Origin of the sequence: Pantoea sp. Ap-967 (assembly GCF_011752565.1) — a bacterium.
Classification (GTDB): Bacteria; Pseudomonadota; Gammaproteobacteria; order Pseudomonadales; family Pseudomonadaceae; genus Aquipseudomonas.
This window is the reverse complement of record NZ_VWXK01000036.1, coordinates 1-56,372: the sequence shown is the minus strand read 5'-3', so window position 1 is coordinate 56,372 and position 56,372 is coordinate 1. Positions and strand designations below refer to the sequence as shown.

Here is a 56,372-nt window from a genome sequence, read left to right as displayed (position 1 = left end):
TTCACGGTGTTTGGGGATGTACTTGGGCCTGCCGCCGTATATGCAGGTCAGGTGGTAGGCATGTTCAATGCCGACGCATTCGATCAGGGCCTGGAGCGAGTGCGGCAGCTGAGTGATGTCGATCGAGTTGAGGTCAGGGAGTTGCATAGTGGCTTCCTCGCGAAAAAGGGCGTGATGCTGTGAAAGCCCATGAACCGGATCGGCACATACCACTGGCTCATGTGGCTGGCATGGCTGAATTTTCGGTGAGCGAGGAAGGCTGTCGCTAGGCGTCAATGAGCCTGTTATTTGTAGCCTCTGTGAGCATGTCTTGAAGATTGCGGTAGCGCCGCGTGTAGGACTTTGGCAGTGGGGTAGGCGTGGAGGGCGCGAATTTCCTAAGTCTCGGTTTCCATGTTCGGTCAGGGTGTGCATACCCTCGAAGAGGAAAAGCAACCCCGTGGGTGGTGTGCGTTGTATGATGGCGCCAGCTCGTTGCGAGCCTTATGCCCCACAGTTGCAAGGAATTTTCGATGACACACATGCAGCGTCTCAAATACTCACTTCTGATCATCCTGGTGATGCTGGGCCTCATGTTCGGCCTGTCGCACTTGGCCAAGCAGGGTACGATCAGTGAGCAGACCTTCCAGATCCTCGCCATCATCATCGCGGTGGTCGTGGTGGTGATCAACGGCGTGCTGCGGCGCAAGGTCAAGCAGTGAACCGTGCCGGCCGGCCTGGGCTGGCCGGCCATGCGCTCAGCGCGGTGCGGGTTGTTCAAGCACCGCGCGGGCCTGGGGCTCCAGGCTGTAGCACTTGTCGCTGCCCAGGCTGATCACACCTTCGGCGCACAGCCGCTTGAGCACTTCGCGCACGCTGAGGAACGACAGCGGTATGTCCAGCTGTTCGAGCTGGGCGTGTACGCCACGTACACCGATGCTGCGCCCGTTGCGGTCGGCGGCATGCAGGGCATCGATCACTTTCAGGCGAATCAGGCTGGTACGCAGCCCATAGGCACGCAGCAGCTCGCGTATCTGCTCGTTGCCGACACGCTCGTCCACCCCGTTGACCGGGGCACGCTCAGCCTGCAGCGAGGAATGCGGGTGGTACATGTGAATGCTCCTTTTCGTGGACTGTCCCGAAAACTGGGTGCCTCACTGAGTAGGACGAATGAGCGCGGCAAATCTGCAGCTTTTGTGCAAAAAAATATTTACCGCAGGTTCTGACAAGACGGCCCACTGCCACGCGCTGCGTAAAATTTTCATCTGGCCATTCGTTTGTTGGGGATGAACCCCCACGCTGAGGAATGCCTGTGTTGCCCATTTCGCGTCCCATGACCCGCGTCGCCCTGGCGGCGGCGCTGGCCGCCACCAGCTTCGCCACGCATGCGCAGGACAGCGCTGGCGATGCCAGCGCGCAGATCCGCCGTACCAGCTTCGGCGTGCCTCATATCGTCGCCAAGGACGAGCGAGGCCTCGGTTACGGCATCGGCTACGCCTATGGCCAGGACAACCTGTGCCTGCTGGCCAACGAAGTGCTGACGGTCAGTGGCCAGCGTTCGCGCTATTTCGGCGCCCAGGGCAAAACCCTCGAGCAACGTGACAACCTGACCAGCGACCTGTTCTTCACCTGGCTCAATACCGATGCCGCGGTGGAGGCGTTCCTGCAGGCCCAGCCGGCCCAGGTGCGTGACCTGTTGGACGGCTATGCCAGTGGCTTCAACCGCGCCCTGGCCGAACGCCGTAGCCAGGGCTTGCCGGGCGAGTGTGGCGATGGCCAGTGGTTGCGACCGATCACCAGCCAGGACTTGGTCAAGCTGACCCGCCGTTTGCTGGCCGAAGGTGGCCTGGGCCAGTTCGCCGAGGCGCTGGTGGCCGCACAACCCCCGCAGGCGACCGCCCAGCAGGGGCTGCCGGCATTTGACGTAGCGCTTTCGCAGCAGCAGCGTTTCGCCTCCGAGCGCGGCAGCAATGCCGTGGCGGTGGGGGCAGAGCGTTCGGCCAACGGGCGCGGCCTGCTGCTGGCCAACCCGCATTTCCCGTGGCTGGGCGGCATGCGTTTCTACCAGATGCAGCTAACCATTCCAGGGCAACTGGATGTCATGGGCGCGGCCTTGCCTGGCTTGCCGATGATCAATATCGGCTTCAACCAGCACCTGGCCTGGACCCACACGGTCGATACCTCCAAGCACTTCACCCTGTACCGCTTGCAACTGGACCCCAAGGACCCGACCCGTTACCTGCAGGACGGCCAATCGCTGCCGCTTGAGCGCCAGGCGGTGAGTGTCACGGTCAAGGCCGAGGACGGCACCCTCAGCCAGGTGCAGCGCCAGGTGTACAGCTCAAGCTACGGGCCGGTAGTGGTATGGCCCGGCCGCCTGGACTGGAATGCCCAGGCCGCCTTCAGCCTGCGTGACGCCAACCTGGGCAACACCCGTGTGCTGCAGCAGTGGTACCGCATCAACCGCGCCGACAGCCTGGCGGCGCTGAAAGGCTCGGTCGAGCAATTGCAAGGGATTCCGTGGGTCAACACCCTGGCGGTGGATGCAGCGGGCCAGGCGCTGTACCTGAACCAGTCGGTGGTGCCATACGTCGACCAGCAACTGCTCAGCCAGTGCAGCAACCCGGCGGCACAAGGGCCGCTGGTGGTGCTCGATGGTTCGCGCAGCGCCTGCCAGTGGAAGGTCGACCCGCAGGCCGCGCAACCGGGCATCTTCCCCGCACACCTGCTGCCGAGCCTGGCGCGCCAGGACTTCGTGCAGAACTCCAACGACCCGGCCTGGATGTCCAACCCGGCCCAGCCGCTGACCGGTTATTCGCCCCTGGTCAGCCGCAACGACCAGCCGCTGGGCATGCGCGGGCGCTATGCGCTGGAGCGCCTGCAGGGTAACGCCAAGCTCGGTGTCGACGACCTGCAGAACATGGTGCTGGACGACGATGTGTACCTTGCAAGCCTGGTGCTGCCGGACCTGCTGCAATGGTGCAAGGGCGCCGAAGCGGACCTGCAGGCCGTGTGTTCCAGCCTGGCAGCCTGGAATGGCAAGGCTGACCTGAACAGTGGCATTGGCCTGGTGCACTTCGAGAACATTGTCCGGGCGCTGGCTGAACACCCTGAAGGCTGGCGCGTGGCCTTCAACCCGCAGGACCCGCAGCACACCCCGCGTGGCCTGGCCGTGGAGCAGGCCGCCGTGCGCAAGTTGGTGCGCGAGGCAGCGCTGGCGTCCTTGCAGCAGGTGGCCAAGGCCGGGGTAGAGCAGGGCAGCCAGTGGGGGCAGATTCAGCAAGCCGCCGATGGCACGCCGGTGCCGGGTGGGCCGCAGGGGTTGGGTATCTACAATGCGATCTACAGCGTGCCCCATGGGCCGGGCAAGCGCCTGGTGGTCAGCGGCACCAGCTACCTGCAATTGGTGAGCTTCACCGACCAAGGGCCGCAAGCGCGCGGGTTGCTGGCATTTTCCCAGTCCAGTGAGGCCGGTTCGGCGCATTTCAGTGATCAGACCAAGGCGTTTTCGGCCAAGCGCCTGGCGCCGATACCGTTCACCGAAGCGCAGATCAAGGCAGACCCTGAGTACCGGCAGTATGTGATCAGCGAACGCGACAAGGGGGCAGTGGCCAGCCAGCCTTGAGGCGCTGGCCTGGTTGGGCCTTTTCGCGGGGCAAGCCCGCTCCTACAGGCGATTGCATTCCCCTGTAGGAGCGGGCTTGCCCCGCGAATTAAGGCTGACGAGGTCTTTTCAGGAAAACTCGAACGGCTCCAGGGCAAAGCCCTGGCCATCGACTTGCAGGGTCCAGCCGCGCCGGTCCCAGTCCCCCAGCACGATGCGCCGCGCCGGCTCACCGTCAACCACCAGCTTGTGAATCGCCGGCCGGTGGGTATGGCCATGCACCAGGGTGCGCACGCCATGCGCCGCCATCACCTTCGGCACTTCCTCCGGGGTAACGTCGACGATTTCGGTAGCCTTCATGCGTGTTTGCACACGGCTTTCACTGCGCAGCTTGCGCGCCAGCTTCTGCCGGCTGGCCAGCGGCAGGTGGCGCAGCACCCACAGCGTCAGCGGGTTGCGCAGGTAGCGGCGTAACTTCATGTAGCCCACATCGCGGGTACACAGGGTGTCGCCGTGCATCAGCAACACCTGCTCACCGCCCAGCTCGATCACGCTCGGGTCGGCCAGCAGGGTGCAGCCAGCCGCCTTGCAGAAGGCCTGGCCAATCAGGAAATCACGGTTGCCGTGCATCAGGTAGATGGCCGTACCGCTGTCGCTCAGCTGGCGCAAGGCCTGGCAGATCGACTGCTGGAACGCGGTCATGGCATCGTCGCCGATCCACGCCTCGAAGAAATCACCGAGGATATACAGCGCCTTGGCGTGACGGGCGCGGCCGTCGAGCAGATCAAGAAACGCCCGGGTAATATCCGGGCGTTCTTCTTGCAAATGCAGATCGGAGATCAGCAGGATCACTCAATGATCTCGGCTTTCTCGATCACCACGTCCTCTTTCGGTACGTCCTGGTGGCCAGCCTTGGAGCCGGTGGCGACTTTTTCGATGGCGTCGACGATTTCACGGCCTTCGGTCACTTCGCCGAACACGGCGTAGCCCCAGCCCTGCACGTTCTTGCCGCTGTGGTTGAGGAAGTCGTTGTCGGAGGCGTTGATGAAGAACTGCGCCGAAGCGGAGTGCGGCTCCATGGTGCGGGCCATGGCAATGCTGTACTTGGTGTTCTTCAGGCCGTTGTCAGCTTCGTTCTGGATGCTGGCGCGGGTTTTCTTCTGGTTCATGCCGGCTTCGAAACCGCCGCCCTGGATCATGAAACCCTTGATCACGCGGTGGAACACGGTGCCGTCGTAGTGGCCGTCCTTGACGTACTGAACGAAGTTCTCGGTGGTCAGCGGCGCTTTTTCCGCGTCCAGTTGCAGGACGATGTCGCCGTGGTTGGTGCTCAGTTTGACTTTGGACATGCTGAAATTCGCTCTTTCAAGGCATACAGGAATAGGCTGCGCAGTGCGCGTTTAGTCACCTGACGCAGGATCGGGCAACCGCGACACATGTTCGTGGTTCATCGCGCAGGGCGATCATTTTGCACGGATCGCGATAAATCGCGCCAGTTTGTCGGTGCCCGGCTGTCAGCAGCTTGACTGCTTCGGCTATGATAGGCCCTTTGATTCAATCGGCCTACCCAGGCCGGATACGTGCATTCAAGGATCCTATGAGCAAGCCCACTGCCGACAACGCGCCCAACGCCGCCGCCAAAGGCGCTCCCGCCGTCCCTGCGAATTTCCTGCGGCCGATCATCCAGGCCGACCTGGACGCCGGCAAACACAGCGCCATCGTCACTCGCTTCCCGCCGGAGCCCAATGGCTACCTGCACATCGGCCACGCCAAGTCGATCTGTGTGAACTTCGGCCTGGCCAAGGAGTTCGGCGGCGTCTGCCACCTGCGTTTCGACGACACCAACCCGGCCAAGGAAGACCAGGAGTACATCGACGCCATCCAAAGCGACGTCAAGTGGCTGGGCTTCGAATGGGCCGGCGAAGTGCGCTATGCCTCCAACTACTTCGACCAGCTGCACGACTGGGCCGTTGAGCTGATCAAGCGTGGCAAGGCCTATGTCTGCGACCTCACCCCCGAGCAGGCCAAGGAATACCGCGGCAGCCTGACCGAAGCGGGCAAGAACAGCCCGTTCCGCGAGCGCAGCGTCGAGGAAAACCTCGACCTGTTCGCGCGCATGAAGGCCGGCGAGTTCAAGGACGGCGAGCGCGTGCTGCGTGCCAAGATCGACATGGCTTCGCCGAACATGAACCTGCGCGACCCGATCCTGTACCGCATTCGCCACGCCCACCACCACCAGACCGGTGACAAGTGGTGCATCTACCCCAACTACGACTTCACCCACGGCCAGTCGGACGCCATCGAGGGCATCACCCATTCGATCTGCACCCTCGAATTCGAAGGCCACCGCCCGCTGTACGACTGGTTCCTCGACAACCTGCCGGTGCCGGCACGCCCGCGCCAGTACGAGTTCAGCCGCCTGAACCTGAACTACACCATCACCTCCAAGCGCAAGCTCAAGCAGCTGGTGGACGAAAAGCACGTCAGCGCCTGGGATGACCCGCGCATGTCCACCCTGTCGGGCTTCCGCCGTCGTGGCTACACCCCGGCCTCGATCCGCAATTTCTGCGAAATGGTCGGCACCAACCGCTCCGATGGCGTGGTCGACATGTCGATGCTCGAATTCAGCATCCGTGACGACCTCGACCGCACCGCGCCACGCGCCATGTGCGTGCTGCGCCCGCTCAAGGTAGTCATCACCAACTACCCTGAAGGCCAGGTCGAGCAGCTTGAACTGCCGCGCCACCCGAAGGAAGACATGGGCGTGCGCGTGCTGCCGTTCGCCCGCGAGCTGTACATCGACCGTGACGACTTCATGGAAGCGCCGCCCAAGGGCTACAAGCGCCTGGAACCGGCCGGTGAAGTGCGCCTGCGCGGCAGCTACGTGATCCGCGCCGACGAGGCGATCAAGGACGCCGACGGCAACATCGTCGAGCTGCGCTGCTCCTACGACCCGGACACCCTGGGCAAGAACCCCGAAGGCCGCAAGGTCAAGGGCGTGATCCACTGGGTGCCGGCCGAAGGCAGCATCGAGTGCGAAGTGCGCCTGTACGACCGCCTGTTCCGCTCCGCCAACCCGGAGAAAACCGAGGACGGCGGCAGCTTCCTGGACAACATCAACCCCGACTCCCTGCAGGTGCTGAGCGGCTGCCGTGCCGAGCCATCGCTGGGCCAGGCGCAGCCAGAGGACCGCTTCCAGTTCGAGCGCGAAGGCTACTTCTGCGCCGACCTCAAGGACAGCCAGCCGGGCCGCCCGGTGTTCAACCGCACCGTCACCCTGCGTGACTCCTGGGGCAGCTAAGGAACCACCGTGCTTACCATCTACAACACGCTGAGCAAGACCAAGGAAACCTTCAAGCCGCTCGATGGCAACAAGGTGCGCATGTACGTGTGCGGCATGACCGTGTACGACTACTGCCACCTTGGCCATGGCCGCAGCATGGTGGCGTTCGACCTGGTGACGCGCTGGCTGCGTAAAAGCGGCTACGACCTGACCTACGTGCGCAACATCACCGACATCGACGACAAGATCATCAACCGTGCCAACGAGAACGGCGAGGCATTCGACGCCCTGACCGCACGCATGATCGAGGCGATGCACGAAGACGAGCGCCGCCTGAACATCCTCAAGCCGGACCTGGAACCGCGTGCCACCGACCATATCGCCGGCATGCACGCGATGATCCAGACCCTGATCGACAAAGGCTACGCCTACGCGCCGGGTAACGGCGATGTGTACTACCGGGTGGGCAAGTTCGTCGGCTACGGCAAGCTGTCGCGCAAGAAGATCGAAGACCTGCGCATCGGTGCCCGCATCGAGGTGGACGAAGCCAAGCAAGACCCGCTCGACTTCGTGCTGTGGAAGGGCGTGAAGCCGGGCGAGCCGTACTGGGATTCGCCGTGGGGCCCGGGCCGTCCGGGCTGGCACATCGAGTGCTCGGTGATGTCCACCTGCTGCCTGGGCGAAAGCTTCGACATCCACGGTGGCGGCAGCGACCTGGAGTTCCCGCACCACGAGAACGAGATCGCCCAGAGCGAGGCGGCCACCGGCAAGCAGTACGCCAACGCCTGGATGCACTGCGGCATGATCCGCATCAACGGCGAGAAGATGTCGAAGTCGCTGAACAACTTCTTCACCATCCGTGACGTGCTCGACAAGTATCACCCGGAAGTGGTGCGTTACCTGCTGGTGGCCAGCCACTACCGCAGCGCGATCAACTACTCCGAAGACAGCCTGCGCGACGCCAAGGGCGCCCTGGAGCGTTTCTACCACGCACTGCGCGGCTTGCCGCGGGTGGCCGCCCAGGGTGGCGAGGCGTTCGTCGAGCGCTTCAGCGTGGCCATGAATGACGACTTCGGCACCCCCGAAGCCTGCGCCGTGCTGTTCGACCTGGTGCGCGAAATCAACCGCCTGCGTGACAGCGACCCGGCTGCAGCTGCCGGCCTTGCCGGTCGCCTGCGCGAGCTGGGCGATGTGCTGGGTGTGCTGCAACTGGAGGCCGATGACTTCCTGCGTGCCGGTGCCGAAGGCAAGGTTGACGCTGCTGAAGTGGAAGGTTTGATCCAGGCGCGCCTGGCGGCGCGTACGGAGAAGAACTGGGCCGAATCCGACCGTATCCGTGACCAGTTGACGGCCATGGGCGTGGTGCTGGAAGACAGCAAGGGCACGACCACCTGGCGCCTGGCCGACTGATCGGCGTGATGCCATCGCGAGCTACGCTCGCTCCTACGGGCCTTGCGCTGGCCCCGTAGGAGCGAGCGCAGCTCGCGATGGCGCCGCCTAGGCGGCGCTCAGGTTCACTTGGCCAGCCCGGCAAGCGGGCAGTGCAACACCAGCTTCGCCCCACCCAGCTCGCTTTCACCAATCTCCAGCCCGAACCCATGCAGGTCGACGATCGCCGCAACGATCGACAACCCCAGCCCGAAACCGGAATGCCGGTGCCCTTCATCACTGCGGTAGAAGCGCTTCAACACCGCAGCCCGTTCCTGCTCGGGAATCCCCGGCCCGCTGTCTTCGATGGCGATATGCACACCGGTCTCATCCTGGCTCGCCCTGATCGCCACCCGGCCACCTTCGGGGGTGAACTTGATGCCGTTGCCTACCAGGTTCGCCAGCGCCTCGAACAGCAGCTCACGGTCGCCGTGCAAGGGCGGCAATTGCTCAGGTTGCTGCAGGTTCAGGCGAATACCGCCGTCCTCGGCCAGCGGCAGGTAGAAGTCGTGCAGTTCCACCAGCAGCTCGTGCGGGTCGAGCTGCACGAAGCCGGCGCGGCGCTGGCGGTCTTCCAGCTCACTGATGCGCAGCAGGCCACGAAAGCGTGCCATCAGCGTGTCGGTTTCACCAATGGCCTGGTCCAGTGCCTCGGCCTGGGCCGCGTCGACGTTGCTGTGCTGGCGAATGCGGTACAGCTGCGCCCGCAACCGGGTCAGCGGTGTGCGCAGGTCGTGGGCAATGTTGTCGCACACGCCCTTGACCTCGTGCATCAGCCGCTCGATGCGGTCGAGCATGGCATTGACGATGTCGGCCAGCATGTCCAGCTCGTCACGCCGGGCCGACAGCGGCAGGCGGTGGGTGAGGTCGCCGGCGACGATCAGCTCGGCCTGGGCCTGGATCGCGCGGATGCGCTTGAGCGGGCGTCGGCGTAGCCAGTACCAACCGGCAAACCCCGGAATCAGCGTCAACGAGATGCCCCACAGCAAGGCATGCAGGATGATGCGGGTGACCACGAACAGCGAGCCGTTGTCGCGGAACAGCACCAGCCAGCGGCCATCCTGCACCTTGATCGCCACCGCATCGCAGCTGTCGCGGGGCATGTGCGGGTCATCGGCGTCCAGGCAACGCTTGAGTTCGTGAACCTTGCCGTCCAGGCCGAGGTCCGGCGGTATCGCGCGAATGCGTCCGCCCACCGGGTTGAACTGCGCGTCGAACAGGCCGTAGGCATCGAAGGCACGTTCCTCGAAGGCCTGGCTGGCCAGCAAGGCGTCGTCCAGCTGTTTGCCGGTCATGTGCGCGAACAGGTGCTGGCGTTGCAGCATGGAGTGGCGGGTGAGCTTGTTCAGGTAGCTGGACACCTCGAAGTACAGCACCCCCATGAGGATGCTGCTCCAGGCCACGAACAGGAAGCTGTACAGCGCCAGCAGGCGGCTGGTGGACGAACTCCAGCCCTTAGACGGGTTCAGCAATGGCATAGCCTGAGCCCCGTACCGTACGGATCAGCGGCGACTGGCCAGGCGAATCGATTTTCTTGCGCAGGCGGCCAATGTGCACGTCGATCAGGTTGGTACCGGGGTCGAAGTGGTAGCCCCAGACTTCCTCGAAAATCATCATCCGCGTGATTACCTGGCCGCTGTGGCGCATCAGGTACTCCAGCAGCTTGTATTCGGTGGGCAGCAGGTTGAGGGTTTGCTCGCCACGGCGGGCTTCATGGCTGATCAGGTCCAGTTGCAGGTCGGCGACCTGCAGGCGCGTCTGGGTCATCGGCACGCTGTTGCGGCGCAGCAGCACTTCGACCCGGGCGGCCATTTCATCGGAGGCGAACGGCTTGGTCAGGTAGTCGTCACCGCCGGCACGCAGGCCACGCACCCGCTCGTCGACGTCGGACAGGGCGCTGATCATCAGGATCGGCGTGGTGATCTTGAGGTTGCGCAGGGTGGTCACGATCGTCAGGCCATCGACCTCGGGCAGCATGCGGTCCAGGGTGATCAGGTCGTAACCGCCGGCGATGGCCTTGGCCAAGCCCTCGCGGCCGTTGTCGGCCCATTCCACATCCAGGCCGTGGCTGGAGAGTTCGGCGACGATTTCCTGGCCGGTGACGGCGTCGTCTTCGATGGTCAGTACGCGTGGCATGCTCGTTCCTGGGCGTCTAAAAGAGATTTGATTGTGCCAAAGAATAGCCAAACGGCGATTTAAGAAAAATTCATCTACAAAACGTCAAAACGAAAACGGGGCATGCCATGGCTGGCATGCCCCGTTGTTGTAGCGGCTGCAGGCCTCAGGCGACCTTGACGATCCAGCCGGCAGGCGCTTCGACGTCACCGCTCTGGATGCCGGTCAGCTCGTTGTAGAGCTTCTGGGTCACAGGGCCGACTTTTTCCAGGTCGTGGAACACGTGCAGCTTGCCGTTGTACTCGATGCCGCCGATTGGGGTGATGACGGCAGCGGTGCCGCAGGCGCCGGCTTCGATGAAGCGGTCGAGCTTGTTGATTTCGACATCGCCTTCGATCACGGTCAGGCCCAGGCGCGATTGCGCCAGTTCCATCAGCGACAGGCGGGTGATGCCCGGCAGTACCGAAGCCGATTTCGGGGTCACGAACTCGTTGTTGGCGGTAATGCCGAAGAAGTTGGCCGAACCGACTTCCTCGATCTTGGTGTGGGTCAGTGGGTCGAGGTAGATGGCGTCGGCGAAGCTGGCCTTCTTGGCTTCAGCGCCTGGCTGCAGGCTGGCGGCGTAGTTGCCACCGACCTTGGCCGCGCCGGTGCCTTGTGGGGCGGCGCGGTCGAAGCTGGAAATCTGGAAGTTGTGCGGCTTCATGCCGCCCTTGAAGTAGGAGCCAACCGGGATGGCGAATACCGAGAAGATGAACTCGGGGGCGGTGCGCACGCCAATGTTGTCGCCGGTGCCGATGACGAACGGGCGCAGGTAGAGGGCGCCCTTGCCGTGCGGCGGCACGAATTTCTCGTTGGCCTTGACCACTTGCTTGCACGCTTCGATGAACACATCGGTGGGCACCTGCGGCATCAGCAAGCGCGCGCAGCTGCGCTGCATGCGGGCGGCGTTCTGGTCTGGGCGGAACAGGTTGATCGAGCCGTCCTTGCAACGGTAGGCCTTGAGGCCTTCGAAGCACTGCTGGCCATAGTGCAGGGCAGTGGAGCCTTCACTGATGTGCAGCACGTTGTCTTCGGTCAGGGTGCCGTTGTCCCACTCACCATTGCGCCATACGGACAGGTAGCGCTTGTCGGTCTTGATGTAGTCGAAACCCAGCTTGTCCCAGTTAATGCTTTCGTTACTCATGACACCCTCGATTGTCTTGCAAGTGCCCGATCGCTCGGGCTGCTGTTATATGCGCACCACGCCACGATAATACAAACCTCGCGGCTCGGGAACGGCCAGTCACGAATTGGCCGCAATGGTGGGTGCAGGGCGGGAGGTTTTCAGCGCCTCTAGCGGTGGGCGCTCGCAAGCCGCCTGTTCCAATCCCCCCCATGGCTGCGCGCGCAGGCCTCTTCACTGTCGAAACGCACATGCCAGCCCACATGGTCCAGCTTCACCCCCGCCTCATCGAGCGCTCGGCCCGTCAGCGCCAGCATGCGCGCCTTGGCAGTGCCGGCCACGGCCGCCGCCTTTTGCGCCTCGCGCTCGAACACCCAGGTGATGCGCAGGCTGGACGGGAAATCGTCGGGCACCAGCCGATGGGTCAACCAGGAAAACCCCACAATCTCGGCCTTGGCGGTTTCACAGGCCTCGGTCAGGCACACGACCAGCTCACGCTCCAGGCGCGCCAGCTCGCGTTTGTTCAGGGCTTTCACTGGGCAGCCTCGTCGTCGATCTGCTGGCAGAAGCGCATCAGGTTGCCGAATGGGTCGCGCACCAGCATCTCCAGGCCCCAATCAACCCGCTCGGCCTGGGGCCGGGCGTAGCCGTACTGCTTGGCCAGCAGCTCGCGCTCCAGTGCCCGCAGGTCGTCGGTGCGGGCGAACACCGTGGCGCCAGGGCAGGCGTCGCCGTGGTGTTCGCTCAGGTGCAGGATCAGGCCGTCGCGGTGAATCTGCGCGTACAGCGGCAGGTCCGGGCTGAAACGGTGTTCCCAGTCAAGCTCAAAGCCCAGGAAGTCCAGGTAGAACTCCTTGGCCTTGTCGACGGAGAAAATGCGCAGAACCGGGATGGCGGGGGCGAGAGGCATGGCGATTCCTTGGCCGAGGGCAAAACACAGACTTTAGCGCAGCACCGATACGGGGCCAAGCGCTGCTCCGGCAATGGGCACGGCCACGCTGAATGCCCCATGCCAGAGCCATCGCCCTGAAAGTTTCATGTGCGTTCACCTGCGTAGTTGGCCCGCAACCTGCTATATCCAGCCAGCGAAATTTGATCGAGTGGTCAGTCTGCCAGTGCTCCAACAGCGCCCAGGCTGGCCCTCTAAACGGCCGCAAGGCCACGGAAATCAAGGGGCCGCAGGATGTCGCTCGCGGAGCAGATCGAACCATCGGAACAGGCGGCGGGCTGGAGCGCGCACCTGCAATTGCGCTTCGTCTTGCGCAGCGGTGTGACCCGCCTTGGTGCGCGCCGCCATTTCGGCCCGCTTTTGGTGCAGCGCCCGTTCTATCCGGAAGGGGCGCCGTGCCACGTTTATGTGCTGCACCCACCCGGCGGTATCGTCGCCGGGGACCGCCTGGAGCTGGATATCCACCTTGAACCCGGCAGCCACGCCTTGCTCACCATGCCCGGTGCCAGCAAGTTCTACCGCAGCATCGGGCCGACTGCGCGGCTGGCCCAGCATTTTCACCTGCAAGCCGGTAGCACACTGGAATGGTTGCCCCAGGACAGCATCTTCTTCAATGGCGCCCGCGCCAGCCTCGACAGCCGCTTCACCCTCGAACCCGGGGCCAAGCTGCTGGCCTGGGAAACCTTGTGCCTGGGCCGCCCAGTGATGAACGAGCGTTTCGAGCGTGGCGCGCTGGACAGCCGCCTGTGCATCGAACTGCCAGGCGAACCCGGCCTGCACGAGCGCCTGCGCATCGAAGGCGGGCACTTGGCCAAGGTCGGCGAGCACCCCCTGGTCGCCACATTCTGCGCAGCCCCGGCAAGCCCGGCCGTGCTTGAGCAGGTGCGCACCTTGCTCGACGAACTCGCTACCCCCGCCGGCGCCACCTTGCTTGGCACGCTGCTGGTGATTCGCCTGCTCGACCACGACAACCAACACCTGCAACACACCCTGCAGCGCCTCTGGCACGTATTGCGGCCGGCCGTTCTCGGCCTGCCAGCGTGCCCGCCGCGCATCTGGGCCACTTGAGAGAGCGCAATGGAGCTGACCCCAAGAGAGAAAGACAAACTGCTGCTGTTCACTGCCGCCTTGTTGGCAGAACGGCGCCTGGCCCGTGGCCTGAAGCTCAACTACCCGGAGGCCGTGGCACTGATCAGTGCCGCGGTGCTCGAAGGCGCCCGGGATGGGCGCACGGTGGCCGAGCTGATGAGCCTGGGCCGCGAGGTACTGGGCCGTGAGCAGGTCATGGAGGGCGTCGCCGAGATGCTGCATGACGTGCAGGTCGAGGCCACCTTTCCCGACGGCACCAAGCTGGTGACCGTGCACGACCCCATCGTCTGACCTGGCGCAGGAGCCCAGCATGATTCCAGGTGAAATCCAGGTCGCCGCCGGCGACATCGAACTCAACGCCGGCCGCGACACGGTCAGCGTCAGCGTGGCCAACCATGGCGACCGGCCGGTGCAGGTCGGTTCGCACTACCACTTCTATGAAGTCAACGATGCGCTGGTGTTCGAGCGCGCGCCCACCCGCGGCTTTCGCCTGGATATCCCGGCCGGCACCGCCGTGCGCTTCGAACCGGGCCAGTCGCGTACCGTGCAGCTGGTGGCCTACGCCGGCAAGCGCGAAGTGCACGGCTTCCAGGGCAAGGTGATGGGCGCGCTGGAGGGCAGGGCATGAGCCGTATTTCCCGTCAGGCCTACGCCGACATGTTCGGCCCTACCGTCGGCGACCGCGTGCGCCTGGCTGACACTGCGCTGTGGGTGGAGGTGGAGAAAGACTTCACCATTTATGGCGAAGAGGTGAAGTTCGGCGGTGGCAAGGTCATTCGCGACGGCATGGGCCAGGGCCAGATGCTCAGCGCCGAGGCCATGGACCTGGTGCTGACCAACGCCCTGATCATCGACCACTGGGGCATCGTCAAGGCCGATATTGGCGTCAAGCACGGGCGCATCGCCGCCATCGGCAAGGCCGGCAACCCCGACGTGCAGCCGGGCGTGACCGTGCCGGTGGGCCCCGGCACCGAGGTGATCGCCGCCGAAGGCAAGATCGTGACCGCAGGCGGTATCGACTCACACATCCACTTCATCTGCCCGCAGCAGGTCGAAGAGGCGCTGACCAGCGGCGTTACCACCTTCATTGGCGGCGGCACCGGCCCTGCCACCGGTACCAACGCCACCACCTGCACCCCAGGGCCCTGGTACCTGGCGCGCATGCTCCAGGCCGCCGACTGCCTGCCGATCAACATCGGCCTGCTGGGCAAGGGCAACGCCTCGCGCCCGGAGGCCCTGCGCGAGCAGATCGCCGCCGGCGCGGTGGGCCTGAAACTGCACGAAGACTGGGGCTCGACCCCGGCGGCCATCGACTGCTGCCTGGGCGTGGCCGAGGAAATGGACATCCAGGTGGCGATCCACACCGACACGCTCAACGAGTCGGGTTGCATCGAAGACACCCTGGCCGCCATCGGCGACCGCACCATCCATACCTTCCACACCGAGGGTGCCGGCGGTGGCCATGCGCCGGACATCATCCGCGCGGCCGGGCAGGCCAACGTGCTGCCATCCTCCACCAACCCGACCCTGCCGTATACGGTCAACACCGTCGACGAGCACCTGGACATGCTCATGGTCTGCCACCACCTGGACCCGAGCATCGCCGAGGACGTGGCCTTCGCCGAGTCGCGCATCCGCCGTGAAACCATCGCCGCCGAAGACATCCTCCACGACATGGGGGCCTTCGCCATGACCTCGTCCGATTCCCAGGCCATGGGCCGGGTCGGCGAGGTGGTGCTGCGCACCTGGCAGGTGGCGCACCAGATGAAACTGCGCCGTGGCCCGTTGGCACCGGACACCGGCTACAGCGACAACTTCCGGGTCAAGCGCTACATCGCCAAGTACACCCTCAACCCCGCCCTGACCCACGGCATCGCCCATGAAGTCGGCTCGCTGGAAGTGGGCAAGCTGGCCGACATGGTGCTGTGGTCGCCAGTGTTCTTCGCGGTCAAGCCGGCCCTGGTGATCAAGGGCGGGATGATCGCCACCGCGCCCATGGGCGACATCAACGGCTCCATCCCGACGCCGCAGCCGGTGCACTACCGGCCGATGTTCGGTGCCCTGGGCGCTGCCCGCCATGCCACGCGCATGACATTCCTGCCCCAGGCCGCCATGGACCGTGGCCTGCACCAGGAGCTGGGGCTGCAGAGCCTGATCGGCGTGGCCCATGGCTGCCGCCGGGTGCGCAAGGCCGACATGGTTCACAACACCTTGCAGCCGGTGATCGAAGTCGACTCGCAAACCTACCAGGTGCGTGCCGACGGTGAGTTGCTGGTGTGCGAACCGGCCAGCGAACTGCCGCTGGCCCAGCGTTATTTCCTGTTCTGAAGGAGTGAAGATGATTGTCCTGACCCGCCGCATCGGCGCCGCCGACACGGTCACTGCAACCGTCACCCTGGATGTCGACAGCCGCATCAAGAGCCGCCTGCGGGTGACCCTTGACGATGGCCGCGACGCTGGCCTGATGCTGGAGCGTGGCCACCTGCTGCGTGGCGGCGAACTGCTTGCCGATGCCAGCGGCGAGCAGGTGGTGCGGGTGCTGGCTGCCGCTGAAACGGTGTCGACCGTGCGCTGCGACGACCCGCACCTGCTGGCCCGCGCCGCCTACCACCTGGGCAACCGCCATGTGCCGCTGCAGATCGACCCTGGCCTGTTGCGTTACCAGCATGACCATGTGCTCGACGACATGCTGCGTGGCCTGGGCCTGGTGGTAGAAACCGAACAGGCGCCGTTCGAGCCGGAAGCCGGTGCCTACCAGAGCGCGCCGCACAGCCACGGCCACGGCAGCCATAGCCATAGCCACGGCCACGACCACCCGTTCGTGCGCCTGCCTTCCTGAACCCCTCAACCAAGGAACCTGCAATGAAAAAGATTTTCGCCCTGGCCCTGCTGATGGTCGCACTGCCTGCCTTCGCCCACCCCGGGCATGACGGCAACCCCCTGCAGGACGGCCTGTTGCACCCGCTGACTGGCCTGGATCACCTGCTGATGCTGCTCGGCACCGGCGTGCTCGCCGCACTGACCCGGCGCAACCTGGCCTTGCCGCTGGCCACCCTGGCCGCGATGTTCGCCGGCGCCGTGTGCGGCCACCTGTTCGGTGACGTGCTGGGCATGGAAAGCATGATCGCCGTGTCGGTACTGGTGGCCGCTGCCGCCGTGTTGCTGCCCAGCCGCCAGCTGCTGCTGGCCCTGGCGATGCCGTGTTCGCCTTGTTCCACGGCTGGGCCCATGGCGTTGAAGCCACCCCAAGTGCGTTCTGGATGTTCAGCGCAGGCTTCGTCACGGTCAGCGGCCTGCTGCTGGCAGTCGGTTTCGCCGTCGGTTGCCTGCTGCGCCGCCACAGCGGCCTGCAGAAGGCCTTTGGCGGCGGCATGCTGGCCGGCGCCGCGCTGGTGCTGGCCGGTTGATGAACAGCGACCTGGCGCTGCTGCGCCTGCTGCAACTGGCCAGCCCCGGCTTGCCGGTAGGGGGCTTTACCTACTCCCAGGGCCTGGAGTGGGCGGTGGAGGCTGGCTGGGTGCGTGACACCGCCAGCTTCAGCGCCTGGCAGCGCGAGCAGTTGCACGACACTCTGGCCTGCCTGGACTGGCCGCTGCTGGCGCGCCTGTACCGCGCCTGCGAGGCGGGCGATGCGCCGGCGTTCGCGCGCTGGAGCCGCTTCCTGTTGGCCAACCGGGAAACCGCCGAGCTGCGCCTGGAAGAACAGCAGCGCGGCTCGGCCCTGGCGCGCCTGCTCGACGGCTGGCAGCTGGGCCAGGAGCCCGCCTGGCGCGCAAGCCTGGAGCTCAGCCAGCTGGGCGGCATGGCCTGGCTTGCCGTGCACTGGCAGATTCCGCTGCGCCAATTGGCCCTGGGCGTGGCCTTCGCCTGGCTGGAAGGTGCGGTCATGGCCGGGGTCAAGCTGGTGCCGTTCGGCCAGCAGGCAGCGCAAACCCTGCTGCGCGACCTGTCGGCTGAGCTGCCCGGTGCGCTCGATCACGCCCTGGCACTGGGCGATGAGCAACTGGGCGGTGGCCTGCCGCTGCTGGCCATTGCGTCTTCCCGTCACGAAACCCAATACACCCGTTTGTTCCGTTCCTGAGGACTGCCTACATGCAAAGCTATCAGCAACCCCTGCGCGTCGGTGTCGGCGGCCCGGTCGGCTCCGGCAAGACCGCGCTGCTCGAATGCCTGTGCAAGGCCATGCGCGACCACTACCAGATCGCCGTGGTCACCAACGATATCTACACCAAGGAAGACCAACGCATCCTCACCGAGGCCGGTGCCCTGGAGCCCGAGCGCATCGTCGGCGTGGAAACCGGCGGCTGCCCGCACACCGCAATTCGCGAAGATGCCTCGATGAACCTGGCGGCGGTCGAAGCGCTGGCGCGCAAGTTCGGTAACCTGGAAGTGATCTTCGTTGAAAGTGGCGGCGACAACCTGAGTGCCACGTTCAGCCCAGAGCTGGCCGACCTGACCATCTACGTCATCGACGTGGCCGAAGGCGAGAAAATCCCACGCAAGGGCGGCCCTGGCATCACCAAGTCGGATTTCCTGGTGATCAACAAGACCGACCTTGCGCCTTACGTGGGGGCCTCGCTGGAGGTGATGGAGCGCGACACCCGGCGCATGCGCCCGGAGCGCCCCTGGACGTTCAGCAACCTGAAGAAAGGCGAGGGCCTGCAAGCGGTGATCGACTTCATCGTCGAGCGCGGCATGCTCGGTGTGAGGAACTGACGCCCCTCATTCATGGCAGCAGTGCGGCTTTTGTGCTTGCCCCTGGTAGCGGTCGTGATGCCGCACCCAGTCCATGGTGCCCGCTTCGTTGCGCCCTAGGGGCGCGATGTCGAGGAAGTTGTAGGTGTTGACCATAATATCCAGGCCGCGGGCGTAGGTGGAATAGGTGTGGTAGAGGGTGCCATCCTGGTCCTTGAAAAACGCGCTCAGGCCTGGCAGTTCGCTTTCGCCACCGTTGTAGGGTTCGTAGTTGTACTGGCGTTCGCCTTCGCCGCCGACACTTACGCCAAAGTCTTCGTTGAAACCACTGCCTGCCGAGGAATACCAAGGGAACTGCCAGCCCATGCGCTGGCGGAAGGCTTGGAATTGTTCGTAGGGCGCGCGTGACACCGCCACCAGTGAGACGTCGTGATGGGCCAGGTGCAGGTTGGCACCGTCGAAGTGGTCGGCCAGGAACGAGCAGCCGGGGCAACCCTCGTCCCAGCCTTCGGCGAACATGAAGTGGTAGAGCAGCAGCTGGCTGCGCCCGGCGAACAGGTCGGTCAGGCCCAGTTCGCCGTTCGGGCCGGTGAAGCGGTAGGGTTTGTCGACCTTCATCCAGGGCAGGGCCTGACGGGCGGCGGCCAGTGCGTCGCGCTGGTGGGTGAGGGATTTTTCGTGCAGCCAGAGTTGTTGGCGGGCGGCTAGCCATTGGGCGCGCGAGACGACCGGGTGTTGGGTGCTCATGAGGCTGACTCCGTGAGAGGGTTCAGCAGTTGGTCGATTTGCGGGGTAGGGAATCGACAGGGTTGGGTGGGGAGGTGATGAGTGGTTTGGGGGTGTAGGGCGGTAGAGGTGTGGCGCCTATGAGATCGAGCGCCGCCCGCGCGGCGCTTCGCGAGCTGCGCTCGCTCCTACGTCTGTTCTCACGCGCTTGTCACAGGCGTTACTGGCCCGAAACAAACGTAGGAGCGAGCGCAGCTCGCGATGCGCCGCGCGGGCGGCGCTCGATCTCACAGGCGCTACACCTCTCCCGTCGAACCCGAGGCCACCCGAACCCTCACCCGTGCATGGCCTCGATCAATTCCCACAACCGCGGATCATTGAAATCCTTCACCACCAACTTGGCCCCAGCCTCGATCAAACGCTCCGGCGCCTGCGTGGTCGCAATCCCTACGGTAAAAATCCCCGCGCCGCTCGCCGCCGCAACCCCCGGCAGCGAATCCTCGAACGCCAGCGCCTCGCCTGCCACGGCTTCAAGGCGTTGCAGCCCGGTCAGGTAGGGCAGCGGGTCCGGCTTGGGCCGGGCCAGTTCGTCCGCCACCAGCACATGTTCAAAACGCGACTGCAACCCCATGGCCGCAAGCATGTGTTCGGCATTGAGCCGGGGCGCATTGGTGACCACGCACATGCCGATATCCCAGGCCCGGGCATGGTCCAGCAGGTTCAACAGCCCCGGCAGTGGCTTGAGTTCAGGTGCCAGTTCACGGAACAAGGCCTCCTTGCGTTCGGCCAATGCCTGGCATTGCGCCTTGTCGGCATGGGGAAACAATTCGGCAAACAACTCGCCGTTGCTGCGGCCGCTGACTTGGGCATCGAATTGCGCCTGGGTCAGTTCGCGGCCGTCATGGTCGTGCAGCAGTTGGCGGAAGGCCTGCAAATGCAGGGTGTCGGTGTCGGTCAAGGTTCCATCGAGATCGAACAGCAGGGCAGTCAGCATCAGGTATCCAGGTAATCAAAAAACAAAAGCGCAGGGATGATAACCAAAGCGCACGATAAAGGGGGCTGTTCAGTGTGCGGCAAAAAGAGTACAAATGTACCCCATGGACAATCTCACTCCCAAACGCCGGGCAATTCTCGCGTTCATCCGCGAACGAATTACCGACCATGGCCAGCCCCCGAGCCTGGCCGACATCGCCAGCCGCTTCGGTTTCGCCTCGCGCAGCGTGGCGCGCAAGCACATCACCGCGCTGTGCCAGGCCGGCTACATCGACGTCACGCCGAACCAGGCGCGGGGCATCCGCCTGGCCGAGCCCTTGCGCCGGCCGGAAATTCTCGAAGTGCCGGTGCTCGGCCAGGTGGCGGCCGGTGCGCCAATCGGCCCGGACCTCGGCATTCACGAACAATTGCTGCTCGACCCCAGCCTGTTTCGCCGTACCCCCGACTACCTGCTCAAGGTGCGCGGCGACTCGATGGTCGACGACGGTATTTTCGACGGTGACCTGGTAGGCATCCGCCAGCAGGGCGATGCACGCGACGGGCAAATCGTAGTGGCCCGCCTGGACGGCGAAGTCACCATCAAGCGCCTGCAGCGCCAGCCTGGCGGTTATCGGCTGCTGCCGCGCAACCCGGCCTACGCGCCGATCGACGTGGGCCCCGAGCACGAGTTCTTCATCGAAGGCGTGTTCTGCGGCCTGCTGAGGCGTGACTGATGGGCGCGGTGGTCGACCTTGATCGGCTGCTCGACCAGCGCCAGGTCTGGCGTGGCCGCCAGGGCCAGGTTCGCCCCACCGGGCTGCAACCCACCGGCCATGCCACGCTCGACCAGCGCCTGCCTGATGGCGGCTGGCCGGCAGCGGCCCTGAGCGAGCTGCTGCTGGCCAGCCCGGGCTGCGGTGAACTGCAGTTGTTGTGGCCGACCCTGGCACGCCTGAGCGGCGAGGGCGGGCGGGTGGTGCTGGTTGCGCCACCGTTCATTCCCTACGCCCCGGCCTGGCAGGCCGCTGGCGTGGATTTGCGCTGGCTGGTGCAGGTGAATGCCGCGCAGGCCGACAGCCTCTGGGCGGCTGAACAATGTTTGCGCTCCGGCAGTTGCGCCGCCGTGCTGTGCTGGCCGGAACGCGCCGACGACCGCGCCCTGCGCCGGTTGCAGGTGGCCGCTGAAACCGGTCAGGCGCTGGCATTCGCCTGCCGGGCGCAACAGGCCGCGCACAACCCGTCGCCGGCGGCGCTGCGTATCGCCATCGATACCCGGCCGGCGCAGTGGCGCGTACTCAAGTGCCGTGGTGGCCTGCCGCCAGCGGCACCTATCGCCTGCCCCGGGCGGGGCTGATGGGCCATGCTCTGGGCCTGCATTCTCTTGCCCCAGCTGGCGCTGGACTCGATCCTGCGCGAGCGTGACGATGCCGATGCACCCCTGGTACTGATCGGTGGCCCGGTGCAGCGGCGTGTGGTGCAAGCGGTCAACCCCGCGGCGGTCGCGCTTGGCCTGCGTGCGGGGCAAACGCTGACAGCCGCGCGGGCGCTGGCCGACGGCTTTCAGTGCGTGGAAGCCGACCCGGCGCGTATCGAGCAACTGCAGCAATTGCTGGCCGCCTGGGCCTACCGGTTCAGCGCCCAGGTGAGCCTGCATTACCCCCGCGCCGTGCTGCTGGAAGTGGGCGCCAGCCTGCAGCTGTTCGGCCCTTGGCCGGTGTTCGAGGCGCGCCTGCGTGAAGAACTGGCCGCACTGGGGTTGCGCCAGCGTATCGTGCTGGCCACCAACCCGGTGGCCGCGCGCATGCTTGCCAACGGCCATGACGGCCTGGCATTGCTCAGTAACGACGATACCCGCGCGGCGCTGGCGCGCATGCCGGTCAACCGTGTCGGGCTGCCAGCGGACGCCGCTGAAGCCTTCGCACGCATGGGGCTGCGCCAGCTGGGGCAGGTGCTGGCGTTGCCGCGTGATGCCCTGGCCAGGCGTTTTGCCGCGCCGGTGCAGTTGCACCTGGACCAACTGCTCGGCCTGCGTACCCTGGGGCTGGATTTCTACCAGCCCCCAGACCGCTTCGAAACCCGCCTGGAACTCAACTTCGACGTCGAATCGCACCAGGCCTTGCTGTTCCCGCTACGGCGCATGCTCAACGACCTGGCTGCCTTCCTCGCCGGGCGTGACTGTGGCGTGCAGCGCTTCGTGCTGCACCTGGAGCACGCAGAAGGCCCCGACACCCGGCTACCAGTGGGCCTGCTGGCCGCCGAACGGGATGCCGCGATGCTCTTCGAACTGGCCCGGGGGCGCCTGGAGCCACTGCGCATCCCGGCGCCGGTGCGCAACCTGCGGCTGGTCGCCGACGACTTGCCGCCGTTCGTGCCCCAGCACCAGGCCCTGTTCGACCCACGGGCAAAACAGGCCCAGCCGTGGGAGCAATTGCGCGAGCGCCTGCGTGCGCGGTTGGGCGATGAAGCGGTCAAAGGCCTGCGCGCCGAGGCCGACCATCGCCCGGAATGCGCCTGGCAGCAGGCCGAGCAGGGCGCCCAGGGCAGCTTGCCCGCCGCACCCGGCAGCCGCCCTGGCTGGTTGCTGCCCACCCCGCAGGCCCTGGGCAACGCTGGCCACCGCTTACTGGGGCAGGCCGAGCGCATCGAGTCGGGCTGGTGGGATGGCGGCGACGTGCGCCGCGACTACTACTGCATCGAAACCCGTGAAGGCCTGCGCGGCTGGGCCTACCAGGACCTGGCTCAGCCCGGCCCGTTGTGGCTGCAAGGCTGGTTCGCATGAACGGCCCTGGCTATGCCGAATTGCATTGCCTGTCGAACTTCAGCTTCCAACGTGGCGCCTCCAGCGCCGAAGAGCTGTTTCGGCGGGCGCACGAGCAGGGCTACCAGGCCCTGGCGATCACCGACGAATGCACCCTGGCCGGTGTGGTGCGCGCCTGGCAGGCGGCCAAGGCCCGGCAACTGCGCCTGATCGTCGGCAGCGAAGTACGCTTGCAGGATGGCCCCAAGATGGTACTGCTGGTGCAGAACCTCACGGGCTACCAGCACCTGTGCGCCTTGATCACCCGCGCCCGGCGCCGGGCCGAAAAGGGCGAGTACCAGCTGTTCGCCGACGACCTGCTGCAGCACCATGAAGGCTTGCTGGCGCTGTGGATTCCCGACGAGCCAGACGACCCGCAGCCTGGGCAATGGCTGCAGGGCGTGTTCGCCGAACATTTGTGGCTGGGCGTGCACCTGCACCGGGGCAGCGCCGATGACCAGCGCCTGGCCCGCTTGCTCGCGCTTGCCAGGCACGTGGGGATCCGCGCCGTCGCCTGTGGCGATGTGCACATGCATGTGCGTGGGCGCCGTGCCCTGCAAGACTGCATGACCGCCATCCGCCAGCACTGCAGCGTGGCCGAGGCCGGGCGTTTTCTGTTCGCCAACGGCGAGCGCCACCTGCGCTCGCGGGAACAACTGGGCGAACTGTACCCGGCCGACCTGCTGGCGGAAACCTTGGTGATCGCGCAGCGCTGCCAGTTCGACCTTGGCCAATTGCGCTACCAATACCCGCGCGAGCTGGTACCCGAAGGCCATAGCCCCGCCAGCTGGTTGCGCGAGCTGTGCGAGCGCGGTCTGCCGCTGCGCTGGCCGGCGGGCCCAAGCAGCAAAGTACGTGAAGTGCTGGCCAGGGAACTGGGGCTGATCGAGGAGCTGGGTTACGAGAGCTATTTCCTCACCGTGCACGACATCGTCGCGTTCGCCCGCAGCCAGCACATCCTTTGCCAGGGCCGGGGGTCGGCGGCCAATTCGGTGGTGTGCTTCGTGCTGGGCATCACCGAGCTCGACCCCATGGCGCATCGGCTGTTGTTCGAGCGCTTCCTGTCACGTGAACGCAACGAGCCGCCCGATATCGATGTGGACTTCGAGCACGACCGCCGCGAAGAAGTCATCCAGTACGTTTTTCGCCGCTATGGCCGGCACCGCGCCGCGCTGACGGCGGTGGTCAACACCTACCATGCCGCGGGCGCGGTGCGTGACGTGGCGCGGGTGCTGGGGCTGCCGGCCGACCAGGTGGATGCCCTGGCCAAGTGCTGCGGCCGCTGGAGTGACCGGATACCCGATGAACAGCGTTTGCGCGAGGCGGGCTTTGAGCCCGGCAGCCCCTCGCTGCGGCGTATCCTGGTGCTGGCGGGCGAGTTGATCGGTTTTCCCCGGCACCTGTCGCAGCACCCGGGCGGCTTCGTCATTTCCGAACAGCCGCTGGACCATCTGGTGCCGGTGGAAAACGCCGCAATGGCCGAGCGCACGGTCATCCAGTGGGACAAGGACGACCTGGACATGGTCGGCCTGCTCAAGGTCGATGTGCTGGCGCTGGGCATGCTCAGCGCCTTGCGCCGCTGTTTCGACCTGCTGCAGCGCCACCGTGGCCGGCAGTTGACCCTGGCGACCATCCCCGGCGAAGACCCGGCCACCTACGCGATGATCAGCCGTGCCGAAACCATGGGCGTGTTCCAGATCGAATCGCGGGCGCAGATGGCCATGCTGCCGCGGCTGCGGCCCAACACCTTCTACGACCTGGTGATCGAGGTGGCGATTGTGCGCCCCGGGCCGATCCAGGGCGACATGGTGCACCCGTACTTGCGCCGGCGCCTGAAAAAGGAGCAGGTGACCTACCCCTCGGAAAAGCTCAAGGAAGTGTTCGAGCGCACCCTGGGCGTGCCGTTGTTCCAGGAGCAGGTGATGGAGCTGGCCATGGTCGCCGCCGACTACAGCCCCGGCGAAGCCGACCAGTTGCGCCGCAGCATGGCGGCCTGGAAGCGCCATGGCGGCCTGGAGCCCCACCGTGAACGGCTGGTGCAGGGCATGCTGCGCAACGGCTACGACCTGGCCTTCGCCGAACGTATCTTCGAGCAGATCAAGGGCTTTGGCAGCTACGGCTTCCCCGAGTCGCACGCGGCCAGCTTTGCCTTGCTGTGCTATGCCAGCAGTTGGCTGAAGTGCCATGAGCCGGCGATTTTCACCTGCGCCCTGGTCAACAGCTGGCCCATGGGCTTCTACAGCCCCGACCAGTTGCTGCAGGAGGCGCGCCGCCAGGGTATCGAGGTGCGGCCGGTGGATGTGATGCACAGCGAATGGGATTGCACCCTGGAACCTGATGGCGACGGGGTGTTGGCGATCCGCCTGGGGCTGCGCCAGGTGCGTGGTTTCAACGAGGCCGATGCCCGGCGCCTGGCGCAGGCCAGGGCCGAGCGGCCGTGGCGCGATGTGGAAGACGTCTGCCTGCGTGCCGGGCTCGATAGCCGTGCCCGTGCCCGGCTGGCCGATGCGGGTGCGCTGCGTGCCCTGGCGCAAGACCGCCACCAGGCACGCTGGCAGGTGGCGGCGGTGCAGCCGCAGTTGCCGCTGTTTGCCGAAGTGCAGGCGCAGCCGCAAGCGCAGGTGGTATTGCCAGTACCCACCGTCAGCGAGGATTTGCTGGCCGACTATGACACCTTGGGCACGACCTTGGGGCCCCATCCGTTGTGCTTGCTGCGCACCCGCCTGCGGGCATTGGGCTGTCGCAGTTCAGGCGAGTTGGCGGATGTCGGGCATGGCGATGCGATTGCCGTGGCCGGGCTGGTGGTGGGGCGCCAGCGCCCGCAAACGGCCAGCGGGGTGACCTTCGTCACCCTGGAGGATGAGTTCGGCATGGTCAATGTGGTGGTTTGGCGTGACCTGGCCGAGCGGCAGCGGCGGGCGCTGGTGGGGGCTCAGTTGCTCAAGGTAAGTGGGCGCTTGGAGCAGGAGCAGGGCGTGCGGCACTTGATCGCCCGGCGCCTGGAAGACATCAGCCCGTTGTTGCAGGGACTGGATGTCAGAAGCCGGGATTTCCATTAACCGCACGGGCCTCCTCGCGGGTAGGAGCGAGCGCAGCTCGCGATGGGGCGCGCAGCGGCCCCAGGGTTTCCGCGAAGAAGCCCGCACGCTCTTTCAGACCATCGCCAGCTGCTGCTTGCGGGTAGGCGCCGCAAACGCCCGGTCAATCGCCCGCAAATCTTCCCGGCTCAAGGCCAGTTCCCCCGCCGCCGCATTCAACCGCACATGCTCGGGCGAAACGGCCTTGGGAATGGCGATCACCCCATCCTCGCGCGTCACCCACGCCAGGCTCACCTGCGCCGGCGTAGCGCCATGGCGTTCGGCAATTTCCTGCATGATCGGGTGCTGCAACAGCCGCCCGGCCTGGGCCAGCGGGCAATAAGCCATGGTCGGCAAGCCCCGTTGCCGGCTCCACGGCAGCAGGTCGAACTCGATACCGCGCTGCGCCGGGTTGTACAGCACCTGGTTGGTGGCACAAGCAGGTGCGTTCAGTTCGCGCAGGTCGTCGACATCGAAGTTGGACACCCCCCAGTGGCGGATCTTGCCCGCCTCGCGCAGGCGTTCGAAGGCCTCGACCGTTTCCTCCAGCGGGTACTGCCCGCGCCAGTGCAGCAGGTACAGGTCGATCACCTCGGTGCCCAGGCGCTGCAGGCTGCGCTCGCAGGCCGCCGGCACGCCGCGGCGGCTGGCGTTGTGCGGGTAGACCTTGCTGACCAGGAACACCTGCTCGCGGCGCCCGGCAATGGCCTGGCCGACCACTTCCTCTGCGCCACCTTCGGCATACATCTCGGCGCTGTCGATCAGGCTCATGCCCTGTTCGATGCCCTGTTGCAGGGCCGCCACCTCCGCCGCCCGGCGAGCGGGATCCTCGCCCATGTACCAGGTGCCCTGGCCAATGGCGGGCACTTCGCAACCTGCCAGTTTCACGTAACGCATGTCACCTCCGGGGTTTGGGTATGGGAAAGCAGTACGTCGAGCAGCGCCTGGGCGGCGGTGGACAGCTTGTGGTCGCTCAGGGCGATGACGCCGATGCGCCGCTCTACAGCGGGTTCAATCAGGGTGACGCAGCGTGCGCCCAGCTCCTGCATCTGGTTGATGCACAGCGCGGGTACCGCACTCACCCCCAGCCCGCTGGCGACCATGCGGCCGATGGTCGACAGCTGGTGGCTTTCGAACGCCACCGCCAGCTTGCCGTGCTGCGCCGCGACATTCTGCTCCAGCAGCAGGCGCACGGCAGACGGGCGTTGCAGGGCAATGAAGTCCTCGGCCAGCAGCTGCGCCCAGCTGACCTGTGCCAGGCGGGAAAGGGGTGATTCAGCGGGCACCACGGCAACGAACCGGTCCATGTACAGCGGGTGGAAGTTCAGCCCGTCGGTGTTTTCCGGCTCGAAGCCAATGCCCAGTTCGACGCGGCGGTGGCGCACCAGTTCCAGCACCTGTTCGTTGATGACGTCGTGGACGGTGACATTGACCTTCGGGTAGCGCTGGCGGAACACCTTGAGCGTATGCGGTAGCAGGTTGCCGGCGAACGCCGGCATGGCGGCCACCGACACCCGGCCCAGTTGCAGGGTGAAACGCTGGCGCAGCATTTCCTCGGTGTCGTCCCAGTCGGCCAGCAGGCGCCGGGCCAGCGGCAGCAGCACCTCGCCCTCGGCGGTCAGGCTGACGCTGCGGGTGGTGCGGGTGAGCAGGGCGCCGCCGAGGTTGTCCTCCAGCGCCTTGATGGTCAGGCTCAGGGCCGGTTGGGAGACATGCAGGTGTTCGCCGGCCTGGGCAAAGCTCTGGTACTTGGCCACGGCGACGAAGGCGCGCAGTTGCTTGACGTTCATGACTGCCCCGATCGCTGTTTTGGAAAAGTTATCAATCGATGATGAAAACAAAATTAACAAATCAGTCGCCAGCGGTGAAGATGGTCACACACGCTCACCGACAGCCTCGTCGGTTCAACAACTACAAAAGGCGGATCAGCATGGCCGGACTGGACAAGCGCGTAGCAACCTATGAAGAGGCCCTGGCAGGCCTGACCGACAACATGACGTTACTGGCCGGCGGCTTCGGCCTGTGCGGTATCCCTGAGAACCTGATTGCCGAAATCAAGCGCCTTGGCGTCAAGGGCCTGACCGTGGTTTCCAACAACTGCGGGGTCGATGGCTTTGGCCTGGGCGTGCTGCTCGAAGACCGGCAGATCCGCAAGATGATCGCCTCCTACGTGGGGGAAAACGCCGAATTCGAACGCCAGTTGCTCAGTGGCGAACTGGAAGTCGAACTCACCCCACAGGGCACCCTGGCCGAGAAGATGCGCGCTGGCGGTGCCGGTATTCCTGCCTTCTTCACCGCCACCGGCTACGGCACCCCGGTTGCCGAGGGCAAGGAGGTGCGCGAATTCAAGGGCCGCAAGTACATCCTTGAAGAGTCCATCACCGGCGACTTCGCCATCGTCAAGGGTTGGAAGGCCGACCACTACGGCAACGTGGTGTACCGCAACACCGCGCAGAACTTCAACCCTTTGGCCGCCACCGCCGGCAAGATCACCGTGGTCGAAGTGGAAGAAATCGTCGAGCCCGGCGTGCTGCTGCCCAGCGAAATCCACACGCCGGGCATTTTCGTTGACCGCGTGATCGTCGGCACCTTCGAAAAACGCATCGAAAAGCGCACCGTCAAGGCCTGAGCGCCGTCCATCAGAACAACAAAGAGATCCTGACCATGGCACTGACCCGCGAACAGATGGCGCAACGCGTCGCCCGTGAACTGAAGGACGGCTACTACGTCAACCTCGGCATCGGCATCCCGACCCTGGTGGCCAACTACGTACCGGCCGATATGGATGTGATGCTGCAGTCGGAAAACGGCCTGCTCGGCATGGGCGAGTTCCCCACCGAAAGCACCCTCGACCCAGACATGATCAACGCCGGCAAGCAAACCGTCACCGCTCGCCGTGGCGCGTCGATCTTCGATTCGGCGCAGTCGTTCGCAATGATCCGTGGCGGCCACGTCGACCTCACGGTGCTCGGCGCCTTCGAGGTGGATGTGCAGGGCAATATCGCCTCCTGGATGATCCCCGGCAAGCTGGTCAAGGGCATGGGCGGTGCCATGGACCTGGTGGCCGGTGCCGAGAACATTATCGTCACCATGACCCATGCTTCCAAGGACGGCGAGTCCAAGCTACTGCCCCAATGCAGCTTGCCGCTGACCGGTGCCGGTTGCATCCGCAAGGTGCTGACCGACCTTGCCTACCTGGAAATCGAAGACGGCGCGTTCATCCTGCGCGAAACCGCGCCAGGGGTAAGCGTTGAAGAAATCATCGAGAAAACCGCCGGCAAGCTGATCGTGCCGGACGACGTGAAGGAAATGACCTTCTAAAACGTATAACCGACCCTGTGGGAGCGGGCTTGCCCGCGAATGCCTTGGTGAATTTGCCATCGTATTCGCGGGCAAGCCCGCTCCCACAGGGTTTTGTGCTTGTGCTGGGCACATTGCCAACCTATAAAACCAATAAAAGGAATTCCCTCGTGGCCGCTGAAATCCAAGACAGCCGCTCCGCCCGCTTTGCCCTGCGTTGTTCCAACTGGGCCGAACGCTGGTTTCCCGATTCCTGGGTGTTCGCCGCCCTGGCCGTGCTGCTGGTGTGCATCGGTGCCCTGGCCATGGGCGCCAAGCCGACCGACACCGCCAAAGCCTTCGGCGATGGCTTCTGGAGCCTGATCCCCTTCACCATGCAGATGGCCTTCGTGGTCATTGGCGGCTACGTGGTGGCCAGTTCGCCACCGGCTGCGCGGCTGATCGACCGCCTGGCGCGCATCCCGAAAAACGGCCGCAGCGCCGTGTGCTGGGTGGCGTTGATCTCGATGCTGGCGTCGCTGCTCAACTGGGGCCTGTCGCTGGTGTTCGGCGGCCTGCTGGTACGTGCCCTGGCGCGGCGCACGGAACTGAAAATGGACTACCGCGCCGCGGGTGCCGCTGCCTACCTGGGCCTGGGTGCGGTATGGGCCTTGGGCCTGTCGTCGTCGGCGGCGCAGTTGCAGGCCAACCCGGCCAGCCTGCCACCGTCGATCCTGTCGATCACCGGGGTGATTCCGTTCACTGAAACCATCTTCCTGTGGCAGTCCGGGGTGATGTTGGCCGCGCTGGTGATCGTGTCGCTGGTCATCGCCTATGCCACCGCCCCTGGGCCGAACAGCGCGCGCAGCGCCGAAGATTGCGGCGTCGACCCCAGCTTCAGCGCACCACCTGCACCCCAGCGTACCCGCCCGGGCGAATGGCTGGAGCACAGCCCGATTTTGATCCTGCTGCTGGTGGCGCTGGCTGCTGGCTGGCTGTACCAGGAGTTCGCCACCAAGCCTGCGATCACGGCCATTTCCGGGCTGAACACCTACAACCTGCTGTTCATCATGCTCGGCGCCTTGCTGCACTGGCGCCCGCGCAGCTTCCTCGATGCCGTGGCCCGCGCCGTACCGACCACCACCGGGGTGCTGATCCAGTTCCCGCTGTACGGCTCGATTGCCGCGATCCTCACTCAGGTCAAGGGTGTGGATGAGCAGACCCTGGCTCACCACATTTCGCTGTTCTTCACCCAGATCGCCACCCACGACACCTATGCCTTGCTGATGGGCGTGTACTCGGCAGTGCTGGGTTTCTTCATCCCATCGGGCGGAGGCAAGTGGATCATCGAGGCACCCTACGTGATGCTGGTGGCCAACGACCTGCAGTATCACCTGGGCTGGGCGGTGCAGATCTACAACGCCGCCGAAGCGCTGCCGAACCTGATCAACCCGTTCTACATGCTGCCATTGCTGGGCGTGCTGGGTTTGAAGGCGCGCGACCTGATTGGTTTTTCGTTCGTGCAGTTGCTGGTGCATGTGCCGTTGGTGCTGGTGTTGCTGTGGGCGCTGGGCGCCACCTTGCAGTATGTGCCGCCGGTGATGCCGTGACCCAGGCCTGATACTGCTGATGCGTGTAGGAGCGGGCTTGCCCCGCGAAGCAAGCGCCGCGGTACAGGGCACCGGCTTCGCCGGTGTTCGCGGGGCAAGCCCGCTCCTACAAGAGGGGTGTCAGGCCTGGCTGTCGAGGCTTGCCAGCAAGCCCCCCAGCGCCGCGCGCCCTGGTTCATCCAGCCCGAACACCGGCCGCCGAGGCTCGCCCACCGGCAAACCGGTCAACGCCAGGCCTGCCTTGATGGTAGCGGGCAAGCCACCTTTCAAGATGAAGTCCAGCAACGGCAACTGCCGGTAGAACAACGCTTTCGCCTGCGCCAGGTCACCCGCCAGCACCGCCTGGTACAGCGCCTGGTTCAACGCCGGGATCAGGTTCGGCGCCGCCGTGCACCAGCCCTTGGCCCCGGCCACGAACGCCTCCAGGGCCAGTGGGTTGCAGCCGTTGTAGAACGGCACCTGGCCTTCACCCAGCAGTTGCAGCTTGTGCATGCGCTGGATGTCCCCCGTGCTCTCCTTGACCATGGTCACGTTGGCCACCTCGCGCACGATGCGCAGGATCAGCTCCACCGGCATGTCGGTACCGCTGGTGGCCGGGTTGTTGTAGAGCATGATCGGAATGTCGATGGCGCCGCCGATGGCGCGGTAGTGCTGAAGAATCTCGGCTTCGCTGAGTTTCCAGTAGGCGGCGGGCAGTACCATCACGGCATCGGCGCCATGGGCCTGGGCAAAACGTGCGCGGCGCACCGCACCGGCGGTGGTCAGGTCGGAGACGCTGACGATGCTGGGCACACGCTTGTCGATCTGGGCAAGGCTGTATTCGGCCACCTGCTGCCATTCGCTGTCGCTGAGGTAGGCACCTTCTCCGGTACTGCCCAGCGGGGCGATGGCCTGCACGCCGCTGTCGATCAGGCGGTCGATGGACTGGCCCAGGGCCGGCAGGTCGAGTTGTTCGCCATCGGTGCTGAAAGGGGTGATGGTGTAGCCGATGATGCCATGGAAATCGGTTGTCATTTTATGGGCTCCGCAAGCAAGGCAGTGGGGGTCAGTTCAGGCAGTCGGCGTGGGTGCGCAGGCTCTGCCGGGCAAAATAGTTGAACGCGGCGCTGTGGCGCTTGGGGCGGTCGATCCAATCGTGCGCTTCGCGGCCCAGCGCCGGGTCGATCGGCTTGACGGTGCCCGCCGCCATGGCCAGCAGTTGCAGGCGGGCAGCGCGCTCGATCAGCTGCGCATAGTTGCAGGCCTGCTCGATGCTGCTGCCGGTAGACAGCTGGCCATGGTGCGAGAGCAGGATGGCGCGTTTGTCGCCCAGCGCGGCGCTGATGATTTCGCCTTCCTCGTTACCCACCGGCACACCTGGCCAGGCTTCAAGGAATGCGCAATCGTCATACAGCGGGCACAGGTCCATGTGCGAAACCACCAACGGAACTTCGAGCATCGACAGGGCGGCGACGTGGGTCGGGTGCGTGTGGATGATGCAGTTGACATCCGGGCGGGCCCGGTACACCCAACTGTGGAAGCGGTTGGCCGGGTTGGGCATGCCTTGGCCTTCAAGCACCTCCAGGTCCTCGTTGACCAGCAGCAGGTTGCTGGCGCTGATCTCGTCGAAACCCAGGCCCAGTTGTTGGGTGTAGAAGGTGCCCGGCTGCGGGCCGCGCGCGCTGATCTGCCCGGCCAGGCCTGAATCGTGGCCGTGGTCGAAGAGAATTCGGCAGGTCAGGGCCAGCTTTTCCCGTACAGTCCACGTATTATCGGCAAGCGAGCCGTGCATCTGTGTCAGCGCTTGCTGAACCAGCTGCTCTTTGCTGTGTGTCAGGGTCTTAGCCATGGGGAGTATCCTCTTTGGCGTTGTGAGCGATGTCGGCGTTACCCTGTTCCGGTGCTTTGATCGGTAAAGGAATGGGGTTTGGCGTGACACAAATAATCCTATATGACACAAAGTGTCATAAGCAAGTGTGTGGGCCCAGGAAAATCGCTTCGAATGTCTAACCGATTGAAAATGCTTAGAAAAAAACTTGGGGTGACTTTAGAGGCGCTGGCCGAGAAGTCCGGCATGACCAAGAGTTACTTGTCCAAGGTCGAGCGTGGCCTGAACACGCCGTCGATTGCCGCTGCGCTGAAGTTGGCACGGGCGCTGAACGTTCAGGTGGAAGAGTTGTTCGCCGAAGAGCAGCCCGGCCAGAGCCTGTACAGCTTGGTGCGCCAGGGCGAGCGCCAGGCGTTGGTGGGTGATGGCCAAGGCCAGGGCTATGCGGCATTGACCCGCCAGGTGGGCCAGCGCAGCCTGCTGCCGTTTCTGATTCAACCGCCGACTGCGTTCAGCGACCCGACCTTCAAGGAGCACCAGGGCGAGGAGTTCCTGTTTGTCCATGCTGGCCAGGTGGAGGTGGACTTCATGAGCGAGCGGGTCATGTTGCAACAGGGTGACGCCCTGCATTTCAATGCCCAGACACCGCACCGGTTGCGCTCGGTAGGCGAGCAACCGGCGCAGTTGCTGGTGGTGGTGCACGACGGCGGCGAATGAGGGCAGGGCGATGATCGAGGTGTCGCGGTTCTGGCGGGATCCGGCGTTGCCCTTTGTCGAGGCTCGGCGTGTGGGCGATGGGCGCCAGGTGTGCTATGGGCCCCATTCCCATGAGAGTTTTTCCATCGGCCTGGTTACCGGTGGGCGCAGCACCTACCTGAGCGGTGATAACCAGGTTGAGATAAGCGCCGGCAGCACGGTGATGATGAACCCCGGTGTGGTCCATGCTTGCAACCCGATCGCGGGGCAGGGCTGGTCGTACCTGATGTTGTTCGTCGACATGCCTTGGCTGCGGGCGCAGGGTTTTATGTTGCCTGCGCAAACCTTCAGCACCTCGGCCCCATTGTATGGCCGGTTGCTGCGTGTGTTCGCCGACTTGTTCGACAGCGAGGTTGCCGATCGCGAAGCCGGCCTGGCGCGGTTTTTCCAGCAGCTCCCTGATTACCTGGAGGCCGTGCCTGCCAAGGCGGACACCGCGCATCCGCAACTGGACAGCGCCGCTGCGTTCATGCGCGCCCACCGCAGCGACCCGCTGAGCCTGGCAGATATCTGCGCGGCCTGCGGCTTGTCCCGTTCCTACCTGATTCGTGCGTTCCGCCAGCGTTTTGGCCTGACGCCCCATGGATACCTGCTGGACCAGCGGGTACAGCAGGCGCGGGCGCAGCTGCGCAAAGGGCGCGCCATTGCCGAGGTGGCCCTGGAGGCCGGTTTTGCCGACCAGGCGCACTTGCAGCGGGCGTTCAAGCAGCACCTTGCCGCAACGCCGGGGCATTACCGTGATGCCAGCCAGGCGTAACCCAAATGCCCTGTAGGAGATAACCCAGCCCTCGCGGGCTGCGCTGTCCCCGGTAGGAGCGAGCACAGCTCGCGATGGGGCGCGCAGCGGCCCCGGGTCTTCAGCTTCGCAGCTCATCACGCTGGGGCTGCTTTGCAGCCCATCGCGAGCTGCGCTCGCTCCTACAGGGGGCAGTGTTAATCAGATAGTTACGATTTGTTCCATGGGGGCGCCCTGGTCAAAGCACCAGGTACACCGCGCTTGCCACCAGCAACACCGCCAGCCCCCGGTTGAGCAGCCGCACGTACCGTACCTCGCGCAGGTACTGGCGAATCACACTCCCTGCCCACGCCCAGCAGGCCACCGACACAAAGCAGACAGGGGCGTAGATCCACGCAAACAACCACAGTAGCTGCTGCTCACCACCGGTATAGGCGCCCACACCCGCCACCGCCGCCAGCCAGGCCTTGGGGTTGAGCCATTGCATCACGGCGCCCTGCCAGGCCGAAGGCGCAGGCCGTTGCCGTTCGTCACCCAACTGCCCGTCGTCACTGGCCAGCTTCCACGCCATCCACAGCAGAAAAGCCACGCCTGCCCAATGCAGCGCCACGCCCAGCGCCGGCCAGCGCTGCAGCACTTCATGCAGGCCAAGGCCCACCAGCACCAGCAGCAGGCAAAACCCCAGGGTGGCACCGGCCACATGCCACAGGCTGGCACGCAGCCCGTGGCGGGCGCCGCTGCCCAGGGCGACGATGTTCACCGGGCCAGGGGAAATCGAGGCGGCCAGGGCGAAGGCGGCCATGGAAAGGCTGATGCTCATTGCTGTCACTCCTTGTCGTGTACTGAGCCGCCATCCTGCGGCGCACGGGGGCAGGGCGTATTGAACAATAGTCCCCTGATGGCCCGGCGCACCGAGCAAGCCACCGCTCGAAAAGGCCAGGAAGGCTTGCCGCCTGACGCCCCGCCACCGTCAGGAACATGCTGCCAGGCCATTTCGAACAGGAGCTGCCCATGCCCATTCACAAACTCGTGGCCAATCAGCCGCACGACCTGACCACCCCGATCATAGGCCAAGTGATTCCCGCACCTGAGCCCGACCCGCCACCGTCAGAGCCGAACCTTTCGGAAAAAAACCAGGCAGCCGGGGAACTCAGCGACGCCTTGCGCCTCAAGCACATCACCGAGGAAGATCGCCTGGCGCTGCGTGACCAGCATGGCCGCTGGCTCTGCGTGCACCGCCGGGGCTATGGCGACTGGGGCTGGGCCTACCTGGGCGACCCGGACACCTACAGCGCTGATATCGTACCGCTGCGCGTGCGAGTGGACAGCGCCCGCAACGAAATGTTCTTGTGCGCCGAGCTCGATGTCCAGGACTGGTCACTGTTCGCCAATGGCGACTCCAGCAAGGGCGAGTATGTGTTCGCGGGCTGGAAAGCTTGGGAAAACTACCCACACCTGACGTTCAAGGTGGCCATCAGCGGCAATACGGTCGTGAACGAGCAGGAAGTCCCGGCTTTCACCTTGGGCGTGAAGCTTGGCACCTCACGCATGGTCCTGAATGCCCCAGGCGGTTCGTGGGGCTGGCTGAAACTGAGCCCGGTGGCGGGGCTGCCCACTGCGCAGGTCAGCCGCTTCTCGCTGCACAAACTGCTCGTGCCGGTCAGCAAAGTGGCGGCGTTGATCAAGGAAACCTGGCCCGCTATCGACCTGGGCTACCGCCAGTTCGCGGTCGACAGGTACTACGAGGCGATTTCCGACCAGCATGCACGGGCGATTTGGTACAACTCCGGGTTGGCCAGTTACCGCTTCACCCCGGAAGTGTTCGACTGCGATGATTTTTCCCTGGCCTACAAGAGCCAGGCCAGCAAGGATGCCTATGAGCGCAGCGCGCTCTACCCCTACGCCGTAGGCATCGTTTTCGGCAGCAATGACAGGGGCGCCCATTCTGCCAACCTGTTCATCGACCAGCAGGGCCGGTTACGCCTGATCGAGCCGCAAAACCGCAACATTCACCGTGCTTCGGAGTGGAACTACCAACCGTTCTTTGTCATGTTGTAACGGCAGCGGGGGGCTGCTACAGGTTTTGTAATAGTTTTCTGTTATCAAATAAATCGCTTGTCCTTGTAGGATTTTATTCCCTAATTTCATTCAAGGTCACCATGAGCACCTTCGCGGAGCCCCCCAGTCCCCGGCCGTTTCGGCCACTTCCCCTGCGTCTGCGTGACGCGTCCCACATGAGTACCTGCTAATGGAATGGCTAGCCGATCCCACGGCCTGGCTAGGCCTGTTGACGCTTATCGTCCTTGAGCTGGTGCTGGGTATCGACAACCTGGTGTTCATCGCCATCCTCGCCGACAAGCTGCCGCCCCATCAGCGTGATCGCGCTCGGGTGATCGGCCTGAGCCTGGCGCTGGTCATGCGCCTTGGCCTGCTGGCCAGCATCTCGTGGATGGTCACCCTGACCGCGCCGCTGTTCGAGGTGTTCGGCAAAAGCTTCTCCGGCCGCGACCTGATCATGCTGTTTGGTGGCGTGTTCCTGCTGTTCAAGGCCACGATGGAGCTGCATGAACGCCTGGAAGGGCATGTGGCCCAGGCCTCCGGCACGGTGCGCCATGCCGCCTTCTGGCCCATCGTCGGGCAGATCGTGGTGCTGGACGCGGTGTTCTCGCTGGACGCGGTGATTACCGCGGTGGGCATGGTCGAGCAATTGTCGGTGATGATGATCGCGGTGATCTTCTCCATCGGCATCATGATCGTGGCCAGCAAGCCGCTGACGCGCTTCGTCAACGCCCACCCAACCGTGATCATGCTGTGCCTGGGCTTCCTGATGATGATCGGCTTCAACCTGACCGCCGAAGGCCTGGGCATGCACATCCCCAAAGGCTACCTGTACGCGGCCATCGGTTTCTCGATCATCGTCGAACTGCTCAACCAGCTGGCCCGTGCCCGCCGCAAGCGCAGCCTGCAGCAGCACAAGCCACTGCGTGAGCGCACCGCCCATGCCGTACTGCGCCTGCTGGGCGGGCGCCGGGTCGAGGCCGACGAGGTGGGCGAAGAAATCGCAGACCTGGTCGAGGGGAGCGAGGAGCAGGTGCTGTTCGACCGCCGCGAGCGGGTCATGATCAGCGGCGTGCTGAATTTGGCCGAGCGGCCGATCCGCACGGTGATGACTGCCCGCGCCGAAGTCGACGTGATCGACCTGGCGCAACCGGCCCAGGCCATCACCGACGCTTTGGCCAACTCCGCCTACTCGCGCCTGCCGCTGATCCGCGATGGGCGCATCGACGAACCCTTGGGCTTCGTGCACAAGAAGGCGCTGCTCAAGGAGATTCTGTCAGGTGCCCAGCCGGACCTGGAGCGGATGGTCCAGGCACCGTTGAACCTGCTGGAGAGCTTCAGCATTCTCAACGCCCTGGAACAAATGCGCGGCCAATCGACCCACATCGCTTTCGTGGTCAACGAATTCGGTGACTTCACCGGCCTGCTGACCATGACCGACATCCTTGAGTCGATCGCCGGCGAGTTGCCAGATGCCAGCGAAGTGGAAGGCCCGGCGGTGGTCGAGGAGGGCGGCAGCTTCGTGGTCAGTGGCGCCCTGAACCTTGGCCAGGTGCAGGCGCGAACCGGCTTCAGCGCCCGCCCCACCGAGGATTACCAGACCCTCGCGGGCCTGGTGATGAGCTTGCTGGACCGCTTGCCAGTGGTGGGTGACCGCCTGGCCTGGAACGGCTGGAACATGACCGTGGTGGCGGTGGAGGAGCGCCGTGTCAGGCAGGTACGCCTTACACCGAGCGGCGAAGCTGACGCAGCAGGTGCTTGAAGCCTTCGAGCACCAGCACCAGCACGGCGGCCCAGATCGGCAGGTAGGTCAGCCACTGGTCCGGGCCGATGGTTTCGCCCAGCAGCAGGGCCACGCCCACCAGCAGCACCGGCTCCACGTAGCTGAGCAGGCCGAACAGGCTGAACGGCAACAGGCGGCTGGCCAGCACGTAGGCGATCAGCGCCGAAGCACTGATCGCCCCCAGCACCGGGATCAGGCCGTACAGCCCCGGGTGCGCCTGCAGGTCGGCGGCTGACAGCGGCCCGGTGGTCACGAAGTACAGCGCCCAGGGCAGCAACAGGCACATGTCGCACCACAGGCCACCCAGGTGGTCGGTGCGGCAGCGCCGGCGCAGCACGAAGTAGATCGGGTAGCCGGTCATCACCAGCAGGGTTTCCCAAGCAAAACTGCCATGCTGGTAGAGTTCGTGCCCCACGCCCAGCGCGGCGCAGCTTACCGCCACCTTCTGCAGGCGCGACAGGCGCTCGCCGTACACCAGCCGGCCAGTCAGCACCATTGCCAGTGGCAGCAGGAAATACCCCATCGACACTTCCAGGCTGCGCCCGTGCAGCGGCGCCCAGAGGAACAGCCACAGCTGCACGCCCATCAACCAGGAGGTGCCGACCATGCCCAACAACAGCACAGGCGTCTGGCGCACCCGCGCCAGCAGCTCGCCAACGCGCTTGAAATCCTTGCTCACCAGCATGAACAGGGTCAGGCAGGGCAGGGTCAGCAGCGTGCGCCAGCCAAAGATCTCTTCGCCGTCCAGCGGCGCGAGCAGAGAGGTATAGAAGTACATCACAGCGAACAAGCAGGACGCCATGACCGACGAAATAATGCCTTTTGACACGAATGCCTCGGATAACGGGGGAGTGAGCGGATAAATCAGCCGCGCATGATCTCAGGGGGCGCGCCTTGCGGCAACCGCGCAGCACCCGGCTGGGCGGCCAGGGCCTGCAGAAAGGCATCTGCCGGCATTGGCCGGCCGAACAGGTAGCCTTGCTGGAAGTCCACCCCGTGCTGGGCCAGGTAGTCGCGCTGCACCTCGGTTTCCACACCCTCGGCGACGATACCCAGGCCCAGCTTGGCAGACAGCTCGATGATGCTGTCGAGAATATGCTGTGACAGGGCATCGCCGCCGATCATGGCGACGAAGCTTTGGTCGATCTTCAGGTAGTCGACCTTGAACTGGCGCAGGTAGTTGAGGCTCGACTGGCCGGTGCCGAAGTCGTCCAGGGCGATCATCACGCCCATGGCATGGAGCTTTTCGAACAACTCCAGGGCAATGGGCGTGGGTTCGATCAGCTTGCGTTCGGTCAGCTCCAGGGTCAGCCGCACGCGGCCGGGCGGGAAGTGCTGGAGGAAGGTCTGGCAGTCGTCGAGCAGGGTCAGGTCGCGGCAATGGTCGGCGGTGATGTTGACGCCGATGTGGAAGCCGTCCTCCAGCAGCGCCGTGTACGGCGCCAGGCTCTGCGCGGTATGCAGCATCAATGCCCGGGTCATGGCGACGATCTGCCCGCTGTGCTCGGCGTAGGGGATGAACAGGTCGGGGCGCACCAGGCCCTCGCGCGGGTGGTTCCAGCGCATCAGCACTTCGGCACCGGCCCAGCGATAATCGCCCTTGCGCACCACCGGCTGGAAGTAGGGCAGGAACTCATCGGCCTCCAGCGCCCGCTGCAGCTCGGCGCTGGGCGAGCTGGCGCGGCGGATCTGCCAGCGGCATACGCCCGCGGCGACAACGCCCAGCACCAGCAACAGGCTGAGCAGCGCCGGGTACTGGCTGCGCAGCAGCTGTGCCGGTTTGTCGGCGGCGTAGCCACCGTGCACGCTGAACGGGTAACGGGTCGAGCCCAGGGTCACGTCGGCCGTGGCCGCCGGGGCTGGGGCCCCGGCATGTACCTTGCCATCCTGGCCCAGCCAGGCATTGCCCACCCGCAGTTGCAGCTGCTCGTTGGGGCCGATCAGGCGCAGGGCAGTCACCAGGTGGTCGCCATCGACGGTGCTGATGGCGCCACGGGCACCGTCGCTGAGGCGATAAACCAGCAAGGGGTGGCCAGGGGTTACCGAGTTGCCGTCCATCAACCACAGGTGGCCGTCGGTGTAGTCGTTGACGTCGACCGGCTCGTCGAAATCGCCGAACAGCGACGAGCAATACAGGGTGTTGTCGCGGAACAGGTTGGTCGAACGCACGAAGGCGTTGCGCGTCACCTGGCTGCGCAGGGTCAGTTGGACGGGCTCGCAAGGGCTGCCGGCCAGTGGCAATAGCACCTGGGCGGCGTTGGCGAGGTTGTCGAGAATATGTTCCACATGTTCCACCACCTGCCGCGTGGTGGCCTGGCTGCTGGCGCGCAGCTCGCGCTCGATCTGCCAGTGCATCACCGTGAGGCCACAGGCCACCGGCAGGATGCCAACGACCCAGGGCAATAGGCTGCGCCAGCTCAATCGGGCTGGGCGTTTTACCGTAAGGGGCATGCTGGCCTAGTCTTGATGAGGGTTACTGTGCAGAGGATAGCCGTTTGCCAGCCCTGGCAACCAACAAAAACGCGACAAAGTAATTTACGCAATGTAGAATCGATTTACGAATACAACAATAAGCCCCTTCCCACGCGAAGGGACAACCCCACCGAGAATGGGTCCATATGACATACCATGGGTTCAAGCTGATCATTGGTGACTTCCTCGCCCGCAGCGTGCGCGGTATCCCGTGCTCACCGCCATCGTCCTTCCACATCCCGCGTATTCACTAATATTTCGCTGCAGATGAGGACACGAACATGGCTGATATCTTCGACAATCCAATGGGCCTGATGGGCTTCGAATTCATTGAACTGGCTTCTCCCACCCCAGGTGTGCTTGAGCCGGTGTTCCAGATACTTGGCTTCACCAAGGTGGCCACCCACCGTTCCAAGGATGTGCACCTGTATCGCCAGGGCGGCATCAACCTGATCCTCAACAACGAACCCAAAAGCATCGCCTCGTATTTCGCCGCTGAGCATGGGCCATCGGTGTGTGGCATGGCCTTCCGTGTGCGCAACGCCCATGAAGCCTACGCCCGCGCCCTGGAACTGGGCGCCCAGCCGGTGGACATCGAAACCGGCCCGATGGAACTGCGCCTGCCGGCCATCAAGGGCATTGGCGGTGCGCCGCTGTACTTGATCGACCGTTACGAAGAAGGCAGCTCGATCTACGACATCGACTTCAATTTCATTGAAGGCGTTGACCGCAACCCGGTTGGGGCGGGCCTGAAAATCATCGACCACCTGACCCACAACGTGTATCGCGGGCGCATGGCCTACTGGGCCGGGTTCTACGAGAAACTGTTCAACTTCCGCGAAATCCGCTACTTCGACATCAAGGGTGAGTACACCGGCCTTACCTCCAAGGCCATGACCGCACCGGATGGCATGATTCGCATCCCGCTCAACGAAGAGTCGTCCAAGGGCGCTGGCCAGATCGAAGAGTTCCTGATGCAATTCAACGGTGAGGGCATTCAGCACGTCGCCTTCCTGACCGATGACTTGCTCAAGACGTGGGACGCGCTCAAGGGCTTGGGCATGCGCTTCATGACCGCACCGCCGCAAACCTACTATGAAATGCTCGAAGAGCGCTTGCCGGGCCACGGTGAGCCGGTCGACCAACTGCAGGCCCGCGGCATTCTGCTCGACGGCGCCTCGGAACCGGGCGACCAGCGCCTGCTGTTGCAGATTTTCTCGGAAACCCTACTTGGGCCGGTGTTCTTCGAGTTCATCCAGCGCAAGGGCGATGACGGCTTTGGCGAGGGCAACTTCAAGGCGCTGTTCGAGTCGATTGAGCGCGATCAGGTTCGCCGTGGCGTGCTGAACGCCGACTAAGCGTTACGTGCCGCCGTCAGTGGGCGGCGGTACATACCGCGGTTGCCGCGCAGTTTGAACAGCCCCCAGTAGGCGATGGCGCCGGTCGTGACTCCGATCAGTGAAAGGGCGGGCAGCAGTTGCCTCATGGTCTGGCGCGCTTCACGCGCGGCATAACCTTCTGCATAACCTGCCTTGACCACATAGCCATACTTCGCCGAAACCCCCTTTTTGAAATACTCCACCTGTGATGGACGTTCGGCATCGCGGCTGTCGCCGTCGGACCAGATGTACTGGTCGCCGAACTCCAGCACGATCGTCAGGCCTGTGCGAAACGCCCGCAGCTCATTGCGCAGGATCAGGTCGTAGGTCGTTGCAATGACGCCCTGGCTGTTTTCGCGCAGTTGGTAGGCGAGCAACACCGATTCGGGCATTGAAGGTGGGTTTAGTAACAGGCCGAAGGCTTGGTTCGCGTCTTCAAGTTTGCTATGGATCATATGACGGGTTTGTTTGGAGCTGCAGTACACCTGGCTGCCTTCGGTCAATGCCAGTGACCGAAGGTGCGGGGCTTTTACCACCTGATCGACCAGGCGGCCCCGCACGCCCTCGCATGCCCTACCGGCCAACGGCAGCGCCGTGAGCGCCGAGGCGTGAATGCGGTCGAGTGCCAAGTCCACGGAATGAATGGCTTCTTGCACCGAATCCTGGGCAATGCCCTCAAGCTTTTTGGCTTGCTGGTACTCCATGACCAGGAGCCCTGCCCCCACGGGCAGCGAACTGATCGCCAGTATCAACACCAGCTTCATTGCGCCGTAGCCTGTATTTCTCATTCTGGACATGAGCAACGCTCCATTGGACCGATTTGCCCGTGGTGGGCAGTCGAATGGAGAGCCTACGGATCAAGCTTCACGGCTACTGTCATCCTAGGCCGTGAAGGGCGTGGGATTAGCAATACCCGCTCGTAGGAGCCGTTACTTTTGCAGCGCCTGGAGCACCCGTTCGGCCAGCACACCGGTCGAGGCGGGATTCTGGCCCGTGAACAGCCGGCCATCGCCGACCACGAAAGGTTTCCACGGATCATCGTCCTTGCTGTAGTGCCCGCCGCGGGCCACCAGTTCGTTTTCGGTCAGAAAGGGCACTACTTTGTCCAGCTCGATCAGCTTCTCCTCGGTGTTGGAGAAACCGGTCACCTGGCGGTCCTTGAGCAGCAGGCTGTTGTCGCTGAGCTTGATGTTCAGCAGGCCGGCCACACCGTGGCACACGGCAGCGACGATGCCGTTGCGTTCGAAGATTTTGCGCGCCAGTTCCTGCAGGGGGGCGTTGTCGGGGAAGTCGAACATCACGCCATGGCCGCCGGTGTAGTAGATGGCGTCGTAGTCTTCGGCCTTGACCCGGCCGGGGCTCAAAGTAGCGCCCAGGCGGCTCATGAAGGCCTGGTCGTCATACCATTGCCAGTCCAGGTCAGGCGCCATCTGCAGGCTGTGCGGGTCGATCGGCACGTAGCCGCCGTTGGGGCTGACGAAATCCACGGCGTACCCGGCTTTTTGCACCGGCTCGACAAAATGCACCGCTTCCCCCAGCCACAGGCCCGTTGCCCGCTTCAGGGAGGGATACTTGGCCGTGTTGGTGACCACTACCAGAATTTTCTTGCTCATCACCACGCTCCCATCAGCAGTTAAGGGGACAGTCGTTCCATGGCGCGGGAAAAACCTCATCAGCATAGCTGCCGATAGCGCGCGCGCCATGCGGCGGCGGGCGCTGTGCTAGTGTTGCTCGAAGCAGCTTCGCGATCCGGGGTTCGTGCCCCAGGGTGGGGGAGGCCCCACGCCGTGCAGCCGAAGATGCGCGAAACGGATTTTCCCCTGGGCAACGCTGGAGTCACGAGATTGGTCGCCAGGCACACTCCACACGTGCGCTCGCCCTCGGGCGGGCGCCACGACAGCTCCCGCACCACGAGGGGCGGCATGGGCGAGCTCATTGCCCAGCATGACTGGAGCACGACCAGCCTTGGGCCGTTGCCGCAATGGCGTGCTTCACTGCGCATCGCGGTCGACATGATGCTGATGTCGCCGTTTCCCAGCGCTGTGGTGTGGGGCCCCGACATGACGGTTATCCATAATGCCGGTTACCTGGCGCTGCTCGACAGCCCCGGCACGGTGCTGGGCCAGCACTTCGATACGCTGTGGCAGCAGCATTGGCAGAGCATCGGGCCGTGGGTGTACAAAGCCTTGGCCGGCAGCGCCAATTTTGTCGAGGCGCAACCCGTGCTGATTGCATCGCCGAACGCCGTTGGGCCTGCCTGGTATGCCTTCAGTTATACGCCCATTCGTGACGAAATGAATGAAGTCGCAGGGTTTCTGCACACGGTGATCGACACCACCGACAGCGTCGATGCGCACGCCCGCTGGCGCGACCAGGCGCTGGCCTTCGAGGGGCAGATCCACCGCTACATGGCCGACCGCGAGCAGATGTGGAAGTTGTCGCGCGACGCCATGCTGGTGGTCACCACCGACCTTAAGATCCAGGCCGCAAACCCCGCCTGGCAGCGGATTCTTGGTTGGCAGGAGGACCAGGTGCGGGACACCTCGATCCTGGCGCTGGTGCACCCGGCGGACCGGGCCGAAGTGGAAGTGGCGGCGCTCGAATTCACCCGTGGCGAGGGCGCCGGCCAGCTGGAAACCCGCCTGCGCCATGCGGACGGCCACTACCGTTGGTTCAACTGGACGGCCAACTTCGATGGTTTGCTGCTGACCGCCGTTGGCCGGGATATCAGTGCCGAGCGCGAAGAGGCCCAGCGCCATTCCCAGGAATGGCTGCGTGACGCGCAGCGCCTGGAATCGGTCGGCCAGCTGGCAGGGGGCATGGCCCATGAAATGAACAACCTGCTGTCGGGCATCGCCGGAAGCCTTGAAATGCTGCAGCGGCGCATCGCCCAGGGGCGCACGGAGCGCATCGAGCACTATGTGGAGCTGGCCAGTGATTCGGTGCAGCGTGCCATGAACCTCACCCATCGGCTGCTGACCTTCTCCCGCTACCAGCCGCTGGCGCCCAAGGTACTTGAACTGAACCGGCAACTGACCGATATGGGTTCGTTGCTGCAGCAGGCCCTAGGGGCCGAAATGCGCCTGATCTGGGAGCTGGACGTACAGCCCTGGGCGGTTTTCCTGGACGCCAGCCAGCTGGAGAATGCCCTGGTCAACCTGTGCGCCAATGCCCGTGAGGCGTGCCTGGGCTGTGGCGAGCTGACGATCCGCACCATCAACCGGCGCCTGGCCACCCCGTTTCCAGATGGCAACGGCTTGCCGCCGGGTGACTACGTGGCCCTGGAAGTGCTGGACACTGGCCATGGCATGCCGGCCCAGGACATCGCCAAGGCCTTCGAGCCGTTTTTCACCACCAAGCCCATGGGGCGTGGCTTGGGCTTGGGGTTGTCGATGGTTTATGGGTTTGTCGGGCAGTCCGGTGGCCATGTCTGGATCGAGTCGACACCTGGGCAGGGGACAGTGGTCAGCCTGTTGTTTCCGCGCAGCTTCGAAGAGGTCGTGCAGGCGCCTGCCGTGCAAGCCCCGGCGATCTCATTGGCCAGTGGCCAACGCCTGTTGTTGGTGGACGATGAGTTCAACCTGCGCACCCTGATGCGCGAATACCTGCGTGAGCGCGGCTTCGAAGTGTTTGACGTGGCCGACGCCAACACTGCCATGCAGCGTTTCCAGCACGCAGGGCCCTTCGACCTGGTCATCACCGACATTGGCTTGCCTGGCGGGTTCAGCGGCCGCCAGTTGGCCAGGACGATGCGCATGCTCGAACCCTCGCAGAAAATCCTGTTCATCACCGGCTACACCGAGCAACCCTTGGAAGCGCAATTGCTGGAAAGCCCGGGTACGGCGCTGATGCTCAAGCCGTTTCAGCTGCAAAGCCTGGCCAACCAGGCACTGCTGATGGTGAAGGGCTGAGGGGCCTCAGGCCTTGCCCAGTATCTGCGCCACCTGGGCCTGCAATTGCGCAAGTTCGAAGGGCTTGCAGATCAGTTGCATGCCAGGGTCGAGGAAACCTTCGCGGGCCATGGCGGTTTCCGAATAGCCGGTAATGAACAGCACGGGCAGTTGCGGGCGCAGGGTGCGGGCGATTTCCGCCAGTTGCCGCCCATTCATGCCAGGCAGGCCAACATCGCTCAGCAGCAGGTCGACCGGCTGGGCCGAGCGCAGCCACTGCAGGGCCTCATCGGCGTTGGCAGTACTGCGGCAGGACAAGCCGTCTTCTTCCAGGGCCTGGCACAGCAACTGGCGCACATGCGGGTCATCCTCGACCACCAGCACGTTGTGCCCGTTGCCGCTGGGCCGCGGGCTTGGCGTAGGCAAAGGCGCTCGTGGCGCATCCAGGTGCCGCGGCAGGTACAGGTCCACCCGGGTGCCCTGGCCAATCTGGCTGTTCAGTACCACATGGCCATGGGACTGTTTGCTGAAGCCGTACACCATCGACAAGCCCAGGCCGATGCCCTGGCCGACTGGCTTGGTGCTGAAGAAGGGCTCGAAAGCATGTTCCAAGGTGCTTTGCGACATGCCCTGGCCTTCGTCGATGACGCTCAGGCATGCGTAGTCCCCACCGGCCAGGGTAGCGCCGCTGAACTGCTGGTCACTGACCTGCCGGTTGTTGCCCTCGACGCGCACCAGGCCGCCGTTGGGCATGGCTTCGCAGGCGTTGAGCAGCAGGTTGTCCAGCGCTTCCTGCAGTTGGCTGTCGTCGGCCTGCACTGGCCAGAGGTCTTCGGCCAACGATACGTTCAGTACCACCTGGTGGAGCATCTGGCCTTGCAGGCGTGGCGCCTGCAGCAGTGCGTGCAGGTCGATGCGCTGGCTGTGCAGTGACTGCCGGGAGGAAAACGCCAACAACCGGTGGGTCAGCCGTGCTGCGCGGGCTACCGCTTCCTGGCCGCGCTTGAGGATGCCGTCCAGGCCGTCGCTGCGCCCCTGTTTCAGGCGCCGGTCGATCAATTCGAAGCTGCCGCCGATGCTGGTCAGCAGGTTGTTGAAGTCGTGGGCCACACCACCGGCCAACTGGCCGATGGCTTCCATCTTGCGGGTTTGGTATAGCGCAAGCTCCGTGGCGTGGTCCGCCTGGCTGCGGGCATCCAGGCGCTGTTGCAGGTTGAATAACTGGGCGCGGGCCAGGTACTGCCGGCGCCGGTGGCGCAGCGCCAGGTGAATCAACGGCAACAGGTCCTCGGTATGGAAAGGCATGCACAGCAAGGTCAGGTTGCCCAGCGCATGGTCGGTGGGCGAGACGACGGCTGCCTGGGTTTGGGTCAGCAGCACGATGGGCAGGTCCGACCAGCTGGGTTGGCTGGCGATGAAGCCTTGCAGGTGCTCGGCCGCGCCGTTTTCCAGGGCCTGTTCGGCGATGATGGCCAGGCCCGCGCCCTCGCTCAGGCATGCCTGCAGGTTAGTGATATCACTGGCGCACAGGCAGTCGATACCTGCATCGCTCAGCATCTGCGAAGTGGTGATGGCGAGCGGGGCAGGTGCCAGAATCAGCGCACGTTCGTCCAGCGACAACGAGCTGGCCAAGGGGGATCTCCTGTAGCGCGCATGGCCGAAAGGGGGCCATGCCTTCAGTGGTCCGTTATCCACTGGACCACAGGCGCTGGCTCAGGGTTCAACGCAAATCACAGGCCTTGCTGCAGGTAGGGGTCGTCCGGGTTCTGGCGCTCAAGCTCGGCCAGCAGAACCTGGACATTCTGCAGCTGGCCGCTGTCCTTCCAATACTGGATCAGCAGCACCCGTGCACGGCGGTTGGCCGGCTGCCGGCTGAGCAAGGTTTCCAGCTGCTTCTGCGCAGCCTCGGCCTGGTCCAGCGCGTGCAGGGTTTGCGCCAGGGTGTAACGGTAGTCGGCGTTGTCCGGCTCCAGCTCCACCGCGCGGGACAAGGCCAGCAGGGCGTATTCGCGCTGTTCATGGCGGTTGAGCCAGCGCCCCAGTTCGTATTGCAGGAACGCAGAATCCGGGCGCAGGGCCAGTGCCTTGGCCAGCACCTCGCGGGACTGCTCATGGTGACCTTGGCGCTCCAGCAGGTGCACCTGGGTGGCCAGTGCCTCAAGGTTGTCGGGCGCCACGCTGAGGCTGCGCTGCACGGCCTTGGTGGCCTGCGCGTAATCGTTCTCGTGCAGGTACAGGCGCGCCAGGTGGACCTGGGCCTGGGCGTCGTCCGGCTGCTGTTCGAGGGCCTGCTGGTATTGCTCAAGCACGGTCTGCAAGGGCCCGAAATACAGGCCGATGGCATCCGGGTCGAGGCCGAGCAGGGCGTCCACGGCGGCAAAACGCACGCTTTGCTCATCGTCATCGAGCAACGGCCCCAGCACCAGGCTGCGCTGCGCTGGCGGCAGCAAGCGCTGAATGCTGGCGATGGCGGCGCGGCGCACCAGCGGGTCGTCGTTTTCCAGGTCCAGGCGGGCCAGTTTCAGTGCCTGGGGCGACGGGTAGTTGGGCAACTCGGCATACAGCGCGGCGCGGCGTATGGGCGTCAGGTCATCGCGTTGCAACTGCTGGTACAGCACCCGCGCAGCGCCTGGCTGGCCGTCATGGGCCTGGCGCAGGGCCTTGGCGTAGCTTTGTGGTGGCAAGGAGGGCGGTGCGGGCCGGTCTTCGCGGCGCAACAGGGCGATACCGACCGACACCAGGATCAGCAGCAATACAGCGATCAGGTAGCGGTGGCGTCTTTGCATCGTCTGGCGCGGTCCATGGCGGTGGGAAGGCAGAGCTTGGGGCACAACGTTCGAAGCTGCAAGCTTCATGGGCCTCTATCGCGGGATTTTACGCCGACTTGGTAGGAGCGAGCGCAGCTCGCGATGCGATCCCACAGGCGGGCTCATCATGAGGGATGTGGTGCCCGTCAGATCGCATCGCGAGCTGCGCTCGCTCCTACCAAGGCGGCGTAAAATCCCGCACCCGAAAAAAAGCCCCGCAAGCCAAGGCCAGCGGGGCAAACGGTTGGGGGAGGAGCCAACCAAAGGAGTCGTTTGAACGGGTAAGGGTCAGCGCAGGCTGGCGACGTTCTCTGGCTGCCAACCGCCGCCAAGGGCCTTGTAGATCGAGACGATACCGCGGTACAGGTCGACTTCACCCTGCGCCTGGGCGTCTTCGGCGCTCAGGCGTTCACGTTCGGCATCCAGCAGTACCAGGTAGTCCACCGTGCCTTCGCGGTAGCGCACCGAGGCGAGTTCTGCGGCCTTGCGGCTGGCATCGCTCTGGCGCATCAGCGACAACAACCGTTGCTGGGTCTTGTCGTAGTCGCTGAAGGCATTGGCCGACTCTTCAAGCGCCAGCAACACATGCTGCTCGTAGTTGGCCAGGGCGCCTTCGGCATCGGCCTTGGCGCCGCGCAAGCGGGCGCGCACGCTGCCCAGGTCGAACGCCGCCCAGGTGATGCTCGGGCCCAGCGACCAGGCATTGGCCGCCGCCGAACCGATCTGCGAACCGCGCGCGGCGGTGAAACCCAGGAAACCGCTGAGGCTGACCCGCGGGAACAAGTCGGCCGTGGCCACGCCGACATTGGCGGTGGCGGCGGCCAGCTGGCGCTCGGCACTGCGGATGTCCGGGCGGCGACGCAGCAGCTCACCCGGGTCGCCTACCGGCAAGGCCTTGGCGATGGCGGGCAGGGCCTTGGGCGAGAGGTCCACGCTCAGGGCGTCCGGGCGCTGGCCGAGCAGGGTGGCGATGCGGTGACGGGCGCGGGCCTGTTCGGCCTGCAGTTGCGGCACGGTGGCCTCGACCCCCGCCAGGCGGGCATCGGCGCGCACCACGTCAAGCTCGTTGCCAACCCCGGCGTCGCGCAGGGTCACGGTGATGCTGCGTGACTCTTGCTGGGTCTTGAGGTTGGCCAGGGCGATCTTCTCGCGCAGTTGCGCACCGCGCAGTTGGCCATAGGCGTCGACCAGCTCGGCGATCAGGCTCACCTGCAACTGCTGCAGGTCGGCCTGGGCCGCCGCTTCCTGGGCTTCGCTGGCTTCGATCTGGCGCTGGATGCGGCCGAACAGGTCGAGCTCCCAGGCCATGTCCAGGCCCAGGTCATAGCGCTCCTGGTTCACCCGTTGCTCGGTCTGGCCGGGCACCTGGCCCTTGCCGACCTGGCTGCTGGCGCGGCTGGTCACCACCGGGAACTGGTCGTTGGCGGCGTCGTCGCGGATCGCCCGGGCCGATTTCAGCCGGGCGAACGCCACCTGCAGGTCACGGTTGCCCTCCAGCGACGCCTGCACCAGCTGGTTCAGCACCGGGTCGTCGAATTGCTTCCACCACAGGCTTTCGAAGCGGTTGCGGTCGAACGCCTTGGCCTGTGCCTCGGTGCTGTTCAGCTGCGCAGGCGCGGTGTTGGGTGCCTTGTAGTCCGGGCCTACCGCGCAGGCCGCCAGGGCCAGCGCCAGCAGGCTTGGGGTCAGGGGTTTGAGCAGGTTCATGCATGGTTCTCCAGCACAGGCGCGTGTTGGGCCTTGCGGGCCTGGCGACGCTCGACGAAACGGCGGATCAGGAAGAAGAACACCGGGGTCAGGAACAGGCCGAACACGGTCACGCCAATCATCCCCGAGAACACCGCCACACCCATGGCATGGCGCATTTCCGAACCTGCACCGGAGCTGAACACCAGTGGCACCACGCCCATGATGAAGGCGATGGAGGTCATCAGGATCGGCCGCAGGCGCAGGCGGCAGGCTTCCAGCACTGCAGCCAGTGGGTCGAGGCCCTTGGCCTGTTCATCCTTGGCGAACTCAACGATCAGGATCGCGTTCTTGCACGCCAGGCCCACCAGTACGATCAAGCCGATCTGGGTGAAGATGTTGTTGTCGCCACCGGAAACGATCACCCCGGTAATGGCCGACAGCAGGGTCATCGGCACGATCAGGATTACCGCCAGTGGCAGGCTCCAGCTTTCGTATTGGGCGGCCAGCACCAGGAAGGCCAGCAGTACGCACAGCGGGAACACCAGCAACGCCGTGTTACCCGACAGAATCTGCTGGTAGGTGAGGTCGGTCCACTCGAAGGTCATGCCGTTGGGCAACTCTTGCTTGAGCAGTTTCTCGATCGCCGCCTCGGCCTGGCCGGAGCTGTAGCCGGGGGCGGCAGCACCGTTGATTTCGGCAGTGATGAAGCCGTTGTAGTGCATCACCCGGTCAGGCCCGGAGGTGTCGCTGACCTTGAGGAAGGTCGCCAGCGGGATCATCTCGCCCAGGTTGTTGCGCACCTTCAACTGGCCGATCTGCTCGGCATCGAGGCGGAACTGCTGCTCGGCCTGGACGTTGACCTGGTAGGTGCGGCCAAAGCGGTTGAAGTCGTTGGTGTACAGCGAGCCCAGGTAAACCTGCAAGGTGTCGAAGATGTCGGTGATCGCAACGCCATGGGTCTTGGCCTTTTCCCGGTCGATGGCAGCATCCACCTGGGGCACGTTGACCTGGTAGCTGGTGAACAGGCCCGCCAGTTCCGGCACGTCATGGCTCTTGGCGATGATGTTCTGGGTTTCCTTGTACAGCGCTTCGTAGCCCAGGTTGCCGCGGTCTTCGATTTGCAGGCGGAAGCCGCCAATGGTGCCCAGCCCTTGCACCGGTGGTGGTGGGAAGATCGCGATGTAGGCGTCCTGGATATCGGCGAACTTGGCGTTCAGCGCGGCAGCGATGGCGGCCGCCGACTGGCTTGGGTCCTTGCGCTCATCGAATGGCTTGAGCGGGGTGAACACGATGCCGCTGTTCGGGCTGTTGGTGAAGCCGTTGATCGACAGGCCGGGGAAGGCCACCGAGTCGGCAACGCCCGGCTGCTCCAGGGCGATTTCGCTCATGCGCTTGATGACCGCCTCGGTGCGGTCGAGGCTGGCGGCGTCCGGCAGTTGGGCGAAGGCCACCAGGTACTGCTTGTCCTGGGCCGGCACGAAACCGGTCGGGGTGGACGAGAAGCCCAGGTAGGTCAGGCCCATCAGGCCGGCGTACACGAACAGGGCGATGCCGCTGCCGCGGATCACACGGCGTACGCCGCCGACATAACCATGGCTGGCGCGGTCGAAAAAGCGGTTGAACGGTGCGAACAGCCAGCCACCGAGCAGCTTTTCCAGCAAGCGCGAGAAGCGGTCCTTCGGTGCGTGGTGGTCTTTGAGCAGTACCGCGGCCAAGGCCGGCGACAGGGTCAGCGAGTTGAACGCCGAAATCACGGTGGAAATGGCGATGGTCAGGGCGAACTGCTTGTAGAACTGCCCGGTAAGGCCAGAGATGAACGCCGCTGGCACGAACACCGCGCACAGCACCAGCGCCGTGGCGATGATCGGCCCGGTCACTTCGCTCATGGCTTTCTGCGTGGCTTCGAGCGGCTTGAGGCCCAACCCGATGTTGCGCTCGACGTTCTCCACCACGACGATGGCGTCGTCCACCACGATACCGATGGCCAGCACCAGGCCGAACAGGGAAAGGGCGTTGAGCGAGAAGCCGAACAGGTGCATCACCGCGAAGGTGCCGATCAGCGAAACCGGTACGGCCATCAGCGGGATGATCGAGGCGCGCCAGGTCTGCAGGAACAGGATCACCACCAACACGACCAGGATCAGGGCTTCGAACAGGGTATGCACCACCGCTTCGATCGAGCCACGGACGAACACGGTCGGGTCATAGACGATGCTGTAGTCCATGCCTTCGGGGAAGTCCTTCTTCAGCTCGGCCATCTTCGCCCGCACTTCGTCGGAGATTTCGATGGCATTGGAGCCCGGGCGCTGGAAGATCGGAATGGCCACGGCCGGCTGGTTGTTCAGCAGCGAGCGCAGGGCGTATTGGCTGGAGCCGAGCTCGACCCGGGCGATGTCCTTCAGGCGGGTGATTTCGCCATCGGCGCCGGCGCGGATGATGATGTTCTCGAACTCTTCCTCGTTGACCAGGCGGCCCTGGGTGTTGATCGACAGCTGGAAGCTGGTGGAGCCGGGGGCGGGCGGGGCGCCCAGCTGGCCGGCGGCCACCTGGCGGTTCTGCTCGCGAATGGCCGCGACCACGTCGCTGGCGGTGAGGTTGCGCGAAGCGGTCTTGTTCGGGTCGAGCCACACGCGCAGCGAGTAGTCGCCCATGCCGAACAGCTGCACGTCGCCCACGCCGCCCAGGCGGGCCAGTTCATCCTTGATGTTGAGGATGGCGTAGTTGGACAGGTAGAGCATGTCGTAGCGGTTGTCCGGCGAGGTCAGGTGCACGACCATGGTCAGGTCGGGCGAGGCCTTGTCGACGGTGATGCCGATACGGGTCACTTCTTCCGGCAGCTTGGGCTGGGTACGGGTGACGCGGTTCTGCACCTGCACCTGGGCGTTGTCCAGGTCGGTGCCCAGGGCGAAGGTGATGGTCAGGGTCAGCTTGCCGTCGGCGGTGGACTGCGAGGACATGTACAGCATGTTCTCGACACCGGTGATGGCCTGCTCCAGCGGCGCGGCGACGGTTTCGCCGATCACCTTGGGGTTGGCGCCAGGGAAGTTGGCGCGCACCACCACGGTGGGCGGTACCACTTCGGGGTATTCGCTGATCGGCAGCTTGAACAGCGAGATGGAACCCGCGATCAGCAGCACCAGCGACAGCACCGCGGCGAAGATCGGCCGGGTAATGAAGAATTTGGAAAAGTTCATCGGTGTGGTCCCTTAACCGCGTGGCGCCTGGGCGCTGGCGACTTTTTCATTGGTGCCGGCCACCTTCGGCGCCGGGTTGCTGGCCTCCAGGGCCTGGCGCTGCTGGGCGAGGGCGGCGAGGGTCTGTTCGCTGGCCATTGGCGTTTCTTCCGGGGTGACTGGCGAACCTGGGCGCACGCGCTGCAGGCCCTTGACCACGATGCGGTCGTCCTTGGCCAGGCCGCTGCGCACGATGCGCAGGCCTTCGAGCTTGGGCCCGAGCTCCACGGCGCGGTAGGCGGCCTTGTTGTCTTTGTCCATGACCAGCACGAACTTCTTGCCAAGGTCGGTGCCGACCGCTTCGTCGTTGATCAGTACGGCGTCGTACTGGGCGCTGCCCACCAGTTTCAGGCGTGCGTAAAGGCCGGGGGTGAACTGCCCGTCGCGGTTGTCGAACACGGCGCGGCCACGGATGGTACCGGTGCGCGGGTTGACCTGGTTGTCGACGAAGTTCATCTGGCCCAGGTGCGGGTTGCCGGTTTCGTTGGTCAGGCCCAGGTATACCGGGGTGCTCTGGCCGCGCTGGCCTTCACGCGCCAGCTGGGTGTACTTGAGGTACACGCGCTCGTCGGCGTCGAAATAGGCGTACACCTTGTCGGTGGAGACGACGCTGGTGAGCGGGGTGACATCGGCGGTGACGATGTTGCCGGCGGTGAACTCGGCGCGGCTGACGCGGCCGCTGATGGGCGCGGTAACGCGGGTGAAGCTGAGGTTCAGGCGGGCCAGGTCGAGCTGGGCCTGAATGGCATCGACCCCGGCACGGGCTTCGGCGGCGGCGCTGCTGCGCGATTCGGCAAGCTCTGCGGAGATGGCGTTGCTGTCGCGCAGGCGCTCGCCACGGCGGGCTTCGTTGGCGCTGCGAATGGCGGTGGCCTTGGCCTGTTGCAGTTGCGCTTCGAGGCGGCGCACTTCAGCCTGGAAGGGGCGCGGGTCGATCTGGAACAGCAGGTCGCCTTTTTTCACCTGGGCGCCTTCGGTGAAGGCAACCTGGTCGATCTGGCCAGACACCCGTGGGCGCACTTCGACGGTTTCCGGGGCTTCCAGGCGGCCGGTGAATTCGTCCCATTCGTTGATCGGCTGTTCGATGACCTTGGCGACGCTGACTTTCGGCGCGGCGGGAGCCTGCACGGCGTCAGGGGTGCGCCCACAAGCGCTGAGCACCACCACTGCCAGGGCAGCGAGGGGAAAGCGCAAGGGTTTGAGTGAGTGATCCATGGAGAACTCCGCCAATGTATTAGTAGTGGGCGGAGTGTGAGTGTCTTGCGCGTGACGCACGAATCGAACGCAGCGAAAGCTATTATCACGCACAATGATATGTCTGCATCGATCATCGATGGCGGGCATGTGACGGGGCTTGGGCTTGAGCGCTCTAACAGCAGTGCCGGCCCCATCGCGAGCTACGCTCGCTCCTACAGGCGATGCGTTCCCCCTGTAGGAGCGAGCGTAGCTCGCGATAGGGCCCGCACAGCCACCAACGCACAGCGACTGAAATAGGCCCCACCTTGCACACCTACCACCGCCTGCCCGGCCCCCTTGGCATCGTCCTTCTCGGCGTGCTGCAAATCCTGGTCTGGGGCGGCTCGTTCTTCCTCATGGCCGTGATGGCCGACCCAATCAGCCGCGACACCGGCTGGCCCAGCCAGTGGGTGTATGGTGCGTTGTCCCTGAGCCTGATGGTGTCGGCGCTGTTCGCACCGTTGTCCAGTCGCCTGGTTGCCCGCTACGGCGGCCGCCCGCAAATGGCCGCGAGCGGTGCGGTGGTGGCGGTGGGGTTGTTGATCATGGCCGCCAGCGATGGCCTGGCGTTGTTCCTGCTGGCCTGGGCGGTGATCGGCATCGGCATGGCCATGGGGCTGTACGAAGCGCTGTTCGCCACCCTGGGTGGGTTGTACGGGGAGGGCGCGGGCAAGGCCATCACGGGCATCACGCTGATCGCCGGCTTCGCCTCGACGCTGTCCTGGCCCACGGTGGCCCTGGCCATCGAACACTTCGGCTGGCGGGCGACCTGCGCCTGTTATGCGCTGGTGCTGATCGTTGTGGTCGCGCCGTTGTACTGGCGGGTGTTGCCTGCAGGTGGGCGCGTGGAAGTGCCGGCCAAGGCCCAGGCGAAAGGCGAGGCGGTTGGCGTGGATCGCGGGCTCTACTGGTTGTTGACGAGCATGTTCGCCATTGGCGCCATCATCATGACCGCCATCGCCGTGCAACTGGTGGCGGTGCTGCAGGGGTTGGGGCATTCGCTACCGGCGGCCATTGGCCTGGCGGCGATGCTCGGCCCGAGCCAGGTGGCGTCGCGGGTGTTGCAGATCCTGGCCGGCAAGCGTCACCCGATCTGGACTGCGCTGGCTTGGGTCAGCCTGGTGCTGGTGGGTTTGTTGCTGGTGACCTTGGTGCCGGCCGCCACGGCGGTGGGTTTGTTGGTGTTCGGCTGTGGCAATGGCCTGCGGGCGATTGTGCGGGGTTTGTTGCCGCTGGCGATGATGCCGCCGGCGCAGTACGTGCTGCTGATGGGGCGCATGTCGCGGCCTTCGTTGATCGGGCAGGCGCTGACGCCGGTGGTGGGCGGGTATTTGTTTGAGCACTTTGGCTCGATGGGGGTGTTGGTGACCCTTTGCCTGTTGGCGTTGACCAATGTGGTGTTGGTGGGCCTGGTGATGCGGCTACGGGCATGTTCGCCGGCAGATTTTCAGCGCCTGTGAAACCGAGCGCCGCCCGCGCGGCGCATCGCAGGCAAGTCGGATCGCCGCACCGCTGCTCCTACATCTGTTTCGGGCCAATGTTCATGTGGCCACCGCGCGCGGCCCCTTGGTGCATGGCTCGATATCGAGGTGAACAAACAAGGCGTTCGCGCGCGATGGCATAGACGTAACTGGCCCGAAACAGATGTAGATACTCTGTTGATGGTCAAGCTTTTCTGAGGTGTTCAGAGCTGAAAAGCTTGGCCGTATCAAATGGCTCATCCCCACGCATGCACGCCCAGATGCCTGTCAGATACTT

50 protein-coding genes and 1 pseudogene (1 of these 51 running past the window's edge) are annotated in these 56,372 nt (G+C 64.7%); 26 read left to right on the top strand and 25 right to left on the bottom strand.

The features are described from left to right. Positions 1-147: the 5' end (the start) of a Mor transcription activator family protein gene (locus F3J45_RS26000; RefSeq protein ID WP_167069882.1), read on the bottom strand. The gene continues 222 nt to the left of window position 1, outside the view; 147 of the gene's 369 nt are visible here — the first part of the coding sequence; it begins with the start codon at positions 145-147; the stop codon falls past the left edge of the window. A 365-nt stretch (positions 148-512) separates the two neighbouring features. On the opposite strand from F3J45_RS26000, the gene F3J45_RS25995 reads away from it, so the two are divergent. After that, positions 513-701, top strand: coding sequence for a hypothetical protein (locus tag F3J45_RS25995; protein WP_167069880.1), 189 nt, complete (start codon positions 513-515; stop codon positions 699-701). A gap of 36 nt (positions 702-737) precedes the next feature. Here the strand turns inward: F3J45_RS25995 and F3J45_RS25990 are convergent, their stop codons facing one another. After that, positions 738-1,091 (bottom strand): fe2+ zn2+ uptake regulation protein, encoded by a 354-nt coding sequence (locus F3J45_RS25990; RefSeq protein ID WP_167069878.1) that lies wholly within the window; start codon positions 1,089-1,091, stop codon positions 738-740. Positions 1,092-1,294: 203 nt separating this feature from the next. Here F3J45_RS25990 and F3J45_RS25985 point away from each other — a divergent pair, with 203 nt between their 5' ends. Further along, positions 1,295-3,604 (top strand): acylase, encoded by a 2,310-nt coding sequence (locus F3J45_RS25985; RefSeq protein WP_205300683.1) that lies wholly within the window; start codon positions 1,295-1,297, stop codon positions 3,602-3,604. A gap of 108 nt (positions 3,605-3,712) precedes the next feature. Here F3J45_RS25985 and lpxH read toward each other — a convergent pair whose 3' ends face one another. Both lpxH and F3J45_RS25975 read right to left on the bottom strand, forming a co-directional pair. Beyond that, a complete protein-coding gene (lpxH, locus tag F3J45_RS25980) occupies positions 3,713-4,435 on the bottom strand; it encodes a UDP-2,3-diacylglucosamine diphosphatase (protein ID WP_167069874.1) in 723 nt (240 codons plus the stop codon). After that, positions 4,432-4,932 carry a peptidylprolyl isomerase gene (locus F3J45_RS25975; protein ID WP_167069872.1) on the bottom strand — a complete coding sequence of 167 codons (501 nt, stop codon included), beginning with the start codon at positions 4,930-4,932 and terminating at the stop codon, positions 4,432-4,434. Before F3J45_RS25975 ends, lpxH begins: the two co-directional genes overlap by 4 nt. A gap of 248 nt (positions 4,933-5,180) precedes the next feature. Between F3J45_RS25975 and F3J45_RS25970 the strand changes: the two genes are divergently transcribed. Together F3J45_RS25970 and cysS are read left to right on the top strand one after the other, a co-directional pair. After that, positions 5,181-6,884 (top strand): glutamine--tRNA ligase/YqeY domain fusion protein, encoded by a 1,704-nt coding sequence (locus F3J45_RS25970; protein ID WP_167069870.1) that lies wholly within the window; start codon positions 5,181-5,183, stop codon positions 6,882-6,884. A gap of 9 nt (positions 6,885-6,893) precedes the next feature. Continuing rightward, complete coding sequence (gene cysS, locus F3J45_RS25965) at positions 6,894-8,276, top strand: cysteine--tRNA ligase (RefSeq protein WP_167069868.1); 1,383 nt, start codon at positions 6,894-6,896, stop codon at positions 8,274-8,276. A gap of 104 nt (positions 8,277-8,380) precedes the next feature. Here the strand turns inward: cysS and F3J45_RS25960 are convergent, their stop codons facing one another. The 5 genes from F3J45_RS25960 to F3J45_RS25940 all read right to left on the bottom strand — a co-directional run bounded on the left by F3J45_RS25960 (position 8,381) and on the right by F3J45_RS25940 (position 12,484). Continuing rightward, positions 8,381-9,772 carry a HAMP domain-containing sensor histidine kinase gene (locus F3J45_RS25960; protein WP_167069866.1) on the bottom strand — a complete coding sequence of 464 codons (1,392 nt, stop codon included), beginning with the start codon at positions 9,770-9,772 and terminating at the stop codon, positions 8,381-8,383. Continuing rightward, complete coding sequence (locus F3J45_RS25955; protein ID WP_167069864.1) at positions 9,750-10,430, bottom strand: response regulator transcription factor; 681 nt, start codon at positions 10,428-10,430, stop codon at positions 9,750-9,752. Before F3J45_RS25955 ends, F3J45_RS25960 begins: the two co-directional genes overlap by 23 nt. A 145-nt stretch (positions 10,431-10,575) precedes the next feature. Next, complete coding sequence (locus F3J45_RS25950; RefSeq protein WP_167069862.1) at positions 10,576-11,595, bottom strand: branched-chain amino acid aminotransferase; 1,020 nt, start codon at positions 11,593-11,595, stop codon at positions 10,576-10,578. A gap of 149 nt (positions 11,596-11,744) precedes the next feature. Then, positions 11,745-12,110 carry a hypothetical protein gene (locus F3J45_RS25945; RefSeq protein ID WP_167069859.1) on the bottom strand — a complete coding sequence of 122 codons (366 nt, stop codon included), beginning with the start codon at positions 12,108-12,110 and terminating at the stop codon, positions 11,745-11,747. Continuing rightward, complete coding sequence (locus F3J45_RS25940; protein WP_167069857.1) at positions 12,107-12,484, bottom strand: glyoxalase superfamily protein; 378 nt, start codon at positions 12,482-12,484, stop codon at positions 12,107-12,109. Before F3J45_RS25940 ends, F3J45_RS25945 begins: the two co-directional genes overlap by 4 nt. Before the next feature lie 273 nt (positions 12,485-12,757). On the opposite strand from F3J45_RS25940, the gene F3J45_RS25935 reads away from it, so the two are divergent. The 8 genes and pseudogenes from F3J45_RS25935 (at position 12,758) to ureG (ending at position 18,328) form a co-directional block, all read left to right on the top strand. After that, positions 12,758-13,591, top strand: a complete 834-nt coding sequence (locus F3J45_RS25935; RefSeq protein WP_167069855.1) for an urease accessory protein UreD — start codon at positions 12,758-12,760, stop codon at positions 13,589-13,591. 9 nt (positions 13,592-13,600) lie between these two features. Further along, positions 13,601-13,903 carry an urease subunit gamma gene (locus F3J45_RS25930; RefSeq protein WP_167069853.1) on the top strand — a complete coding sequence of 101 codons (303 nt, stop codon included), beginning with the start codon at positions 13,601-13,603 and terminating at the stop codon, positions 13,901-13,903. A 19-nt stretch (positions 13,904-13,922) separates the two neighbouring features. Continuing rightward, positions 13,923-14,240 (top strand): urease subunit beta, encoded by a 318-nt coding sequence (locus F3J45_RS25925; protein WP_167069851.1) that lies wholly within the window; start codon positions 13,923-13,925, stop codon positions 14,238-14,240. Continuing rightward, positions 14,237-15,940 carry an urease subunit alpha gene (ureC, locus tag F3J45_RS25920; protein WP_167069849.1) on the top strand — a complete coding sequence of 568 codons (1,704 nt, stop codon included), beginning with the start codon at positions 14,237-14,239 and terminating at the stop codon, positions 15,938-15,940. Before F3J45_RS25925 ends, ureC begins: the two co-directional genes overlap by 4 nt. Positions 15,941-15,950: 10 nt before the next feature. Beyond that, a complete protein-coding gene (ureE, locus tag F3J45_RS25915) occupies positions 15,951-16,451 on the top strand; it encodes an urease accessory protein UreE (protein ID WP_167069847.1) in 501 nt (166 codons plus the stop codon). 23 nt (positions 16,452-16,474) lie between these two features. Then, positions 16,475-17,019, top strand: a pseudogene (locus tag F3J45_RS30640) (HupE/UreJ family protein). Beyond that, entirely contained in the window at positions 17,019-17,693 is a 675-nt protein-coding gene (locus F3J45_RS25905) for an urease accessory protein UreF (protein ID WP_167069845.1), read from the top strand. The pseudogene F3J45_RS30640 and the gene F3J45_RS25905 overlap by 1 nt, the downstream one beginning before the upstream one ends. A gap of 11 nt (positions 17,694-17,704) precedes the next feature. Continuing rightward, entirely contained in the window at positions 17,705-18,328 is a 624-nt protein-coding gene (gene ureG, locus F3J45_RS25900; protein WP_167069843.1) for an urease accessory protein UreG, read from the top strand. A 6-nt stretch (positions 18,329-18,334) separates the two neighbouring features. Here the strand turns inward: ureG and F3J45_RS25895 are convergent, their stop codons facing one another. Continuing rightward, a complete protein-coding gene (locus F3J45_RS25895; RefSeq protein WP_167069841.1) occupies positions 18,335-19,054 on the bottom strand; it encodes a thioredoxin family protein in 720 nt (239 codons plus the stop codon). Between the two features lie 313 nt (positions 19,055-19,367). After that, complete coding sequence (locus tag F3J45_RS25890) at positions 19,368-20,027, bottom strand: HAD family phosphatase (protein ID WP_167069839.1); 660 nt, start codon at positions 20,025-20,027, stop codon at positions 19,368-19,370. Between the two features lie 103 nt (positions 20,028-20,130). Between F3J45_RS25890 and lexA the strand changes: the two genes are divergently transcribed. Genes lexA through F3J45_RS25870 form a run of 4 tightly spaced genes read left to right on the top strand, consistent with a single transcriptional unit; the run spans position 20,131 to position 25,861 of the window. Beyond that, positions 20,131-20,739, top strand: a complete 609-nt coding sequence (gene lexA, locus F3J45_RS25885) for a transcriptional repressor LexA (RefSeq protein WP_167069837.1) — start codon at positions 20,131-20,133, stop codon at positions 20,737-20,739. Then, positions 20,739-21,359 carry a translesion DNA synthesis-associated protein ImuA gene (imuA, locus tag F3J45_RS25880; RefSeq protein ID WP_167069835.1) on the top strand — a complete coding sequence of 207 codons (621 nt, stop codon included), beginning with the start codon at positions 20,739-20,741 and terminating at the stop codon, positions 21,357-21,359. The genes lexA and imuA overlap by 1 nt, the downstream gene beginning before the upstream one ends. A 6-nt stretch (positions 21,360-21,365) precedes the next feature. Next, the gene (locus F3J45_RS25875; RefSeq protein ID WP_167069833.1) at positions 21,366-22,784 is read left to right on the top strand and encodes a DNA polymerase Y family protein; all 1,419 of its coding nucleotides are present in this window, start codon (positions 21,366-21,368) and stop codon (positions 22,782-22,784) included. Further along, positions 22,760-25,861, top strand: a complete 3,102-nt coding sequence (locus F3J45_RS25870; protein WP_370526484.1) for an error-prone DNA polymerase — start codon at positions 22,760-22,762, stop codon at positions 25,859-25,861. The genes F3J45_RS25875 and F3J45_RS25870 overlap by 25 nt, the downstream gene beginning before the upstream one ends. A 93-nt stretch (positions 25,862-25,954) precedes the next feature. Here F3J45_RS25870 and F3J45_RS25865 read toward each other — a convergent pair whose 3' ends face one another. Together F3J45_RS25865 and F3J45_RS25860 are read right to left on the bottom strand one after the other, a co-directional pair. After that, complete coding sequence (locus tag F3J45_RS25865) at positions 25,955-26,776, bottom strand: aldo/keto reductase (protein WP_167069829.1); 822 nt, start codon at positions 26,774-26,776, stop codon at positions 25,955-25,957. Further along, the gene (locus tag F3J45_RS25860; protein ID WP_167069828.1) at positions 26,764-27,669 is read right to left on the bottom strand and encodes a LysR family transcriptional regulator; all 906 of its coding nucleotides are present in this window, start codon (positions 27,667-27,669) and stop codon (positions 26,764-26,766) included. Before F3J45_RS25860 ends, F3J45_RS25865 begins: the two co-directional genes overlap by 13 nt. A gap of 140 nt (positions 27,670-27,809) precedes the next feature. On the opposite strand from F3J45_RS25860, the gene F3J45_RS25855 reads away from it, so the two are divergent. The 3 genes from F3J45_RS25855 to F3J45_RS25845 all read left to right on the top strand — a co-directional run bounded on the left by F3J45_RS25855 (position 27,810) and on the right by F3J45_RS25845 (position 30,768). After that, positions 27,810-28,508, top strand: coding sequence for a CoA transferase subunit A (locus F3J45_RS25855; protein ID WP_167069826.1), 699 nt, complete (start codon positions 27,810-27,812; stop codon positions 28,506-28,508). Positions 28,509-28,543: 35 nt separating this feature from the next. Continuing rightward, a complete protein-coding gene (locus F3J45_RS25850; RefSeq protein ID WP_167069824.1) occupies positions 28,544-29,200 on the top strand; it encodes a CoA transferase subunit B in 657 nt (218 codons plus the stop codon). A gap of 149 nt (positions 29,201-29,349) precedes the next feature. Then, positions 29,350-30,768, top strand: a complete 1,419-nt coding sequence (locus tag F3J45_RS25845) for a TIGR00366 family protein (protein ID WP_167069822.1) — start codon at positions 29,350-29,352, stop codon at positions 30,766-30,768. Between the two features lie 120 nt (positions 30,769-30,888). Here the strand turns inward: F3J45_RS25845 and F3J45_RS25840 are convergent, their stop codons facing one another. Together F3J45_RS25840 and F3J45_RS25835 are read right to left on the bottom strand one after the other, a co-directional pair. Further along, positions 30,889-31,782: a dihydrodipicolinate synthase family protein gene (locus F3J45_RS25840; protein WP_167069820.1), complete on the bottom strand. Its 894-nt coding sequence runs from the start codon at positions 31,780-31,782 to the stop codon at positions 30,889-30,891. A gap of 31 nt (positions 31,783-31,813) precedes the next feature. After that, positions 31,814-32,596: an aldolase gene (locus tag F3J45_RS25835; protein WP_167069818.1), complete on the bottom strand. Its 783-nt coding sequence runs from the start codon at positions 32,594-32,596 to the stop codon at positions 31,814-31,816. Between the two features lie 171 nt (positions 32,597-32,767). On the opposite strand from F3J45_RS25835, the gene F3J45_RS25830 reads away from it, so the two are divergent. Together F3J45_RS25830 and F3J45_RS25825 are read left to right on the top strand one after the other, a co-directional pair. Next, positions 32,768-33,292, top strand: coding sequence for a helix-turn-helix domain-containing protein (locus F3J45_RS25830; RefSeq protein ID WP_240158163.1), 525 nt, complete (start codon positions 32,768-32,770; stop codon positions 33,290-33,292). A 10-nt stretch (positions 33,293-33,302) separates the two neighbouring features. Next, entirely contained in the window at positions 33,303-34,088 is a 786-nt protein-coding gene (locus F3J45_RS25825) for an AraC family transcriptional regulator (protein WP_167069814.1), read from the top strand. 217 nt (positions 34,089-34,305) lie between these two features. On the opposite strand, the gene F3J45_RS25820 is transcribed toward F3J45_RS25825, so the two are convergent. Beyond that, the gene (locus F3J45_RS25820; RefSeq protein ID WP_167069812.1) at positions 34,306-34,887 is read right to left on the bottom strand and encodes a LysE family translocator; all 582 of its coding nucleotides are present in this window, start codon (positions 34,885-34,887) and stop codon (positions 34,306-34,308) included. Positions 34,888-35,078: 191 nt separating this feature from the next. On the opposite strand from F3J45_RS25820, the gene F3J45_RS25815 reads away from it, so the two are divergent. Beyond that, complete coding sequence (locus F3J45_RS25815) at positions 35,079-36,125, top strand: lectin MOA-related protein (RefSeq protein ID WP_167069810.1); 1,047 nt, start codon at positions 35,079-35,081, stop codon at positions 36,123-36,125. Positions 36,126-36,315: 190 nt separating this feature from the next. After that, positions 36,316-37,887, top strand: a complete 1,572-nt coding sequence (locus tag F3J45_RS25810; RefSeq protein WP_167069808.1) for a TerC family protein — start codon at positions 36,316-36,318, stop codon at positions 37,885-37,887. On the opposite strand, the gene rarD is transcribed toward F3J45_RS25810, so the two are convergent. Continuing rightward, positions 37,850-38,737: an EamA family transporter RarD gene (rarD, locus tag F3J45_RS25805; RefSeq protein ID WP_167069806.1), complete on the bottom strand. Its 888-nt coding sequence runs from the start codon at positions 38,735-38,737 to the stop codon at positions 37,850-37,852. The genes F3J45_RS25810 and rarD overlap by 38 nt on opposite strands. Before the next feature lie 35 nt (positions 38,738-38,772). Then, the gene (locus F3J45_RS25800) at positions 38,773-40,311 is read right to left on the bottom strand and encodes an EAL domain-containing protein (RefSeq protein ID WP_205300681.1); all 1,539 of its coding nucleotides are present in this window, start codon (positions 40,309-40,311) and stop codon (positions 38,773-38,775) included. Positions 40,312-40,661: 350 nt separating this feature from the next. On the opposite strand from F3J45_RS25800, the gene hppD reads away from it, so the two are divergent. After that, positions 40,662-41,738, top strand: a complete 1,077-nt coding sequence (hppD, locus tag F3J45_RS25795) for a 4-hydroxyphenylpyruvate dioxygenase (protein ID WP_167069802.1) — start codon at positions 40,662-40,664, stop codon at positions 41,736-41,738. Here hppD and F3J45_RS25790 read toward each other — a convergent pair. Both F3J45_RS25790 and F3J45_RS25785 read right to left on the bottom strand, forming a co-directional pair. Then, the gene (locus tag F3J45_RS25790) at positions 41,735-42,556 is read right to left on the bottom strand and encodes a CSS-motif domain-containing protein (RefSeq protein ID WP_167069800.1); all 822 of its coding nucleotides are present in this window, start codon (positions 42,554-42,556) and stop codon (positions 41,735-41,737) included. The two genes, hppD and F3J45_RS25790, sit on opposite strands and share 4 nt — an antisense overlap. A 132-nt stretch (positions 42,557-42,688) precedes the next feature. Then, positions 42,689-43,372 carry a type 1 glutamine amidotransferase domain-containing protein gene (locus F3J45_RS25785; RefSeq protein WP_167069798.1) on the bottom strand — a complete coding sequence of 228 codons (684 nt, stop codon included), beginning with the start codon at positions 43,370-43,372 and terminating at the stop codon, positions 42,689-42,691. 309 nt (positions 43,373-43,681) lie between these two features. Between F3J45_RS25785 and F3J45_RS25780 the strand changes: the two genes are divergently transcribed. Beyond that, on the top strand, positions 43,682-45,670 hold the full coding sequence (locus F3J45_RS25780; protein ID WP_167069796.1) for an ATP-binding protein: 1,989 nt from the start codon (positions 43,682-43,684) through the stop codon (positions 45,668-45,670). A 6-nt stretch (positions 45,671-45,676) separates the two neighbouring features. Here F3J45_RS25780 and F3J45_RS25775 read toward each other — a convergent pair whose 3' ends face one another. The 5 genes from F3J45_RS25775 to mexE all read right to left on the bottom strand — a co-directional run bounded on the left by F3J45_RS25775 (position 45,677) and on the right by mexE (position 54,593). Next, positions 45,677-47,281 (bottom strand): response regulator, encoded by a 1,605-nt coding sequence (locus F3J45_RS25775; protein ID WP_167069794.1) that lies wholly within the window; start codon positions 47,279-47,281, stop codon positions 45,677-45,679. Positions 47,282-47,379: 98 nt separating this feature from the next. Next, entirely contained in the window at positions 47,380-48,435 is a 1,056-nt protein-coding gene (locus tag F3J45_RS25770) for a HEAT repeat domain-containing protein (RefSeq protein ID WP_167069792.1), read from the bottom strand. A gap of 309 nt (positions 48,436-48,744) precedes the next feature. Next, positions 48,745-50,163: an efflux transporter outer membrane subunit gene (locus tag F3J45_RS25765; protein WP_167069790.1), complete on the bottom strand. Its 1,419-nt coding sequence runs from the start codon at positions 50,161-50,163 to the stop codon at positions 48,745-48,747. Continuing rightward, on the bottom strand, positions 50,160-53,339 hold the full coding sequence (locus F3J45_RS25760) for an efflux RND transporter permease subunit (RefSeq protein ID WP_167069788.1): 3,180 nt from the start codon (positions 53,337-53,339) through the stop codon (positions 50,160-50,162). Before F3J45_RS25760 ends, F3J45_RS25765 begins: the two co-directional genes overlap by 4 nt. 12 nt (positions 53,340-53,351) lie before the next feature. Then, the gene (gene mexE, locus F3J45_RS25755) at positions 53,352-54,593 is read right to left on the bottom strand and encodes a multidrug efflux RND transporter periplasmic adaptor subunit MexE (protein ID WP_167069786.1); all 1,242 of its coding nucleotides are present in this window, start codon (positions 54,591-54,593) and stop codon (positions 53,352-53,354) included. A gap of 287 nt (positions 54,594-54,880) precedes the next feature. Here mexE and F3J45_RS25750 point away from each other — a divergent pair, with 287 nt between their 5' ends. Then, positions 54,881-56,074, top strand: a complete 1,194-nt coding sequence (locus F3J45_RS25750) for an MFS transporter (protein ID WP_240164711.1) — start codon at positions 54,881-54,883, stop codon at positions 56,072-56,074. Positions 56,075-56,372: the final 298 nt, after the last annotated feature.

Excerpts from the sequence above, each read along its gene's own strand:
- F3J45_RS25925 (WP_167069851.1), top strand. The coding sequence starts at position 13,923 with ATGATTCCAGGTGAAATCCAGGTCGCCGCCGGCGACATCGAACTCAAC.
- F3J45_RS25950 (WP_167069862.1), bottom strand. The coding sequence starts at position 11,595 with ATGAGTAACGAAAGCATTAACTGGGACAAGCTGGGTTTCGACTACATC.
- F3J45_RS25990 (WP_167069878.1), bottom strand. The coding sequence starts at position 1,091 with ATGTACCACCCGCATTCCTCGCTGCAGGCTGAGCGTGCCCCGGTCAAC.
- F3J45_RS25790 (WP_167069800.1), bottom strand. The coding sequence starts at position 42,556 with ATGTCCAGAATGAGAAATACAGGCTACGGCGCAATGAAGCTGGTGTTG.
- F3J45_RS25830 (WP_240158163.1), top strand. The coding sequence starts at position 32,768 with ATGCTTAGAAAAAAACTTGGGGTGACTTTAGAGGCGCTGGCCGAGAAG.
- lexA (WP_167069837.1), top strand. The coding sequence starts at position 20,131 with ATGGACAATCTCACTCCCAAACGCCGGGCAATTCTCGCGTTCATCCGC.
- F3J45_RS25955 (WP_167069864.1), bottom strand. The coding sequence starts at position 10,430 with ATGCCACGCGTACTGACCATCGAAGACGACGCCGTCACCGGCCAGGAA.
- F3J45_RS25995 (WP_167069880.1), top strand. The coding sequence starts at position 513 with ATGACACACATGCAGCGTCTCAAATACTCACTTCTGATCATCCTGGTG.
- F3J45_RS25970 (WP_167069870.1), top strand. The coding sequence starts at position 5,181 with ATGAGCAAGCCCACTGCCGACAACGCGCCCAACGCCGCCGCCAAAGGC.
- F3J45_RS25825 (WP_167069814.1), top strand. The coding sequence starts at position 33,303 with ATGATCGAGGTGTCGCGGTTCTGGCGGGATCCGGCGTTGCCCTTTGTC.
- F3J45_RS25760 (WP_167069788.1), bottom strand. The coding sequence starts at position 53,339 with ATGAACTTTTCCAAATTCTTCATTACCCGGCCGATCTTCGCCGCGGTG.
- F3J45_RS25780 (WP_167069796.1), top strand. The coding sequence starts at position 43,682 with ATGGGCGAGCTCATTGCCCAGCATGACTGGAGCACGACCAGCCTTGGG.
- F3J45_RS25875 (WP_167069833.1), top strand. The coding sequence starts at position 21,366 with ATGCTCTGGGCCTGCATTCTCTTGCCCCAGCTGGCGCTGGACTCGATC.
- F3J45_RS25895 (WP_167069841.1), bottom strand. The coding sequence starts at position 19,054 with ATGAGCACCCAACACCCGGTCGTCTCGCGCGCCCAATGGCTAGCCGCC.
- F3J45_RS25890 (WP_167069839.1), bottom strand. The coding sequence starts at position 20,027 with ATGCTGACTGCCCTGCTGTTCGATCTCGATGGAACCTTGACCGACACC.
- F3J45_RS25930 (WP_167069853.1), top strand. The coding sequence starts at position 13,601 with ATGGAGCTGACCCCAAGAGAGAAAGACAAACTGCTGCTGTTCACTGCC.
- F3J45_RS25860 (WP_167069828.1), bottom strand. The coding sequence starts at position 27,669 with ATGAACGTCAAGCAACTGCGCGCCTTCGTCGCCGTGGCCAAGTACCAG.
- F3J45_RS25785 (WP_167069798.1), bottom strand. The coding sequence starts at position 43,372 with ATGAGCAAGAAAATTCTGGTAGTGGTCACCAACACGGCCAAGTATCCC.
- ureC (WP_167069849.1), top strand. The coding sequence starts at position 14,237 with ATGAGCCGTATTTCCCGTCAGGCCTACGCCGACATGTTCGGCCCTACC.
- F3J45_RS25940 (WP_167069857.1), bottom strand. The coding sequence starts at position 12,484 with ATGCCTCTCGCCCCCGCCATCCCGGTTCTGCGCATTTTCTCCGTCGAC.
- F3J45_RS25820 (WP_167069812.1), bottom strand. The coding sequence starts at position 34,887 with ATGAGCATCAGCCTTTCCATGGCCGCCTTCGCCCTGGCCGCCTCGATT.
- F3J45_RS25815 (WP_167069810.1), top strand. The coding sequence starts at position 35,079 with ATGCCCATTCACAAACTCGTGGCCAATCAGCCGCACGACCTGACCACC.
- hppD (WP_167069802.1), top strand. The coding sequence starts at position 40,662 with ATGGCTGATATCTTCGACAATCCAATGGGCCTGATGGGCTTCGAATTC.
- F3J45_RS25865 (WP_167069829.1), bottom strand. The coding sequence starts at position 26,776 with ATGCGTTACGTGAAACTGGCAGGTTGCGAAGTGCCCGCCATTGGCCAG.
- mexE (WP_167069786.1), bottom strand. The coding sequence starts at position 54,593 with ATGGATCACTCACTCAAACCCTTGCGCTTTCCCCTCGCTGCCCTGGCA.
- imuA (WP_167069835.1), top strand. The coding sequence starts at position 20,739 with ATGGGCGCGGTGGTCGACCTTGATCGGCTGCTCGACCAGCGCCAGGTC.
- F3J45_RS25770 (WP_167069792.1), bottom strand. The coding sequence starts at position 48,435 with ATGCAAAGACGCCACCGCTACCTGATCGCTGTATTGCTGCTGATCCTG.
- F3J45_RS25840 (WP_167069820.1), bottom strand. The coding sequence starts at position 31,782 with ATGACAACCGATTTCCATGGCATCATCGGCTACACCATCACCCCTTTC.
- F3J45_RS25905 (WP_167069845.1), top strand. The coding sequence starts at position 17,019 with ATGAACAGCGACCTGGCGCTGCTGCGCCTGCTGCAACTGGCCAGCCCC.
- ureE (WP_167069847.1), top strand. The coding sequence starts at position 15,951 with ATGATTGTCCTGACCCGCCGCATCGGCGCCGCCGACACGGTCACTGCA.
- F3J45_RS25850 (WP_167069824.1), top strand. The coding sequence starts at position 28,544 with ATGGCACTGACCCGCGAACAGATGGCGCAACGCGTCGCCCGTGAACTG.
- F3J45_RS25960 (WP_167069866.1), bottom strand. The coding sequence starts at position 9,772 with ATGCCATTGCTGAACCCGTCTAAGGGCTGGAGTTCGTCCACCAGCCGC.
- F3J45_RS25855 (WP_167069826.1), top strand. The coding sequence starts at position 27,810 with ATGGCCGGACTGGACAAGCGCGTAGCAACCTATGAAGAGGCCCTGGCA.
- F3J45_RS25765 (WP_167069790.1), bottom strand. The coding sequence starts at position 50,163 with ATGAACCTGCTCAAACCCCTGACCCCAAGCCTGCTGGCGCTGGCCCTG.
- ureG (WP_167069843.1), top strand. The coding sequence starts at position 17,705 with ATGCAAAGCTATCAGCAACCCCTGCGCGTCGGTGTCGGCGGCCCGGTC.
- F3J45_RS25975 (WP_167069872.1), bottom strand. The coding sequence starts at position 4,932 with ATGTCCAAAGTCAAACTGAGCACCAACCACGGCGACATCGTCCTGCAA.
- F3J45_RS25810 (WP_167069808.1), top strand. The coding sequence starts at position 36,316 with ATGGAATGGCTAGCCGATCCCACGGCCTGGCTAGGCCTGTTGACGCTT.
- F3J45_RS25835 (WP_167069818.1), bottom strand. The coding sequence starts at position 32,596 with ATGGCTAAGACCCTGACACACAGCAAAGAGCAGCTGGTTCAGCAAGCG.
- F3J45_RS25935 (WP_167069855.1), top strand. The coding sequence starts at position 12,758 with ATGTCGCTCGCGGAGCAGATCGAACCATCGGAACAGGCGGCGGGCTGG.